General features: G+C 73.5%; 56 protein-coding genes and 1 tRNA gene (1 of these 57 running past the window's edge). 38 read left to right on the top strand and 19 right to left on the bottom strand.

What is annotated here, in order from left to right:
* From ACI79K_RS15610 to ACI79K_RS15755, 30 genes are all read left to right on the top strand, one after another.
* A partial coding sequence (locus ACI79K_RS15610) for a flagellin (RefSeq protein ID WP_456600121.1) occupies positions 1-684 on the top strand: 684 nt, incomplete at its 5' end.
* Positions 685-805: 121 nt separating this feature from the next.
* On the top strand, positions 806-2,161 hold the full coding sequence (gene fliD, locus ACI79K_RS15615) for a flagellar filament capping protein FliD (protein WP_456600122.1): 1,356 nt from the start codon (positions 806-808) through the stop codon (positions 2,159-2,161).
* 49 nt (positions 2,162-2,210) lie between these two features.
* On the top strand, positions 2,211-2,597 hold the full coding sequence (gene fliS / locus ACI79K_RS15620) for a flagellar export chaperone FliS (RefSeq protein ID WP_456600123.1): 387 nt from the start codon (positions 2,211-2,213) through the stop codon (positions 2,595-2,597).
* The gene (locus ACI79K_RS15625) at positions 2,594-3,022 is read left to right on the top strand and encodes a hypothetical protein (protein WP_456600124.1); all 429 of its coding nucleotides are present in this window, start codon (positions 2,594-2,596) and stop codon (positions 3,020-3,022) included. The genes fliS and ACI79K_RS15625 overlap by 4 nt, the downstream gene beginning before the upstream one ends.
* Before the next feature lie 463 nt (positions 3,023-3,485).
* A complete protein-coding gene (gene flgB / locus ACI79K_RS15630; protein WP_456600125.1) occupies positions 3,486-3,833 on the top strand; it encodes a flagellar basal body rod protein FlgB in 348 nt (115 codons plus the stop codon).
* Positions 3,834-3,835: 2 nt separating this feature from the next.
* Positions 3,836-4,240, top strand: a complete 405-nt coding sequence (gene flgC, locus ACI79K_RS15635) for a flagellar basal body rod protein FlgC (protein ID WP_456600126.1) — start codon at positions 3,836-3,838, stop codon at positions 4,238-4,240.
* Positions 4,240-4,554, top strand: coding sequence for a flagellar hook-basal body complex protein FliE (locus ACI79K_RS15640; RefSeq protein WP_456600127.1), 315 nt, complete (start codon positions 4,240-4,242; stop codon positions 4,552-4,554). Before flgC ends, ACI79K_RS15640 begins: the two co-directional genes overlap by 1 nt.
* Entirely contained in the window at positions 4,554-6,149 is a 1,596-nt protein-coding gene (gene fliF / locus ACI79K_RS15645) for a flagellar basal-body MS-ring/collar protein FliF (RefSeq protein ID WP_456600128.1), read from the top strand. The genes ACI79K_RS15640 and fliF overlap by 1 nt, the downstream gene beginning before the upstream one ends.
* Positions 6,146-7,204 carry a flagellar motor switch protein FliG gene (fliG, locus tag ACI79K_RS15650; RefSeq protein WP_456600129.1) on the top strand — a complete coding sequence of 353 codons (1,059 nt, stop codon included), beginning with the start codon at positions 6,146-6,148 and terminating at the stop codon, positions 7,202-7,204. The genes fliF and fliG overlap by 4 nt, the downstream gene beginning before the upstream one ends.
* Positions 7,188-8,066 (top strand): FliH/SctL family protein, encoded by an 879-nt coding sequence (locus ACI79K_RS15655; RefSeq protein ID WP_456600130.1) that lies wholly within the window; start codon positions 7,188-7,190, stop codon positions 8,064-8,066. The genes fliG and ACI79K_RS15655 overlap by 17 nt, the downstream gene beginning before the upstream one ends.
* Complete coding sequence (locus ACI79K_RS15660) at positions 8,063-9,373, top strand: FliI/YscN family ATPase (protein ID WP_456600131.1); 1,311 nt, start codon at positions 8,063-8,065, stop codon at positions 9,371-9,373. The genes ACI79K_RS15655 and ACI79K_RS15660 overlap by 4 nt, the downstream gene beginning before the upstream one ends.
* Positions 9,370-9,828 (top strand): flagellar FliJ family protein, encoded by a 459-nt coding sequence (locus ACI79K_RS15665; RefSeq protein WP_456600132.1) that lies wholly within the window; start codon positions 9,370-9,372, stop codon positions 9,826-9,828. The genes ACI79K_RS15660 and ACI79K_RS15665 overlap by 4 nt, the downstream gene beginning before the upstream one ends.
* A complete protein-coding gene (locus tag ACI79K_RS15670) occupies positions 9,816-10,769 on the top strand; it encodes a transglycosylase SLT domain-containing protein (protein WP_456600133.1) in 954 nt (317 codons plus the stop codon). The genes ACI79K_RS15665 and ACI79K_RS15670 overlap by 13 nt, the downstream gene beginning before the upstream one ends.
* The gene (locus tag ACI79K_RS15675) at positions 10,766-12,130 is read left to right on the top strand and encodes a flagellar hook-length control protein FliK (protein WP_456600134.1); all 1,365 of its coding nucleotides are present in this window, start codon (positions 10,766-10,768) and stop codon (positions 12,128-12,130) included. Before ACI79K_RS15670 ends, ACI79K_RS15675 begins: the two co-directional genes overlap by 4 nt.
* Before the next feature lie 16 nt (positions 12,131-12,146).
* On the top strand, positions 12,147-12,569 hold the full coding sequence (locus ACI79K_RS15680) for a flagellar hook assembly protein FlgD (RefSeq protein ID WP_456600135.1): 423 nt from the start codon (positions 12,147-12,149) through the stop codon (positions 12,567-12,569).
* A 67-nt stretch (positions 12,570-12,636) separates the two neighbouring features.
* On the top strand, positions 12,637-13,893 hold the full coding sequence (locus ACI79K_RS15685) for a flagellar hook protein FlgE (RefSeq protein ID WP_456600136.1): 1,257 nt from the start codon (positions 12,637-12,639) through the stop codon (positions 13,891-13,893).
* 292 nt (positions 13,894-14,185) lie between these two features.
* On the top strand, positions 14,186-14,467 hold the full coding sequence (locus ACI79K_RS15690; protein ID WP_456600137.1) for a flagellar FlbD family protein: 282 nt from the start codon (positions 14,186-14,188) through the stop codon (positions 14,465-14,467).
* 3 nt (positions 14,468-14,470) lie between these two features.
* Complete coding sequence (locus ACI79K_RS15695) at positions 14,471-15,241, top strand: motility protein A (RefSeq protein ID WP_456600138.1); 771 nt, start codon at positions 14,471-14,473, stop codon at positions 15,239-15,241.
* Positions 15,242-15,245: 4 nt separating this feature from the next.
* The gene (locus ACI79K_RS15700; RefSeq protein ID WP_456600139.1) at positions 15,246-16,148 is read left to right on the top strand and encodes a flagellar motor protein MotB; all 903 of its coding nucleotides are present in this window, start codon (positions 15,246-15,248) and stop codon (positions 16,146-16,148) included.
* Positions 16,145-16,618: a flagellar basal body-associated FliL family protein gene (locus ACI79K_RS15705; RefSeq protein WP_456600140.1), complete on the top strand. Its 474-nt coding sequence runs from the start codon at positions 16,145-16,147 to the stop codon at positions 16,616-16,618. The genes ACI79K_RS15700 and ACI79K_RS15705 overlap by 4 nt, the downstream gene beginning before the upstream one ends.
* A 151-nt stretch (positions 16,619-16,769) precedes the next feature.
* Positions 16,770-17,747: a flagellar motor switch protein FliM gene (locus tag ACI79K_RS15710; protein ID WP_456600141.1), complete on the top strand. Its 978-nt coding sequence runs from the start codon at positions 16,770-16,772 to the stop codon at positions 17,745-17,747.
* A complete protein-coding gene (gene fliN, locus ACI79K_RS15715; protein ID WP_456600142.1) occupies positions 17,744-18,484 on the top strand; it encodes a flagellar motor switch protein FliN in 741 nt (246 codons plus the stop codon). Before ACI79K_RS15710 ends, fliN begins: the two co-directional genes overlap by 4 nt.
* 5 nt (positions 18,485-18,489) lie before the next feature.
* A complete protein-coding gene (locus ACI79K_RS15720) occupies positions 18,490-18,918 on the top strand; it encodes a FliO/MopB family protein (RefSeq protein ID WP_456600143.1) in 429 nt (142 codons plus the stop codon).
* Complete coding sequence (fliP, locus tag ACI79K_RS15725; RefSeq protein ID WP_456600144.1) at positions 18,915-19,769, top strand: flagellar type III secretion system pore protein FliP; 855 nt, start codon at positions 18,915-18,917, stop codon at positions 19,767-19,769. Before ACI79K_RS15720 ends, fliP begins: the two co-directional genes overlap by 4 nt.
* Before the next feature lie 2 nt (positions 19,770-19,771).
* Complete coding sequence (gene fliQ, locus ACI79K_RS15730; protein ID WP_456592276.1) at positions 19,772-20,047, top strand: flagellar biosynthesis protein FliQ; 276 nt, start codon at positions 19,772-19,774, stop codon at positions 20,045-20,047.
* A gap of 4 nt (positions 20,048-20,051) precedes the next feature.
* Complete coding sequence (gene fliR / locus ACI79K_RS15735; protein ID WP_456600145.1) at positions 20,052-20,816, top strand: flagellar biosynthetic protein FliR; 765 nt, start codon at positions 20,052-20,054, stop codon at positions 20,814-20,816.
* An 11-nt stretch (positions 20,817-20,827) separates the two neighbouring features.
* Positions 20,828-21,976, top strand: a complete 1,149-nt coding sequence (locus ACI79K_RS15740) for an EscU/YscU/HrcU family type III secretion system export apparatus switch protein (protein WP_456600146.1) — start codon at positions 20,828-20,830, stop codon at positions 21,974-21,976.
* Between the two features lie 174 nt (positions 21,977-22,150).
* A complete protein-coding gene (flhA, locus tag ACI79K_RS15745) occupies positions 22,151-24,196 on the top strand; it encodes a flagellar biosynthesis protein FlhA (protein WP_456600147.1) in 2,046 nt (681 codons plus the stop codon).
* Positions 24,177-27,173: a hypothetical protein gene (locus ACI79K_RS15750; RefSeq protein WP_456600148.1), complete on the top strand. Its 2,997-nt coding sequence runs from the start codon at positions 24,177-24,179 to the stop codon at positions 27,171-27,173. The genes flhA and ACI79K_RS15750 overlap by 20 nt, the downstream gene beginning before the upstream one ends.
* Positions 27,170-27,418: a hypothetical protein gene (locus ACI79K_RS15755; RefSeq protein ID WP_456598046.1), complete on the top strand. Its 249-nt coding sequence runs from the start codon at positions 27,170-27,172 to the stop codon at positions 27,416-27,418. The genes ACI79K_RS15750 and ACI79K_RS15755 overlap by 4 nt, the downstream gene beginning before the upstream one ends.
* Before the next feature lie 187 nt (positions 27,419-27,605).
* Here ACI79K_RS15755 and ACI79K_RS15760 read toward each other — a convergent pair whose 3' ends face one another.
* The 7 genes from ACI79K_RS15760 to ACI79K_RS15790 form a co-directional block, all read right to left on the bottom strand.
* Entirely contained in the window at positions 27,606-28,349 is a 744-nt protein-coding gene (locus ACI79K_RS15760; protein WP_456600149.1) for a type IV toxin-antitoxin system AbiEi family antitoxin domain-containing protein, read from the bottom strand.
* Between the two features lie 172 nt (positions 28,350-28,521).
* The gene (locus tag ACI79K_RS15765; protein WP_456598048.1) at positions 28,522-29,817 is read right to left on the bottom strand and encodes a PhoH family protein; all 1,296 of its coding nucleotides are present in this window, start codon (positions 29,815-29,817) and stop codon (positions 28,522-28,524) included.
* Positions 29,818-30,082: 265 nt separating this feature from the next.
* Positions 30,083-30,841: an ABC transporter permease gene (locus ACI79K_RS15770; protein ID WP_456590561.1), complete on the bottom strand. Its 759-nt coding sequence runs from the start codon at positions 30,839-30,841 to the stop codon at positions 30,083-30,085.
* Positions 30,838-31,833 (bottom strand): ATP-binding cassette domain-containing protein, encoded by a 996-nt coding sequence (locus ACI79K_RS15775; RefSeq protein WP_456600150.1) that lies wholly within the window; start codon positions 31,831-31,833, stop codon positions 30,838-30,840. The genes ACI79K_RS15770 and ACI79K_RS15775 overlap by 4 nt, the downstream gene beginning before the upstream one ends.
* Before the next feature lie 68 nt (positions 31,834-31,901).
* The gene (locus ACI79K_RS15780) at positions 31,902-32,333 is read right to left on the bottom strand and encodes a hypothetical protein (protein ID WP_456600151.1); all 432 of its coding nucleotides are present in this window, start codon (positions 32,331-32,333) and stop codon (positions 31,902-31,904) included.
* A gap of 3 nt (positions 32,334-32,336) precedes the next feature.
* A complete protein-coding gene (locus ACI79K_RS15785; protein ID WP_456590558.1) occupies positions 32,337-33,554 on the bottom strand; it encodes a DUF885 domain-containing protein in 1,218 nt (405 codons plus the stop codon).
* Positions 33,555-33,577: 23 nt separating this feature from the next.
* A complete protein-coding gene (locus tag ACI79K_RS15790) occupies positions 33,578-34,357 on the bottom strand; it encodes an isoprenyl transferase (protein WP_456590557.1) in 780 nt (259 codons plus the stop codon).
* A 131-nt stretch (positions 34,358-34,488) separates the two neighbouring features.
* Between ACI79K_RS15790 and trhA the strand changes: the two genes are divergently transcribed.
* Complete coding sequence (gene trhA / locus ACI79K_RS15795; RefSeq protein ID WP_456600152.1) at positions 34,489-35,301, top strand: PAQR family membrane homeostasis protein TrhA; 813 nt, start codon at positions 34,489-34,491, stop codon at positions 35,299-35,301.
* Between the two features lie 208 nt (positions 35,302-35,509).
* Here the strand turns inward: trhA and ACI79K_RS15800 are convergent, their stop codons facing one another.
* The 3 genes from ACI79K_RS15800 to mca all read right to left on the bottom strand — a co-directional run bounded on the left by ACI79K_RS15800 (position 35,510) and on the right by mca (position 38,091).
* On the bottom strand, positions 35,510-36,763 hold the full coding sequence (locus ACI79K_RS15800; RefSeq protein WP_456600153.1) for a geranylgeranyl reductase family protein: 1,254 nt from the start codon (positions 36,761-36,763) through the stop codon (positions 35,510-35,512).
* 120 nt (positions 36,764-36,883) lie between these two features.
* On the bottom strand, positions 36,884-37,207 hold the full coding sequence (locus ACI79K_RS15805) for a hypothetical protein (protein WP_456590554.1): 324 nt from the start codon (positions 37,205-37,207) through the stop codon (positions 36,884-36,886).
* Positions 37,204-38,091 carry a mycothiol conjugate amidase Mca gene (gene mca / locus ACI79K_RS15810; protein ID WP_456590553.1) on the bottom strand — a complete coding sequence of 296 codons (888 nt, stop codon included), beginning with the start codon at positions 38,089-38,091 and terminating at the stop codon, positions 37,204-37,206. The genes ACI79K_RS15805 and mca overlap by 4 nt, the downstream gene beginning before the upstream one ends.
* A 249-nt stretch (positions 38,092-38,340) precedes the next feature.
* Between mca and greA the strand changes: the two genes are divergently transcribed.
* Together greA and ACI79K_RS15820 are read left to right on the top strand one after the other, a co-directional pair.
* Positions 38,341-38,844 (top strand): transcription elongation factor GreA, encoded by a 504-nt coding sequence (gene greA / locus ACI79K_RS15815; protein WP_456590552.1) that lies wholly within the window; start codon positions 38,341-38,343, stop codon positions 38,842-38,844.
* Between the two features lie 19 nt (positions 38,845-38,863).
* Positions 38,864-39,196, top strand: a complete 333-nt coding sequence (locus ACI79K_RS15820) for an RNHCP domain-containing protein (protein ID WP_456600154.1) — start codon at positions 38,864-38,866, stop codon at positions 39,194-39,196.
* A gap of 143 nt (positions 39,197-39,339) precedes the next feature.
* On the opposite strand, the gene ACI79K_RS15825 is transcribed toward ACI79K_RS15820, so the two are convergent.
* The 4 genes from ACI79K_RS15825 to ilvA all read right to left on the bottom strand — a co-directional run bounded on the left by ACI79K_RS15825 (position 39,340) and on the right by ilvA (position 44,785).
* A complete protein-coding gene (locus ACI79K_RS15825) occupies positions 39,340-41,397 on the bottom strand; it encodes a M3 family metallopeptidase (protein WP_456600155.1) in 2,058 nt (685 codons plus the stop codon).
* A gap of 214 nt (positions 41,398-41,611) precedes the next feature.
* Positions 41,612-42,418, bottom strand: coding sequence for an ABC transporter permease (locus tag ACI79K_RS15830; protein ID WP_456590549.1), 807 nt, complete (start codon positions 42,416-42,418; stop codon positions 41,612-41,614).
* A complete protein-coding gene (locus tag ACI79K_RS15835; RefSeq protein ID WP_456600156.1) occupies positions 42,415-43,413 on the bottom strand; it encodes an ATP-binding cassette domain-containing protein in 999 nt (332 codons plus the stop codon). The genes ACI79K_RS15830 and ACI79K_RS15835 overlap by 4 nt, the downstream gene beginning before the upstream one ends.
* A gap of 145 nt (positions 43,414-43,558) precedes the next feature.
* Entirely contained in the window at positions 43,559-44,785 is a 1,227-nt protein-coding gene (ilvA, locus tag ACI79K_RS15840; RefSeq protein WP_456590547.1) for a threonine ammonia-lyase, read from the bottom strand.
* Positions 44,786-44,855: 70 nt separating this feature from the next.
* Here ilvA and ACI79K_RS15845 point away from each other — a divergent pair, with 70 nt between their 5' ends.
* Entirely contained in the window at positions 44,856-46,334 is a 1,479-nt protein-coding gene (locus tag ACI79K_RS15845) for a sigma 54-interacting transcriptional regulator (RefSeq protein ID WP_456600157.1), read from the top strand.
* A 1-nt stretch (position 46,335) separates the two neighbouring features.
* A complete protein-coding gene (locus ACI79K_RS15850; protein ID WP_456600158.1) occupies positions 46,336-48,321 on the top strand; it encodes a VWA domain-containing protein in 1,986 nt (661 codons plus the stop codon).
* 91 nt (positions 48,322-48,412) lie between these two features.
* Here ACI79K_RS15850 and ACI79K_RS15855 read toward each other — a convergent pair whose 3' ends face one another.
* Positions 48,413-49,738 carry a DUF2252 domain-containing protein gene (locus tag ACI79K_RS15855; protein ID WP_456600159.1) on the bottom strand — a complete coding sequence of 442 codons (1,326 nt, stop codon included), beginning with the start codon at positions 49,736-49,738 and terminating at the stop codon, positions 48,413-48,415.
* 95 nt (positions 49,739-49,833) lie between these two features.
* Here ACI79K_RS15855 and ACI79K_RS15860 point away from each other — a divergent pair, with 95 nt between their 5' ends.
* Positions 49,834-50,865, top strand: a complete 1,032-nt coding sequence (locus tag ACI79K_RS15860; RefSeq protein WP_456600160.1) for an SGNH/GDSL hydrolase family protein — start codon at positions 49,834-49,836, stop codon at positions 50,863-50,865.
* Between the two features lie 121 nt (positions 50,866-50,986).
* Complete coding sequence (locus tag ACI79K_RS15865) at positions 50,987-52,207, top strand: acetyl-CoA C-acetyltransferase (protein ID WP_456600161.1); 1,221 nt, start codon at positions 50,987-50,989, stop codon at positions 52,205-52,207.
* 71 nt (positions 52,208-52,278) lie between these two features.
* Here ACI79K_RS15865 and ACI79K_RS15870 read toward each other — a convergent pair whose 3' ends face one another.
* The gene (locus ACI79K_RS15870) at positions 52,279-53,127 is read right to left on the bottom strand and encodes a Bax inhibitor-1/YccA family membrane protein (protein ID WP_456598061.1); all 849 of its coding nucleotides are present in this window, start codon (positions 53,125-53,127) and stop codon (positions 52,279-52,281) included.
* 270 nt (positions 53,128-53,397) lie between these two features.
* On the opposite strand from ACI79K_RS15870, the gene ACI79K_RS15875 reads away from it, so the two are divergent.
* Positions 53,398-54,654 (top strand): MalY/PatB family protein, encoded by a 1,257-nt coding sequence (locus ACI79K_RS15875; RefSeq protein ID WP_456600162.1) that lies wholly within the window; start codon positions 53,398-53,400, stop codon positions 54,652-54,654.
* Positions 54,655-54,669: 15 nt separating this feature from the next.
* On the opposite strand, the gene ACI79K_RS15880 is transcribed toward ACI79K_RS15875, so the two are convergent.
* The 3 genes from ACI79K_RS15880 to ACI79K_RS15890 form a co-directional block, all read right to left on the bottom strand.
* Positions 54,670-54,743, bottom strand: a tRNA-Leu gene (locus ACI79K_RS15880).
* A 51-nt stretch (positions 54,744-54,794) separates the two neighbouring features.
* Positions 54,795-55,556, bottom strand: coding sequence for a uracil-DNA glycosylase (locus ACI79K_RS15885; RefSeq protein ID WP_456590539.1), 762 nt, complete (start codon positions 55,554-55,556; stop codon positions 54,795-54,797).
* 17 nt (positions 55,557-55,573) lie between these two features.
* Positions 55,574-56,042, bottom strand: partial view of a Ppx/GppA phosphatase family protein gene (locus ACI79K_RS15890; protein ID WP_456600163.1) — the final stretch only. It continues 524 nt past the right edge of the window; 469 of the gene's 993 nt are visible here — the last part of the coding sequence; its start codon lies off the right edge, out of view; the stop codon is at positions 55,574-55,576.

A 56,042-nucleotide genomic window follows, 5' to 3' on the forward strand; every position in this document is an offset into this window, starting at 1 on the left:
GCCCAGGACGGCGTCTCCGTCGTCCAGACCGCTGAAGGTGCCCTCACCGAGGTGCACAGCATCCTGCAGCGCGTCCGCGACCTCACCGTCCAGGCCTCCAACACCGGCGTGGTCACCACGACCGCCGGCGGCTACATCGGCGACGAGATCACCGAGCTCGCCGGTGCGCTGGCCGACATCGCCACCCGCACCGACTTCAACGGCACCAAGCTCCTCCAGGGCGACGGCACCGTGGCGATCGACCCCACCGACCCCACGGCCAACACCGACCCGGCGCTGTCGCTGACGTTCCAGACCGGTGCCAACGGTGGGGAGACGGTTTCTGTCTCCATGACCAACGTCCTGACGGTCGCCAAGGCGGTCAAGGACATCGGCGCGAAGCTCGACGGCTCAACGGCCTACACCAGCTCGTCCGCCGACCTGACCAGCATCGATGCCCAGATCGAGAAGGTCTCGGGCGCCCGCGCCACCCTCGGTGCCTCGCAGAACCGCCTGGAGAGCACCATCAACTCGCTCAACGTCGCGGTGGAGAACCTCTCCGCGTCCGAGAGCCGCGTGCGGGACGCCGACATGGCCCAGGAGATGGTCGGGTTCACCCGCTCCCAGATCCTGTCCCAGGCCGGCACCGCGATGCTCGCCCAGGCCAACCAGGCCTCGCAGGGCGTCCTCTCGCTGCTCCGCTGATCCCAGCACTGAGCAGCTGAGGCACGACACCTCAGCAGCACCCCGGTGAGGGAGGAGACCGCCAGGTCTCCTCCCTCACCACCCTCGCCCCCCCGTCCCGACCAGTCCAGGAGTCAGTGACATGACGATGAGCATCAGCACCGGCCTGGTCTCCGGGATGGACACCGGAGCGCTGGTCTCCCAGCTCATGCAGGTCGAGGCCGCTCCACAGACCGCGCTCAGAAGCAAGCTGTCCGCCGCACAGACCACCGCCGGGGCGTACCGCACCGTCAACACGGCCCTGCAGGCCATCACGACGGCGGCGGAGACCGCCCTCAAGCCCGAGACGTGGACCAGCGCCAAGGGCACCAGCTCCACCGGAAGCGTCACGGTCGCGGCCGGGACGAACGCCATCGCAGGTTCGCTGACCTTCACCGTCACGTCGGTGGCGGCGACGCACTCCACGGTGAGCACGACCCGCTGGGGATCGACGACAACGGCGGCGGACCTCGGCGACATCACCGTCACCAGCGCCGACGGGACCACCACGAAGGGCACGATCGCCCTCGACGGTACCGAGTCGCTCACTCAGGTCGCGCAGAAGATCAACGGCAGCGACCTCGGTATCACCGCTTCGGTGGTCCAGACCGGGACCGGGCAGTTCGCTCTCCAGGTCTCCGCCGCCAGCTCCGGCAAGGACGCCGCCTTCGGCCTCACCGGCGGGGAGGCCTTCAAGACGACCAGCGTCGGGACGAACGCCGAGCTCACGGTCGGCAGCACCGAGGACGCGTACGTCGTCTCCTCCCCCACGAACGCGTTCGAGGGCGTCCTCGCCGGCGCGACCATCACAGTGAGCAAGAAGGAGCCCGAGCCGGTCACCGTCGCCGTGGTGTCGGACCCCGACGCCATCACCGGCAAGGTCTCCGCTCTCGTCGACGCGGTGAACTCGGCGCTGGACACGGTCAAGAAGCAGACGAACAACACACCCGGGAGCGCTGCCGCACTGCGTGGCGAGTACGCCGTCACCCAGATCAGCGGTCAGATCCTGTCGGCGCTCTCCCAGGCCGTCGGTGCGGACTCCCCCGCGCGCATCGGCTTCGAGCTGACCCGGGACGGGAAGCTCACGTTCACCAAGGAGACGCTCACCGCGGCACTCAAGGACGACCCTGCGCTGGCCCAGAAGCTGATGGTGGGAACCCCCGAGACCACTGACGCCAACGGCAACACGGTCGCAGCGGTCCCGGGCATCGCCGAGCGGCTGCGCGGCGTGGCTAAGACCGCCTCGGACGCCACGACGGGAACGCTGACCTCCCTGGCCAAGGGCCAGGACTCCATGGCCCGCGACATCCAAGACCGCATCGCCGCGTGGGACGTGCGGTTGGCCAAGCGCAAGGCCGCCCTCACCCGGCAGTTCACCGCGATGGAGACCGCGCTGAGCTCGCTCCAGAACCAGTCCAACTGGCTGGCCGGCCAACTCAACTCCCTCCCCTCGTCCTGACCCGGCCCGACGTCCGCAACGCCGTCCCCACGCTCCAGGAGATCTCCCGATGAGTGCCGCATCCCTCCGCGCCCGCTACCTCGGCGACGCCGTCGCCACCGCCTCGCCGCAGCAGGTGCTGGTGATGCTGTACGACCGGCTGGCCCTCGACCTCGAGCGGGCGCAGGTGGCCGTCGCCGAGGGCGACCGCGCACGGGTCAACGAGGAGCTCCAGCACGCCCAGGCGATCGTCCTCGAGCTGCTGTCGAGCCTGCAGGTCGACCTGTGGGAGGGCGGTCCGCGCCTGGCTGCCCTCTACAACTGGCTGATGGGCGAGCTCGTGCAGGCCAACCTCAAGCTCGACGCCAACCGCATCGCCTCCTGCCGAGCGGTCGTCGAGCCGCTGCGCGACGCGTGGCGGCAGGCAGCCGCCTCCTTGGCGGGCGTCGCGTCATGACCGTTGGCCCGGTCAGCGGTGCGGCCGCGGCCGGCTTCGGCACCAGCCCATACCAGCCCGCCGCCCGGCCGAACGCCTCCGGCAGCTCGACGTCCGGCGACCGGCAGCCGCCTGCCGACTGGAAGGAGGCCCTCGACCAGCTCGAGGGCGACGTCCTCGACGCCCAGGAGAGCCTCGCCCGGGGCCGGGCCGAGGAGATCGCCGCGTGGGGACGGCGCAGCACCGACTGGGTGCCGCCGTCCGGGCTGGGCCCCCTCCCGGCCGACCTGCGCGAGCGGGCCGCGCGGCTGCTGCAGCACCAGCTGGCGGTCGCCGAGGCGCTCGTCGAGCGGATCACCCAGTCCCAGAAGCAGCGCGACGTCGCCGCGCGCATGTCCTACGGCGCCGAGCGGCCCGTGCCCTCGTTCATCGACCGCGGACTCTGAGGCCGCCCGCCCCGACCGCACCACTGCCCGGCACGCCGCGTCACCGACGTGGCCTTCCGAGCTTTCCGGAATCGAGCCGCCCGCCACCGCTCGCTCGCTGACCCGCTCTCCACACGTCCGCCCCGTCGCCGGCTCCCGGCGGCGGGGCGTTCGTCTTGTCTGCCGTGCATCCGCCCTGCAGGCGCGGCGACCGTGCGGAAGGTGCCAACTCCCCCCCGTCCCGGTCGGCTCGGGACACGGCCGGGTCACCGCTGGTCACATCCGCCACGGTTCACCCATCCGGTCCCTGCCGTCCCTCGTGTGGCGGAACAGCGGTCAGGCGGCACCGGCCGGCTGCCGATGGAGCACGTGCACGGAGAGCACCACCTTCGCCATGGATCGGCGGCCCAGCACTCGTTCGCGAGTGTCTTCCGCGTACCCGGAGGTCGATCGTGTCCTGCTCCACCCGCCGGCGAGCCGCCCGATGATCGGCGACGTCGGCACACCGGTCCTCAAGGCTGCGCTCGCCGGGCTCGCGCAGCGGCAGCGCGTCACCGCCGACAACATCGCGAACGTCAACACCCCCGGCTTCCTGGCCGGGCGGACCGACTTCGAGACGTCGCTGCGCCAGGCCGTGCGCGACGGGACCACCCCGGAGATCTCCGGCGGCACCACAGCGCGCTCCCTGGAGCCGACGAACACCAACGGCAACAACGTCAACCTCGACGCGGAGACGGTCATCGCCACCGAGACGGGACTGCGCTACCAGCTGGCGCTCACCGCGCTCGACGGCAAGTACAACTCGATCCGCACGGCACTGAGGACGTCCTGATCATGAGCATGTTCCAGGCCCTGAGCATCTCGCAGTCCGGGCTGATGACGCACCGGAAGTGGCTCGATGCCGCCGCCGACAACATCGCGAACATCAACACGGTGCGGCGCACCGACGAGGACGCCTTCCAGGCGCGGCTCGTGGTCGCGGAGGCCGTGGACTACGGAACCGGCGAGGGCGGCGTGCGGGTGGCCCGCGCGGAGTTCGGCGACCCCGAGGGCCGCATGGTCTACGAACCCGATCACCCGCTGGCCGACGCCGAGGGCTACGTCAAGTACCCGGACATCGACCTGGGTGACCAGATGACGCACATGATGATGGCGCAGCGCGGCTACCAGGCGAACCTCGCCGTCGTCGAGCGGGCGACGAACGCCTACCAGGCGGCCCTGCAGCTCGGGAAGCGCTGATGACGATCCCGCTCGGCGGCATCACCCCGGTCGGCGTCGGTGCGGCCAGCGGTGTCGCCGGCAGCACCCGCGGCGTTCCCACCACCGAGGGCGCAGACGGCTTCGCCGCCGTCCTCGCCTCCACCTTCGACAAGCTCCAGGCCACCCAGTCGGTGACCGCCGAACTGGGGGTGCAGGCCGCCACGGGCGACCTGAAGGACGTCCACGACTACATGATCGCCAGCGCTGAGTCCGGCGTGGCCACCGAGATGGTCGTGGCGATCAAGAACCAGGCCGTCGCGGCCTTCAACGAGATCATGAGGATGCAGATCTGATGAAGTCGGCACTCGCCGGGACGCTGGAGCGTGCCCGCTCCACGTTCGAGACGGTCAGCGCCGGGCAGAAGGTCGTCATCGGCCTGCTGCTCGCCGGGCTGACCCTCGGCGGGTTCTTCTTCTACAGCTGGATCACCACGCCGACACAGGCCCCGCTGTTCTCGAACCTCGCCGCCACCGACGCCTCGGCGATCGTCGAGGAGCTGAACGCCCAGGGCGTCGAGTACGACCTGGCCGACGGCAACGGCACGATCATGGTCGCCAAGGACAAGGTCTACGACCTCCGCCTGGCCATGAGCGGCAAGGGTCTGCCCGCCGGCCAGGGCACGGGCTACGCGCTGCTGGACGAGCAGGGCATCACCACCAGCGAGTTCCAGCAGCAGGTGACCTACCAGCGCGCCCTGGAGGGCGAGCTGGCCAACACGCTGAAGGCGCTGGCAGGCGTCAACTCCGCCGTCGTGCACGTCGCCCTGCCCAAGGACGAGGTGTTCGTCGCCGACAAGGCCGTGCCGACGGCGTCGGTGCTGCTCGACCTGGCCCCGGGTACCGCACTCACGGGCGAGCAGATCCAGGCGGTCACCAACCTGGTCTCCTCGAGCATCCAGGACATGGAGCCCGACCAGGTCACGGTGGCCGACTCGACCGGCCAGGTGCTCTCGGCCGCCGGCACGGGCGTCACCGCGGCCGCCGGCGACGCCCGCTCCCAGGTGGAGCAGGACTACGAGAACCGGCTGGCCGCGAACGCCCAGAAGATCCTCGACCAGGTGGTCGGTCCCGGCAAGGCGGTCGTGTCGGTCCGCGCCGACGTCGACCTGGCCCAGCGCAACACCACCACCGAGACCTACCAGTTCGAGGAGGGCACGCCACCCCTCTCCGAGCAGACGACCATCGAGGAGTACGTCGGCGCCGGCACCCCGGTGGGCGGCATCCTGGGCCCGGAGAACATGCCCGACGCCGCGGAGAACGCCGGCGGCGAGTCCACGTACAACAAGGAGTCGACGACGGCCAACAACGCCGTCGGGAAGACCGTCGAGGTCGTCGACGACGCCCCCGGGACCCTGAATCGGCTCACCGTCTCCGTCGTCATGGACGAAGCGGTCGCCGGCAACCTGAACCAGCAGCAGATGACCGACCTGATGGTCACCGCCGTCGGCCTGGACGAGGCGCGCGGCGACGACATCACGGTCGCCGCGCTGCCCTTCGACGCCACCGCCGCCGAAAACGCCGCCGCGGCGATGGAGGCCGCACGCGAGGCCGAGGCCGCCGAGCAGATGTGGTCGATGATCCGCACCGGTGGCATCGCCGCGGGCATCGCGCTGGTCGTCCTCATCGTCTGGCTGCGCTCGCGCCGCCGCGAGGACGACGAGGACGACGAGGACTACGAGGCGCTCGAGCTCGACGACGACGTGCTCGCCGAGCTGGACCGCCTGCGCGTGGCCAGCACCCGGCAGGTGGTCGAGCCGGACAACGCCGCGCTGGAGCTGGAGGCCGCCGAACGGGCGAAGGTCCGAGGGGAGATCTCGACCATGGTCAGCGAACGTCCCGACGAGGTCGCGGCGATGCTGCGCGGCTGGCTGGGCGAGGGCAAGTCATGACCCTCGCGAGCATCCCCACGGTGCCCGGCGCGGCCGTCGCCGTACCGCCGCGCCCGGAGCTGCCCGGCCTGCGCAAGGCCGCGGTGTTCCTCGCCCAGATGAGCAAGGAGGAGGCTGGCGTCCTGCTCGCCCAGCTGCGGCCCCGGGAGGTCGAGGCGCTCACCCGCGAGCTGATGAAGCTGGGCTCGGTGGAGCTCGAGGACGTCGACGGCGTCATGCGCGAGTTCCACCACCTGATGACCGCGCAGCAGTTCGTCGGCCGCGGCGGTGTCGAGTTCGCCCGCGAGATCCTCGCGGCAGGGCTCGGACAGGACAAGGCAGAGGGCATCCTGTCGCGGCTCAACGTCGTCTACACCGAGGTGCCGTTCGCCTCCCTGCGCAACGCCGACGTGCGGCAGCTGGTCACCTTCCTCAAGGACGAGCACGCGCAGATCATCGCCCTGGTCCTCGCCCACCTCACGGCCGCGCAGTCGGCCGAGGTGCTCTCCGGGTTCGCACCCGAGCAGCAGGCCGAGGTCGCCCACCGCATCGCCATGATGGACCGCACCTCGCCGGAGATGGTGCGGCTGGTCGAGGAGGAGCTCGGCCGCCGGATGGGGTCGATCCTGGCGCACCAGGACATGACCACCGTCGGCGGTGTCGAGACCCTCGTCGAGATCATCAACCGCTCCCCGCGGCCGACCGAGCGTTCCATCCTCGAGTGGCTCGACAACACCGATCCGGAGCTGGCCGACCAGGTCCGTTCGCAGATGTTCGTCTTCGAGGACATCGTCACCATCGACGACCGCTCCCTGCAGCTGGTGCTGCGCGAGGTGGAGGCCAACGACCTGGCCACCGCGCTCAAGGGTGTGCGGCCCGACGTGCAGGACAAGATCAAGCGGAACCTCTCCGAGCGCGCGGCCGAGAACCTCAGCGAGGAGATCGAGCTGCTCGGCCCGGTGCGCACCCGCACGGTCGAGGAGGCCCAGGCCAAGGTCGTCGCGGTCATCCGCACGCTCGAGGAGCAGGGTGTGCTGACCATCAACCGCGGCGGGGACGATGAGTTCGTCTCCTGATACCGGTCACCGGCCACCCCGGGAGGGCGCGGTCCTGCGCGGCGGCTCCGCGGCGCTGGCCCGCCCCTACCGGGAGATCATGGCCGAGCGCGGCGCCCCCGCGGACCCGCGGGTCGCGGTCGTCCCGGCCGCCCGGACCGCCAGCATCCCGGTGCCGGCCTGGCCGGCCGTGGCCACCCCGGCGCCCTCCTCCCCCGCCGTCCCCGCCCAGCCCTCCCCGGTCGAACGGCGGACGAGCGTGCGCCGCGCCGAGGACCAGCCGGTCGCCGGCAGCAAGCCGTCCTTCCGGCTCGGTGACGTGTACGCCGAGGAGCTGGCACGGCTGCGGGCCCAGGCCCGCACCGAGGGCTTCGCCGCCGGCCACGCCGAGGGCCTGCTGGCCGCGGAGTCAGTCGTGGCCGAGGTCGAGCGCGACGCCCAGGAGCGACTGGCCGAGGTCCAGGCCCGGTGGGAGCGTCGGCTGGTCTCCGCGACCGCCGCGCTCGGCGCCGCCGCGCGGGAGGTGGAGGAGGCCGCCCGCCCGGTGGCCGACGACATCCGCGACTCGATCGTGGGCACCGTGCTCGCCCTCGTCGAGGACCTCCTCGGCCGGGAGCTCGCGCTGGCCGCCGACCCGGTGATGGACGCGGTCCGCCGCGCCCTCACCTTCTGCCCCGCCGACGCCCCGACGATCGTGCGGCTGCACCCGGACGACGTCGCCGAGGTGCCCGCCGAGGCGCTCGCCGAGCTGCCCGACACGGTGCGGGTGGTCGCCGACCCGTCGGTGGAGCGGGCCGGCGCCGTCGCCGAGTCCGGCCCCCGGCGGATCGACGCCCAGCTGGGTACGGCGCTGCAGCGCGTGCAGGAGGTGCTGGGCGCATGACCGTCCCGCCCGGCGTCGTCGAGCGCGCCCGCGCGGCCGCCCGCCCGCAGGTGACCGGCGTCGTGACCGGTGCGATGGGGCTGACCCTCAGCGTCGACGGCGTCACCGCGGCCGTGGGCGACCTCGTCGAGGTCGACCCCACCGCACGCCGGCTCCTCGCCGAAGTCGTCGCCGTCGGCCGCGACCGGCTCACCTGCATGCCGCTGGGCGGGCTGTCCGGCGTGCACGCCGGCGCCCCGGTGCGCGCCACGGGGCGGCCGCTGCAGGTGCCGGTGGGTGAGCAGCTGCTCGGCCGCGTCCTCGACGGGCTCGGCCGGCCGGTGGACGGCGGACCGTCCCTCGACGGCCGTGTGTCCTGGGTGGACCTGGAGACCGTGACGCCGCACGCCCTCTCGCGCGCCCGCGTGGAGCAGCCGCTCAGCTTCGGCGTGCGTGCCCTGGACACGCTGGTCCCCTGCGGCAAGGGCCAGCGTCTGGGCATCTTCGCCGGCTCCGGCGTCGGCAAGTCCAGCCTGCTCGCCCAGATCACCCGCGGCACCGACGCCGACGTCCGAGTCATCGGGCTGATCGGCGAGCGGGGCCGCGAGGTGCGCGAGTTCATCGAGGAGAACCTGGGCCCGGAGGGGCTGGCCCGCACCGTCGTCGTCGTCGCCACCTCCGACGAGCCGCCGCTGGTCCGGCTCAAGGCCGCGTTCGTCGCCACCCGCATCGCCGAGGCGTTCCGCGACGAGGGCCGCGACGTCCTGCTGCTGATGGACTCGATCACCCGCACCGCCATGGCCCAGCGCGAGGTCGGGCTGTCGGCCGGCGAACCGCCGGCCACCCGGGGCTACCCGCCGAGCGTCTTCGCGATGATGCCGCAGCTGCTGGAGAAGGCCGGCACCGGTGTGACCGGGTCGATCACCGGCCTCTACACGGTGCTCGTCGAGGGCGACGACCACAACGAGCCCATCGCCGACACCGCGCGCTCGATCCTCGACGGGCACATCGTCCTCACCCGCAAGCTGGCCACGACCGGCCACTTCCCCGCGATCGACGTGCTCGAGTCGATCTCCCGCGTCGCCGGCGCGGTGGTGCCCCCGGCGCAGATGGCCGACGCCCGCGAGGTCCGCCGCCTCATGGGCGCGCTGCGCGACGTCCGGGAGCTGATCGAGATCGGGGCCTACCAGGACGGCAGCGACCCGCTGGTCGACCGCGCCCGCCAACTGGCGCCGCAGATCGACGCCTTCCTGCAGCAGCCGCTCGGTGAGTCGACGTCGGCCGCCGAGGCGTGGGCCTGGCTGCAGCGGATCGTGAGGGGCGGGTGAAGCGCACCGCCTTCCGGCTGCAGCCCGTCCTGGAGCTGCGCCGGAGCGAGGAGCGGGCGGCGGCGGCCGCCGCGAACGCCGCCGCGAACGCCGCCGCCGACGCCGCCCGGCGGGCCACCGAGCAGGAGACGGCGCTGGCCGGCGCCGTGCTGCCGCCGTCCCTGCCTGCCGGCTCGTTCGTGGCAGCCATGGTGCTGCTGCGCACGGCGGCCACCGACGCCGCCGACGCCCGGTCACTGGCCACCGCGCAGGCGGAGCAGGCCGAGGCCGTCCGGGCCGAGTGGACCGCCGCCGCGCGCCGCACCAAGGCGCTCGAGCGACTCGCCGAACGGCACCGGCAGGCCCAGCAGCACGCCGCCGACGTCGCCGAGGAGCGCGCGGCCGATGACCTGGTCACCGGCCGCGCCGGCCGGTCGACCCGCACCGGGGAGGAGGAGCAGGCATGGACGGACTGAGCGCGATCCAGGCCCGCATCGGCGAGATCCAGGCCCGCATCTCCGCGGTCACCAGCACCACGACGTCGGCCGCCTGGGCCTCGGCCGCCAGCGCCGCCGGGCTGACCGGCAGCTCGACGGTCAGCAGCTACTCGAACACCGGCGGCACCGCTTCGGAGAGCGCGGTGGTGAGCGAGGCGCAGAAGTACCTGGGCGTCCCTTACCTGTGGGGCGGGACCGACCCGAGCAAGGGGCTGGACTGCTCGGGCTTCACCCAGCTCGTGTACAGCAACCTCGGTATCGACCTGCCCCGCACCTCCTCGCAGCAGGCCACCGCCGGCAAGGCCGTCGCCTCGCTCGCCTCCGCGCGCCCGGGTGACCTGGTGTTCTTCGACCACTCCTCGTCGCGGGCCGGGATCGACCACGTGGGCATCTACCTCGGCAACGGGCAGATGATCGCCGCGCCGCAGGCCGGTGAGACGGTGAAGGTGCAGGCGGTCGGCAACCCCACCGTGATCCGCCGGGTCCTCCCCGAACCGGCCGGCGCGACCACGGTGGCCCCGGCCACCGCGAGCACGCTGGCCGGGGTGCCGTACGCCGACCTGTTCACGCGCGCCGCGAGCAGGCACGGCGTCGACGCCCCGCTGCTCGCCGCGGTGGCCCAGCAGGAGTCCGGCTTCAACTCCTCGGCCGTCTCCCCCGCCGGCGCGCAGGGCCTCATGCAGTTCATGCCGGCCACCGCCCGCGGCCTGGGGGTCGACGCGCTCGACCCGGCCTCGGCGATCGACGGTGCGGCCCGCTACCTCAGCAGCCTGACCAGGCAGTTCGGCTCCACCGAGCTGGCGCTGGCGGCGTACAACTCCGGGCCCGGGACGGTGAGCCGGTACGGCGGCATCCCGCCCTACCCGGAGACCCAGAACTACGTCCGGTCCGTGATGAGCAAGGCGGAGGCCTACCGATGACCGCTCCCGTGACCACCGCTGCCCCGGCTCCCCGGGCCGCTCCGGCCGGCGCCTCGCCGGGCGGCTCCAGCGACAGCGCAGCACCCTTCGCCTCGGCCCTGGACGGCGCGCTGTCCGGCGGTCCCGGCCCGGTTGGCGGCGAGGGGGGACGGCCGTCCTCCGGCGACGCCACCCCCGGCGAGGACGGAGCGGCCACCGGGGAGGCAGGAGCCGACGCCGTCACCGTCGTCGACACCGCCGCCGGGGTGGCTGCGGCGCTGTGGGCCCTGGTACTCGGCAGCGCCACGGGCTCGACCGCGGGCTCCACCGCGGCCGGGCCGACCACCGGCACGGTGGCGGCCGGCAGCGCCGCCCTCGCCGCGGGCGTCGGGGCAGGGGCCGCGGCCGCCGCGACCGAGCCCGGCGCCGCGATCGTTCCCGGCCCCGTTCCTCCCCCGGGCACGCCCGCGGCGGCGGCTTTCCCCACGGCACCGACCACCCCGGTCGTGCACGCGACAGCCGCACCGGTGGCGGCCGGGTCCGGTGCACCGGCGGGCGCCGCCACGGCGCAGTCGGCCGCGCCGCTCTCCGTGGTGGTGTCCGCCTCGGGCGGCCCGGGCGGCGAGGCCACCACAACCGCCACGGGCGCCGTCGCCGGCGTGCCGGGCGAGGCGCCCGAGGGTCCGGGTGCGCCGCTGCGCCCGGCCGGGGCCGCCGCCGACGGCGCCGCGTCGGCGGACGGCGGCGGACCGGGCGGGGAGCCCCGGGCAGCCGTCGCCGCGTCCCTCCCGGACGCTGGTGCCGGGACAACCGGCCACGACTCCCCGGTCGCTCCGGGCACCACCGGCTCCGTCCCGGCCCCCGGCCAGGTGACTGCTGCCGCCCCGGTCACCGAGTCCAGCGCGGCGACCGGCACCGGGGCGACGCTGCCGGTCTCCGGTCAGGTGGCCCGGCAGGTGGCGGTGCTCAGCGGGGCGGGCGACGGCTCGCACACGATGACGCTGGTGCTCACCCCCGAGAACCTCGGCCCGGTCGAGGTGAAGGTGACCGTCGGCCAGGGGGGCCTCGACCTCACCCTGCGCGGCGCTCACGAGCTCGGCCGTGCCGCGCTCCTGGACGCCCTCCCCGAGCTCCGCCGCGACCTCGAGTCCGCCGGGCTCAGCCCCTCGCGGGTCGAGGTCGACGCCGACGCCGGTGGCTCCTGGCTGGCCCGGCACGCCGCCGAGCAGCATGCGCAGCAGGGTTCCGGCGGTCGGGGGCCGGCCTCCGACGGGACCGACGAACGGTTCCGTTCCGGGCAGCGGACTGCCGATAGCGGGGAAGAGGGACCGCCCCCGCCCCGCATGCGATCCACGTCGTCCGGCGTGGACGTGCTCGCCTGAGAGAAGGAGTCACCTCATGCCGGACGCAGTCGGTGGTGCCGCCGGCACCACCGCCACCTACAGCGCCACGAGCTCCGTGGAGCGCGGGGACCAGATGGGGAAGGACACCTTCCTCAAGCTCCTCGTGGCCCAGATGAAGTACCAGGACCCGAGCAACCCCGCCGACACGAACCAGCTCATGGCGCAGACGGCCACCTTCAGCCAGGTCGAGAAGCTGGAGCAGTTGGCGAAGCAGAACGCCTCGATGCTGGCGCTGCAGCGCTCGAGCAGCGCCGGCGCGATGGTCGGCCAGACGGTGACCTACACCGACGAGAGCGGGGCCGCGCGAACCGGCGTCGTCAGCTCCGTCCGGCTGGGCACCGACGAGGCCGAGGCGGTGGCGACCGTGGGCGGTGTCGCGGTGCCGCTCGGCCGGATCACCGACGTCGGCACCCGCTGACCCCCACCACGACCCCGCGCCGACCCGCACTCCCCCACCCCGAGACCCCACCCGGAGGAGATCCCCGATGCTCCGTTCCATGTTCTCCGCCATCTCCGGTCTGCGTGCGCACCAGACCAAGATGGACGTCACCGGCAACAACATCGCCAACGTCAACACCGTCGGCTTCAAGAGCAGCGCCACCGTCTTCCAGGACACGCTGTCCCAGGTCGTGCGCGCCGGTGGCGCCCCGGCCGAGGACCGGGGCGGCACGAACCCCGCCCAGATCGGCCTGGGGGTCAAGCTCGCCGCCGTCACCACCAACTGGACGAACGGGGCCGCCCAGTCGACCGGCCGCTCGACCGACTTCATGATCGAGGGCGACGGCTTCTTCGTGACCACCGGGCCCGGCGGGGAGCAGCTGTACACCCGGGCCGGCTCGTTCGACTTCGACGCCAACGGCCGGCTGGTGACCCCGGACGGCAGCATCCTGCAGGGCTGGGTGGCCGACGCCGCCGGCGTCATCAACCCGAACGGGCCAGTCGCCGACCTGACCGTGCCCTACGGCGCTGCGGTGCCCCCGCGATCCACCCGGGACTCGACCCTCGGCGGCAACCTGGACTCCGCCGCCGACGTCGGCGCGTTCGTGCAGACGCCGGTCCGCATGTACGACCAGATGGGTGTCGCGCAGCAGGTCACCTACACGTTCACCAAGGAAGCCGCCAACGAGTGGCGGTTGACGGTCAACAACGGCGACGACGACGACGATCCTGCCACCCCTCCTCCGGCGCTGCCGTTGAGCTTCGACGGCCTCGTCCGATTCGACCCGGTGACGGGCGAGATGACCGCCCCGGCGGGTCCGGTCACCTTCACGCCCGATGCACGGACTCCGGCGTGGCCGGACCCGGTGACGATCAACCTGGGCGCCCTGACCCAGTTCGGCGGCAAGAGCGAGGTAGTGCCGACCGACGTCGACGGGTACGCGCAGGGCACCCTCCAGGGCTTCGAGCTGTCGAACGACGGCACCATCACCGGGACCTACTCCAACGGGCTGCGGCAGAACCTGGGTCAGCTGGCGATGGCCTCGTTCAACAACCCGAGCGGCCTGGAGAAGGCCGGCAACTCCTCGTTCCGCGTGGCCCAGAACTCCGGCGCGGCGATGATCGGCGTCGCCGGGGCCGGCGGCCGGGGCAACCTGGTTTCCGGAGCCCTGGAGATGTCCAACGTCGACCTCTCCGAGGAGTTCACCAGCCTGATCGTCGCCCAGCGCGGCTTCCAGGCGAACAGCCGGGTGATCACCGCCTCCGACGAGATCCTCCAGGACCTGGTGAACCTCAAGCGCTGATGCTCGGCCCGTCTGCAGGGCCCCGCTGCGAGCGTGCGAGCGGTGGGGGGCAGGCGGGTCCTTCGGCTGCCCCCACGCTCCGCAAGCTCAGCGCGGGGCCCTGCAGGGAGGCCGTTCCAGCTCGTCAGCGGCGGCCCGGTCACCCCTCGGGGTGACCGGGCCGTCCGTCACACGGCCCCCGCCAGCACCTTCGGCTCAAGGACCCCCCGTCCGGAGCCGATGACAGAAGTGCCGTTCCCGCCCGATCCGTGTCCACTTCCCACCCACCCCCACCGAGCAAGAGGTCCGACCCGTGATCCGAGTGACGCGCCTGAACGGCGACCAGTTCGCGCTCAACCCCGACCTGATCGAGAAGGTCGAGGGCCACCCGGACACGGTCGCCTTCCTGGTGGACGGCACGAAGTACGTGGTGCGCGAGAGCGTGGCCGAGGTGCTGCAGGAAATCCGCGAGTACCGCGCCGGCATCCTCGCCCTCTCCTACGAGATGGACCGGGGCGCCTACCGCTCGCACGTCCCCGAGCAGCAGGTCGGCGACTCGTCGGTCGTCCCCTTCCCGACCCGAGAGGAGCGCTGACCCGTGGACCCCGCCACCCTGATCGGGTTCGCCATCTCCATCGTCGCCCTGATCGTCTTCATGATCCTCGAAGGCGCCGACCCGACGTCGCTGATCTTCCTGCCGGCGATCATCCTGGTCATCGTCGCGACGTTCGGCGCGGCGGCGGCCAGCCAGACGATGGACGACCTGAAGAAGGTCGGCAACTGGTTCAAGATGGCCGTGATGCCGGCGAAGGTGCCGCCGCCGACCGACCAGATCCAGACGCTGGTCAGCCTCGCGGAGAAGGCCCGCAAGGAGGGTCTGCTCGCGCTGGAGGCGCAGGTCAAGGCGATCGAGGACCCGTTCCTCAAGCGCGGCCTCCAGATGGGCATCGACGGCACCGACCCCGAGGAGCTGCGCGCCGTCCTGGAGAGCGAGATCGCGGCCAAGAAGTCCGAGGACAAGGTCGCCGCCAAGTTCATGAACAACATGGGCGGCTACGCGCCGACCATCGGCATCCTGGGCTGCATCGTCGGCCTGATGAACGTCATGGGGAACCTGAACAACCCGGAGACGCTCGGCCCGATGGTCGCCGCGGCGTTCATCGCCACGCTGTGGGGCGTCATGGCCGCCAACTTCTGGTTCCTGCCGATGGGCGCCAAGATCCTCCGGGTCAGCGAGCTGCAGGCCGCGCAGATGGAGCTGCTCGTCGAGGGCATCGCCGAGATCCAGGCCGGCACGAGCCCGCGTGCCGTCCGGCTCAAGCTCACCTCGCTCGTGCCGCCGGGCTCGGTGGCCAAGGAAGCGGCGTGATCTCGTGAGCAGCGGTCACGGCCGCCGCCGCGGCAAGAAGCACGAGGAGCACGAGGAGCACGAGAACCACGAACGGTGGCTGGTGTCGGGCTTCGACATGATGACGCTGCTGTTCGTGCTGTTCGTGGTGCTCTTCGCGATGAGCAAGGTGGACGAGCAGAAGTTCGCCGCCCTGGCCAAGGGCATGGCCGAGAGCTTCGGCGGGCCGATCACGGTGCAGCCGGGCCCGACACCGGAGGGCTCCGTCCTCGACGGGCTGCCCGGCGTGGTGGACATCGCCTCCGCCATCCCGCCGGACCCGACCGTCCAGCAGGCCCAGATCGACAAGGCCGCCGCGCAGGCCGCCGCGGAGCGGGCCGAGCGCATCGCCGCCGAGGCGAAGGCCGCCTACGACCAGCTCGCCGCAGCCCGCGCGAAGATCGAGGCCGCGCTGGCCGCGGCCGGCCACGCCGGTGCCGCCCGCTACGAGATCGACGAGCGCGGTCTCGTCGTGCACATCGTCGCCGACCAGGTGCTCTTCGACGCCGAGGAGGCCGCGCTCCGACCGGAGGGCCGCGCCATCCTGACCGCCATCGCCCCCACGCTCACCGGGCTGCCCAACGCGCTCGGCGTCGAGGGGCACGCCAACCACCTCCCGGTGACCCCCGGCGGCCCGTGGCCGTCGAACTGGGAGCTCTCGGCCACCCGGGCGACCACGGTCGTGCGATACCTGGCCACGAACGGTGTCCCGCAGGAACGCCTCTCGGCCACCGGCTACTCCTCGACCCGGCCGCTGGTGCCCGAGTCCGATCCCACCGCCCTCAGCGTCAACCGACGGGTCGACGTCGTCGTCCTGTCCAGTGCCTCGGCGGAGGCCAACACCCTCCTCCCCGGCCTCGACGCCGCCCACCATGGAGTGACCGAATGAGCAAGAAGGACAAGAACGTCCCCGCCGACGGCGAGGAGACCGAGGGCACCGGCGGGAAGAAGAAGCTCTTCCTGATGCTCGCCGTCGTGCTGCTCGCCGGGGCGGGTGCTGCCTACTTCTTCCTCTTCGCCGGCTCGGGGGAGGCCGAGGCCGCGGCGCCGGAGCACGGCGGCTACACCGCTCTGGAGCCGATCGCGGTGAACCTGGCCGGTGGTGGCTACCTGAAGATCGGTATCACGCTCGACTACACCGCGGCGGCCGCCGGTGGCGGCCACGGCGGTGGCGGGGTCGACGGCGCCAAGGCCTACGACGCGATCATCTCCACGTTCTCGCAGGCGGACCCGGCCGACGTGACCGGTGCCCGGGACGCGCTCAAGGAGTCGCTCGAGCAGAAGATCATCGAGGCCTACACGGAGCACGACGTACCGATGGTCATGGGCATCTACTACACGGAGTACGTGACCCAGTAGCGCCCGCGCGACCACGCAGGGGTGTCCTCCGATCACGGAGGGCACCCCTGTCGCGTATCAGCCGCACCACCCGTCACGCGCTCCCCCGCCGCCACGGACTCGCGACGGCGCCCGGTCAGGGTGCTGCCGGTCCCCGCCGATGAGGGGTTGCGTGACCACCCCCGAGACCGGACCGGCCCCGGCCGCCGCGCCGGCCCCGGCTCCGACCGCCGCCGCCTCGAGCAGCCGCAGCCGCCGGGGGGCGCCGCGCACCTACGACTTCCGCCGCCCGACGAAGCTCTCCCGCGAGCACGTGCGCGTCATGCAGATCGCGCAGGAGGCCTTCGCCCGCCAGGCGACGACCATCCTCACCACGTTCCTCCGGGCCGGTGCGCGCATGGAGCTCGGTGGCATCGAGCAGTTCTCCTACGACGACTACGTCGGGACGCTGCCCAACCCCACCTTCATCTCGACGTTCACCCTGGAGCCGCTCGCCGGGAAGGGCCTGCTGGCCTTCCCCCTCGACATCGCCATGGCGATGGTCGACCACATGCTGGGCGGCTCCGGCAGCGCCGATCAGCCCAACCGGCCGATGACGGCGATGGAGACCACCATCACCAACCACCTGCTCGAGCGGCTCCTCGACGAGTTCGCGGTCTCGCTGGCGTCCGTCACCGAGCTCCAGCCGGCCCTGGTCGGCCGGGAGTACAACCCGCAGCTCGCCCAGGCCGCCGCCGGCTCGGACACCGTCATGGTGGCCAGCTACGCGCTGCAGGTCGGCAGCCGCGAGGGCGAGGCCACCGTCGTGCTGCCCTTCTCCTCCTTCGCCCAGGCCCTGAACAACGCGGCCTCCCCGCAGCTGTCGGAGTCCGCGCTGCGCAAGCGCCAGCGCGCCCGCGAGGCGCTGATCGACAGGCTGAACCTGGTGCCGGTGGACGTCAGCGTGCGGTTCGCCCCGCTCACCGTCTCCTCCTCCGACCTGCTCTCCCTCGCCGTCGACGACGTGCTGCTGCTCCGCCATCCCCGGGACAGCCCGCTGGAGGTCACGACCAACGACGTGACGTTCGCCTACGCGATCGCCAGCAACCACCGGCGACGGCTGGCTGCCTCCATCGTCCCCACCCCGCACGCCGCGAAGGACTCCGCATGACCGCGCCCCGCACCGACTCGCAGGACTCCCAGACCGTCACGGCGGTCGTGGCCGCGGCCGCCCGCGCCGCAGCTGACCTGATCCCCTCGACCTCGGTGCTGAGCGCCGGCGCCCCCGTGAGCGATCCCGACACCGTCCCGCTGCCCCCGGCGGCCGCGGTCGCGGTCACTGCCGGTCTCTCCGGCGAGGTCTCCGGCGACGTCGTGCTGGTGCTCTCCAGCGACGTCGTCGACGCCCTGCAGAACTCCCCCGTGGGGCAGATGGACGTCTCCGCGGCCCTGCGCCCGGCCCTCGAGGCCGCCGCGGCCACCCTCGGCCGCGTGCGCGTGGCCTCCGAGCGCACCGAGGAGCCCGTCGCCGCCCTCGACGGGCTGCGCGACAAGGGCATGTTCGTCGCCGTCCCGTTGCTGGCCGACGGTGAGCACCAGGCCACCCTCGCGCTGCAGGTCACGCTGCCCGCCGCCCGCGAGCAGCGCGGCAGCCTCGAGCTCCTGCGGCACGTGGCCATGGAGGTCACCGTCGAGATCGGCCGTACCCGGATGACGGTGCAGGAGCTGCTGTCCCTGCACCCCGGCGAGGTCGTCGAGCTCGACCGCGCCGCCAGCGCGCCGGCCGACCTGCTGGTGAACGGCACGCTGATCGCCCGCGGCGAGGTCGTCGTCGTCGACGAGGACTTCGGCCTGCGGATCAGCGAGATCGTCACCGACGCCGCCGAGCTGGGGGCCCAGGCCTCATGACGTGGATGATCATCCGGCTGTTCCTGTCCCTCGCCCTGATCGGCGGCGTGCTCTGGTTCGCCGCCCGGCTGGCGAAGAAGAAGGGGCTGGGCCAGGGCAACGGCCTCATCGAGGTGCTCGCCCGGCAGCGGATGGGCCGCACGAGCACGGTCAACGTGGTGCGCATCGCCGACGTCGTCCTGGTCGTCGGGGCCACCGAGGAGCACGTCACCCTGCTGGCGGAGGTCGACGCCGAGGCCGTCGACGCGGCGCTGCGCGAGCGCCGGGCACCGGGCGGACCTCGGACCGCGGACGGCCCGGGCGAGGGCACGCCCGCGATCCCGGTCCAGGCGGCCCGCTCCGGGGACGGCGCCCTCGCCGGCTCCGTCCTGGACCGCAACGGCTGGGGCACGCTGGTCGACGAGCTGCGCGAGCGGACGGTCCGGCGGACATGACCACCACGGTGCGTGCGCTGTCCTCCCCGGACAGCCGGCGGGCCCGACGCCGCGCCCTCGTCGTCCTGCTCTCCCTGTTGGCCGCCACGGTGGCGGCGGTCCTGCTGGCGGGCCCGGTCGCGGCCGTCCCGACGGCACCCACGGAGCCGACGGCGCCGGTGGCGCCGGTGGCGCCCGAGGTCGGTGGCACCGTGGACATCTCGATCGGCGACGGCTCCCCCAGCAACTCGATCACGCTGATCCTGGCGATCACGGTGCTCTCGGTCGCCCCGTCGGTGCTCCTGCTCGCCACCTCCTTCACCAAGATCATCGTGGTGCTGGGGCTCACCCGGAACGCGCTCGGCATGGCGACATCGCCGCCGAACCAGGTGCTGACCGGTATCGCGCTGTTCCTGACGCTGTTCGTGATGGGCCCGGTGTTCTCCGACATCAACGAACTCGCCGTCCAGCCCTACATGGACGGGGCGATGTCGGTCTCCCAGGCCTACGACGCGGGCGTGGGGCCGCTGCGCGAGTTCCTGCTGGCCAACACCCGCGAGGACGAGCTGAAGCTGATGATCGGGCTCTCCGGCGAGGAGGCCCCGGCCGACGCGACCGCGGTCAGCATGACCACGCTCATCCCCGCGTTCGTCCTGTCGGAGCTGAAGAGCGCCTTCATCATCGGGCTGGTCATCTTCATCCCGTTCCTGGTGCTCGACATGCTCGTCAGCGCCGCGCTCATGGCGCTCGGCATGATGATGGTCCCGCCGACCATCGTGTCCCTGCCGTTCAAGCTGCTGCTCTTCGTCGTCGTCGACGGCTGGGCGCTGATCACCACCGCGCTGGTGGGTTCCTACGGGGGGGCCGGTTAGGCATGAGCGACGCCGACGTCACCGAGATCGCCGCGCAGACCATGATGGTGGCCGCCAAGGTCGCCGCGCCCATCCTGATCACCGCCCTGCTGGTCGGCTTCCTGATCTCGCTGTTCCAGGCAGCAACCCAGATCCAGGAGGCGACGCTCTCCTTCGTCCCGAAGATGATCGCCGTCTCGATCGCCCTGCTGGTCACCGGGAACTGGGTGCTCTCCGAGCTGGTCAGCTTCACCCACGCCCTGTTCGACCAGTTGCCGGCGCTGCTCGACCGGACGTAGCGCCGTGGACCTCTCGGTCCCGGCGGTCACGCTCGCGGCCCTGCTCCTCGGCACGGCGCGGGCCGCCGGCTTCGTCCTGCTCGCCCCGCCGTTCAACTCCCGGGTGATCCCCGGGCCGGTCAAGGGCGCCCTGGCCCTGGCCCTCGCGGTGCTCCTGTCGACCCAGATCGCACCCACCCTGCCCGAGCCGACGGCCGGCTTCCTGCTCGTCACCGCCGTGACCGAGGTGGTCATCGGCGCGGCGCTCGGGTTCGTCGTCCAGGTGCTGTTCACGGCGGTGCAGATGGCCGGCGACATCCTCGACGTCACCGGCGGCTTCTCCCTGCAGCCGGGGTACGACCCGATGGCGATGACCCAGAACAGCGCGCTGGGCAAGCTGCATTACCTGCTGGCCACCACGCTGCTGTTCACCAGCGGCGGCCATCTGCTGATGGTCAAGGGGTTCGCCACCTCCTACGAGGGGCTCCCGGTGGGCGGGGACGTGCCGACCGACCAGCTCGCGGCCGTGCTCATCACCGCGTTCTCGATGATGTTCCTGGCCGCCCTGCAGATCGCCGGCCCGATGGTTGCCGTGCTGCTGCTCGCCGACGTCGCGCTCGCGCTGCTGAGCCGCGCCGCTCCGGCGCTCAACGTCTTCTCGCTCGGCTTCCCGGTGAAGATCATGCTCACCCTGGCGATGCTGGGGCTGACGTTCCCCCTGCTGCCACCGGCCCTGGACTCGCTGCTCGAGCACGGTGCGCGGGCCATGACCTCCCTGCGCGGCGGCTGAGGGGGTGACGCATGGCCAAGGACGGACCGGGTGGTGAGAAGACCGAGAAGCCCACTCCGCAGCGCCTGAAGAAGGCGCGCAAGGAGGGGCAGATCCCCCGGACCCAGGAGCTGGGCACCTGGCTGGGGGTGGCGGCGGCGAGCTTCCTGCTGCCGATGCTCGTGGGCAACGCCTTCGACATGGTGCAGCAGTTGTTCGTGCACGTCGGCACGGTGGCCAGGAACCCCCAGGTCACCACGGTCACCGCTCTGCTGGGTACCGCGCTCATGGCCTTCCTGACGACGTTGCTGCCGACCGCGATCGCGCTCATGCTCGTCGGCGTCGTGTCCTCGGCGGCCCAGGGCGGGGTGCGCTTCGCCGGCAAGCCGATGAAGCCGACGCTGAAGAAGTTCAACCCGCTCCCTGCCTTCAAGCGGATGTTCGGCACCCAGGGGCTGTGGGAGGTGTCCAAGGCGCTGATCAAGACCGCGGCCCTGGGCACGGTCGTGATCGTCACCAGCGAGCGGGCCCAGACCCTGGTGTCCTCCGCGGGCGCGCTGCCGCTCTCGGCGATCGCGGCCACCTTCACGGACTCGGCTGTCCTGATGTTCCGGGTCGTCGCCGTCACCGGCCTGGTCATCGCCGTCGCCGACTTCGTCGTCGTCCGGACCAAGATGCTGAAGCAGCTCAAGATGAGCAAGTACGAGATCACCCAGGAGCACAAGCAGGCAGAGGGCGACCCGTACATGAAGGCGCACCGCCGCGGGGTGCAGATGGCGATGTCCCGCAACCGGATGATGGCCGAGGTGGCCGACGCCGACGTCCTCCTGGTCAACCCCACCCACGTCGCCGTCGCGCTCAAGTACGACGCCGCCCAGGGCGCACCGCGCGTGGTGGCGAAGGGTGCCGGCGAGGTGGCGGCGAAGCTGCGTGAACGGGCCACCGAGGCGCGCGTGCCGCTGGTCCAGGACGTCCCGCTGGCGCGGGCGCTGCACGCCTCCTGCGAACTGGGGCAGGAAGTCCCCCCGCAGCTGTTCACCGCCGTCGCCCGCGTGCTCGCCTTCGTCATGCACCTGGGTGCCCGCGGCGTGCGCGGCGGATTCCACCGTCCCGGGTTCGAGGCACCGGACACGACGGACCTGCCCAAGGCCGGCCGGCGCCGCCCCACCGTCGCCGCCTGAACGATGGTGATCAGGTCACCTGATCATTCCGGGTCCTGGCTCAGCGTCGACCGTGAGCCAGGACCCCCAGCGGTGAGCCAGGAGCGGTGGCCATGGGGAGGTACCGGCTGCGCGCCGGCCTGCCGATGAGGGAGGGGTGAGCCAGCGTCTGTCCCCCGCCCCCGGAGCGGGCGAGTGAAGGGCCTGGGCAAGGCCGCCGTCCCGATCGGCGTCGTCTCGATCGTGCTCATGCTGGTGGTGCCGCTGCCCGCCGCGATGATGGACATGCTGATCGGGCTGAACCTCGCGATCTCGCTGCTCGTCCTCCTCGTCGCGATGCAGATCAGGAAGCCGCTGGACTTCGCCGTCTTCCCGTCGCTGCTGCTCATCGCGACGCTGTTCCGGCTGGCCCTCAACGTCTCCTCCACCCGGCTGGTGCTCACCGACGGCTACGCCGGGAAGGTGATCGAGGCCTTCGGCCACATCGTCATCGGCGGCTCGCTGGTCGTCGGCCTGGTGATCTTCCTGATCCTCACGATCGTGCAGTTCGTGGTGATCACGAACGGTGCCGGTCGCGTCGCCGAGGTCGGCGCCCGCTTCACCCTCGACGCCATGCCCGGCAAGCAGATGGCGATCGACGCGGACCTCAACGCCGGGCTGATCAACGAGGCCCAGGCACGCAAGCGCCGCCACGAGGTCACCGCCGAGGCCGACTTCTACGGCTCCATGGACGGCGCGTCGAAGTTCGTCAAGGGCGACGCCATCGCCGGCATCGTGGTGACGCTGGTGAACCTCATCGGCGGCTTCGCCATCGGCATGATGCAGCGCGGCCTCACCCCGGCCGAGGCGGTCAGCACCTACTCGCTGCTGACCGTCGGTGACGGCCTCGTGTCGATGATCCCGGCGCTCCTGATGTCGACCGCCACCGGCATCATCGTGACCCGGTCGGCCAGCGAGGGCGACATGGGCACCGACCTGATCGCCCAGCTCGGCCGGTTCCAGCAGCCGGTGCGCATCGCCGGCGGCGCCGCCCTGGCCCTGTGCCTGATCCCGGGCCTGCCCAAGCTGCCCTTCCTGTTCGTCGGCGTGCTGTTCCTCTTCCTGGCCACCCGCCTGACCGACGAGCCGGAGGTCGACGAGGACGCCGAGGCAGCCGCGGCGGCCGCCGAGCTGGAACCCGCCCCGGACTCCCCCGAGGCGATCGCCGAGCGGATGCGGGTCGACCCGCTGGAGCTCGAGGTGGCCTTCGACCTGGTCGACCTGGTCGACACCGCGCGCGGCGGCGACCTGCTGGACCGGGTGAAGGCCCTGCGCCGGAAGGTCGCCATGGAGACCGGTCTGGTCATCCCGCTGGTGCGCACCCGGGACAACCTCGACCTGCCCTCCTCGCAGTACGTCATCTGGCTCAACGGCGTGCCGGTCGCCAAGGGCAGCTCCCCCGCCGGGACGGTGCTCGCCATCGGCGACGCGCTGGACGGGCTCCCCGGCAAGCCGACCCGCGAGCCGGTGTTCGGGCTCGCCGCCAAGTGGGTGCCCGCGGAGCTGCAGCGGGCCGCCGAGATGGCCGGGGCGACCGTGGTCGACCGCTCATCGGTCATCACCACCCACCTGGCGGAGGTCGTCCGGCAGAACGCTGCGGACCTGCTCGGGCGGGAGGACGTCCGCCTCCTCGTGGAGATGGTGCGCCGCTCCCACCCGGTCGTCGTGGAGGAGCTGACCCCGGCGCTGCTCACCCTGGGAGAGGTGCAACGCGTGTTGCATGCGTTGCTCGCCGAGGGTGTGTCGATCCGCGACCTGGTGCGCATCTTCGAGGCACTCTCTGTACGTGCCAAGCACTCGACCGAACTCGACGGACTGGTCGAGGCCACCCGGTCGGCACTGGGCTCGGCGATCAGCCAGCCCTACGTCACGCCGGACGAGCGGCTGCACGTGCTCACGCTGGAGCCCGGGTTCGAGCAGCGGCTGCTCGAAGCGGTCCGCCAGACCGAGATGGGCGCCGTCCTCGCCCTCGACGCCGGCGCGGTGGACGCCCTCGTCCACGGCTGCAGCGGCATGCTCGAGGAGGCCGAGCGGCAGGGCCTGTCCCCCGTCCTCGTCTGCTCGCCTCAGGTCCGCGCGGCGCTCGCGCGGCTGATGCGCCAGATCCTGCCCCGGCTGCCGGTCATCTCCTACGCGGAGGTGTCCCGGACGGCCCAGATCGAGTCGCTGGGAGTGGTGAGCGGTGCCGTTGCGATCCGTTGAGGCCGCCACGCGCGACGACGCGATCGCGGCCGCGCGCGAGCAGTTCGGGCCGCACGTCCGGGTCGTCGGGGTCCGGCGGGTCCGCTCCGGCGGGGTGCTGGGCTTCTTCGCCACCGAGCGGTACGTCGCCGAGGTGGCGCCCGACCAGTTCGTCCGCCCCGGCGCTCCCTCGCCGTCGACGGGCCCCACGCAGGCCACCCCCGTCGCCGCGTACGACTCCCCGCTGGCCTCGGCTGCTCCGGCCCGCGCCCGCACGACAGCCCCTGCCCGCAACGGCGCCGCCGCCTGGGCCGCGGAGGCCACGCGCCAGGCACCGGTGGAGCCGGTGACGTCCGGGGCCTCCTCCTGGCCCACCACGCCCGCTGCGCCCGCCGCGCCTGCTGCGGCCGCCGCGCCCGCTGCGCCCGCGGACGACGAGCGGATCGACGAGCTGGCCGGCCTGCTGGGCGGTTCGCCCGCCGGTACCGGCACTCCCGCCACCCCCGCAGCCCCCTCCACCGGGTACGGGCGGTCGTCGGCGTCCCGGGCCACCTTCCCGAAGGCGACGCGCGGAGCCGCGTCCACCCCGCGCACGCAGACGGCTCCGTCGCCGGCGAAGCAGCCGACCGCCGCCCGCGACGACGCGGCGGCCGCGCCCTCCCCGTTCACGGCGGCACTGGCCCGCATGGTCTCCGGGGATCGCGACGTGCGCCAGGCCGTCGAGGAAGCGCTGGCGCAGCCGGCGGAGCTCCACCCGGCCGCACAGGATCCGGTTCCGTTCACCGCCGAAGCCCCCGGCACGCCGGCGCCCCGCTCGTCCCTGGCCGCGGCCATTCGTTCAGCAGACCCGTCGACGCGGTCCCAGGCCGTGCAGCAGGAGGAGTTCACGGTGAGAGATCAGGCCACCGCGCCGCCCTCCACGTCCACGACCGGAGCCGACGGCCTGCCCACCTGGGCGGCCCCTTCACCGGAGCCCGCCGCGCCGGCGCCGTCCGCGCGGCAGGAGGAGATCGCGGAGGCGCTGCGGGACGCCCTGGCCCAGGGCCACTCGGACGAGGCCCTCGCCGGGATCCTGCGCAAGATGCTGGCCGGGGACTCCCCGCGGGAGGCGTTGACCGAGCCGGTCCAGGCCGAGCCCGTGCTGCCTGCGCTCGACCTCCCGGGTACCGGTGACGCCTTCCTGCCGGAGCCGGTCACCACCACGCCCGAGCTGGTCGACCACGAGCCGGTCCGAAGCGAGTTCCCCGTCGTCGAGCCCGACCCCCTCGACACCCCGCTGTTCGCCTCGGTCGGCGAGCAGCCGGTCACCTCGTCGCCGCCCGCGCCGGCACTCGTCGTGCCGGAGCCCGTCGGCGCCGTGTCGTCGTTCCCCCTCTTCGACGACCCCCTCCCGCCGGCGGCGCCCGCACCGACCTCCGCCGACCTCGGCTGGGGCAGCTCCGCCGCCGACACCGCGCTGTGGGGTGAGCCGGTCCTCGCTCGTCCCGTCGGCACCGACTCGCCCATCTGGGCCGACGTGCTGGGCGGGGCTCCCACGTCGCCGGCTCCGCTCGAGGTGGCCACGGTCGCCGGGGAGGCCGCGCTCGTCGTCGAGGACGGCGGTGCCGCGGTCGTCGACGAGTCACCGGTGCCGGCCGTCGAGGACGACTGGGTCCCGTTCGCCGTGGCCGAGGACGCCGTGGAGCTGCCCGCGGAGACCGCCGCGGAGGTCGTCGCCGAGGCCTCGCCCGCCGAGGCGACCGTGGCCGAGGAGGTCGTCGCCGCGGACGCGGTCGCCGAGGACGCCATCGCCGCGGACGCCACCGCCGAGGAAGCTCTCGGCGAGGAGGCCATCGCCGCGGATGCGGTCGCCGAGGAGGCCATCGCCGCGGATGCGGTCGCCGAGGAGGCCATCGCCGCGGACGCCGTCGCCGAGGAGCCACTGCTCGCCCGGACCGCCAGCGACCCCGCCCCGCTCACCCTGTCGTCGGACGCCACGACGGTCATGCCGCGGGTGTCCCTGCTGCCGCCGCTGCCCGGCGCGCGGGGTCGTGGGCTGCCCCCCGTGCCGCCGGCGTCGGGCCGCCCGGCGGTCCCCCCGTCACGCCCCGCCGCAGCCGGCCCGCGCGACGCCGCTGCCCGGGAGGCCGAGGGGACCCAGGCCGCACCCCGCACCCTGGCGACCGTCACGCGCCTCCCGGTGGGTCCTCTCATGGGCGACGACCACCCGGAGCTGGCCGGTATCGACGACGACGCCGTTGTCCACCGGCCGGTTCCCGCCGCGCGGGCCGCCGACGTCCCCGCCGCCCCGGCGCCGTCGCGGCGGACCGGGCTCAGCCCCGCCGGCCCGCGCGAGATCGTCGCCCGGCTGAGCGAGCTGGGCCTGCCCCAGGACCTGCTGGCGGCGGACTTCGCCGGCCGCATCGAGGCGGAGGGCACCTACGCGGCGCTGACCCGCGTGCTGGCCGCGCGGCTGCCCGAGGCGCCGGAGCTCCCCACCGGAGCCGGTGAGGTGCTGTTCGTCGTGGGGCCCGGTGTCGAGGCGCTCCGCGCCGCGCGCGCGCTCGCTGTCTCCCTGCGGCTGGACCCCGACCGCGTGCAGTGGGCGACCCGCGGCGACCTCGCCGGACTCGCCCCCAAGGGCAGCCGGGTGACCACGGTCGACGCGGCCATCGACCGTCAGCACGAGGCGACCGACGTCGGCATGCTGACGATCGTCGCCGTGGACGCGCCGCTCCGCAGCGACTTCTACTGGATGTCGCAGATGCTGGCGATCTGGTCGCCGGCGTCGGTCTGGGCCGTCGCCGAGGCGACCCGCAAGCCCGAGGACCTCGAGGTGTGGCTCGGCGGGCTGCCCCGCGTCGACGCCCTCGTCGTGCAGGACACCGACCTCAGCGCCGACCCGGCGGCCGTGCTGCAGCGGCTGACCGTCCCCGTGGCCCTCCTCGACGGCGCCCGCGCGACCCCACACCGCTGGGCCTCGCTGCTCTGCGAGCGCCTGGACAGCCCGCAGGCATGAGCCCGTTCCGCTGGGACGTCCTGCTCGTCGGGCTCGTGCTGGCCGTCCCCGTGCTCGCGCTCGGCCTGCGCGGGGACTTCACGACCGAGGACATGGTGAACCGGCTGCCGTGGTGCCTGGCCGCCGGCTGGGTCGTCGTCGCGCTGGTCCGCGCCGTCGTCACACCACCCAAGCCCGCGCCCGAGGGCCGGCGACGGCCCGCCGCCCGGGCGACGCCGACGGAGGAGCCGGCCGACGCCGCCTGACCGGCTCCCCGCTGGGCCCGCTCCACCGCCCGGCGCACCTTCGCGGCGAGGCGGTGCGGCACGGACAGCTCTGCCCACACCCAGCGGACGACGTGCCAGCCCTCGTCCCGGATAGCGTCCTCGCGGCGCTTCTCGGCGAAGACGGCGTCGCCGGGGTCCTGCCCCGGCCGCAGCAGCCGGCCGTACTTCACCCGCCCGTCGAACTCTCCCACCAGGAGGGCCCCTCCCAGGCGAAATCGGTGCGGGCGACCAGGTCCCCGCCGGCGGAGAGGACCTCGAACTGCAGCGCCGAGGGAGCCGGCTGCCAGCGCTGGAGGATCACCCGGCTGCGGCTCTCCCCGACGCTCTCGCTGCGGGCGTCCGCCGCAGCGACGGCTCGCGCCGCGCTCCGCGTCCCGGGAGCTCCGACGATGTCGAACAGCCGCGCGCGGAGCTCGTCGTGGGTCACGAGCCCCCGGTGCAGCGCGGCGTCGAGGGCGACCACGGCCGCCTCGTACCGCAGGGAGCGGGCGAGGTCGAGCAGGGTGCGGACGCGATCGGTGACCGGCACGCCGCCGACCCGGACCACCTCGTCGTCGCGGATGCGCGCCACGTGACAGCACAACACCCGGCTGCGGTCGGTCCACGAGCCCGGCGGCCGGGTGATGTGCACCCGGCCGAGCGCGACGTCCCACAGCGGGAGCCCGTGCAGCACGGCCGCCGACTGGTGGCTCACGACCGCCGGGCGGCGGAGCAGCGCCACGGTGGCCTCGACCAGGAGCGCGTGCTGCGCGGCCGGACCGGCGGGGAGGACGGCGTCCACGTAGGCCCCTCGGCGCAGCCGGCTCAGCTCCCCGGAGCGGACGGCCCGGGCCAGCTCGCCGTCGGACCAGCCCTCGGTCAGGGCGTCCCGGCGGAGACGGACGGGCGGGTGGAAGTGCGGGTCGGTCATCCTCCGACCGTCCGACGCGGCCCGCCCGGGTGACCAGGCCCGCGCCGGTCCGGTGGACGACGGCGGCGCCTGTGGACGCCCCGCTCCGGGGGTGTTCCCGCTGCTCCCGGGCCGTTGCAGGACCCGTGCGGCGGGAGAACCACCCCCAGAGCGGCCGACGCGGCTGCTCAGGTCAGAGCGGCAGGTCCTCCAGCATCTCGGTCACCAGCGCCGCGATGGGCGAGCGCTCGGAACGGGTGAGCGTCACGTGCGCGAACAGCACGTGCCCCTTCAGCTTCTCGATGACCGCCGTGACGCCGTCGTGCCGGCCCACCCGAAGGTTGTCCCGCTGGGCGACGTCATGGGTGAGCACCACGCGGGAGTTGCTGCCCAGGCGCGACAGCACGGTGAGCAGCACGCCCCGCTCCAGCGACTGCGCCTCGTCGACGATCACGAAGGAGTCGTGCAGCGAGCGGCCGCGGATGTGGGTGAGGGGCAGCACCTCGATCAGCTCCCGCGCGGCGATCTCCTCGAGCACCTCGCGGGACACCAGCGCGCCCAGGGTGTCGTAGACGGCCTGGGCCCAGGGCGACATCTTCTCGCCCTCGCCGCCCGGCAGGTACCCCAGCTCCTGACCGCCGACGGCGTACAGCGGCCGGAAGATGACCACCTTCTTGTGCGCCCGCCGCTCCAGCACCGACTCCAGCCCCGCGCACAGCGCCAGCGCCGACTTGCCGGTGCCGGCCCGACCACCGAGGGACACGATGCCGATCGCCGGATCCAGCAGCAGGTCCAGCGCGACCCGCTGCTCGGCCGAGCGCCCGTGCAGCCCGAAGGCCTCCCGGTCGCCCCGCACCAGCCGCACCTGCTTGTCCGGCGTGACCCGGCCGAGGGCCGAGCCGCGCGAGGAGAGCAGGACCAGACCGGTGTGGGTGGGCAGCTCGGCCGCGGCCGGCAGGAAGACCTCGCCGTCCTCGTACAGCACGTCGAGCTCGGCGTCCTCCACCGACACCTCGGCCATCCCGGTCCAGCCGGCGTCCACCGCGTCGAGCACGCGGTACTCGTCGGCGTCCAGCCCGACGGCCGCGGCCTTGACGCGCAGCGGCACGTCCTTGGTGACCAGGCAGACGTCCCGGCCCTCCGCCCGCAGGTTCAGCGCGACCACCATGATCCGGCTGTCGTTGCTGTCGTTCCGGAAACCGGCCGGGAGTACCGCGGGGTCGCTGTGGTTCAGCTCGACGTGCAGCGTGCCGCCGCTCTCCCCCACCGGCACCGGCGCGTCGAGCCTGCCGTGGGTGACCCGCAGGTCGTCGAGGATGCGCAGCGCCTGGCGGGCGAACCAGCCGAGCTCGGGGTGGTTGCGCTTGTCCTCCAGCTCCCCGATGACGACGAGGGGCAGCACCACGTCGGCGTCGCCGAAGCGCAGCAGCGCGCCCGGGTCGGACAGCAGGACGGAGGTGTCGAGGACGAACGTACGGCGAGTGGTCACGAGTCGGCTCCCGTGAGGCGACGCCCCGGTGACGAGGCGCACCCCTGCTCGAAGGTGGCCGGGCCCCGGCGCAGGAGCCGGGGACCGGCCCCTCTGGACGACGAACGCAGTCGCACCAACCGGGCCTCCCGTGGACGGCGAGGGGAGCTCGCCGTCCACTGCGGACGCTATGCCCGGGGGGTGACATCCACGTGACGTGCACCCCACGAGAAGGAGTGGATGTCACCCGGAGGCCTCATCCGTCGCAGCCGTCCCGCACGGACCGTCAGCTCGACTCGCGACGGAACCTGCGGACCCCGAACGCCCAGCCGAGGACCGCGAGCAACACCGTCATCGCGACCCCCCACCACGCGGTCGAGGTGCCGTACCCGCCCACGAAGAACTCACGGGCCGCCTCGACCACGTGCTTGAACGGGTTCACGTCGCTGACCGCCTGCAGCCACCCGGGCGCCAGGCTCATCGGCAGCAGGATGCCCGACAGCAGCACGAGCGGGAAGACGACAGCGTTGAGCAGCGGTGCGAACGCGTCCTCGCTCTTCAGCGTGAGCGCCAGGGCGTAGGAGACCGCCGCCAGCGCCGCACCGAGCAGGGCGACGACCAGCAGGGTGAGGACGACGCCGAGCACCGGCGCCCGCAACCCGAGCGGGATGGACACCAGCACCAGCAGCGCTCCCTGCGTCAGCAGGACGACGACGTCGCGCAGCACCCGGCCGAGGAGGAGGGCGGTGCGGCTGGCCGGGGTGACCCGCTGGCTCTCGATCACCCCCGCCCGCCACTCGGCGATCAGCCCGAAGCCCACGAACAGCGCCCCGAACATGCCCAGCTGCACGAGGATGCCGGGCACGAAGATCTGGTAGGCGTCGCCCGGACCCAGCTGACCGGCCAGCGGCTCGAGCAGCGGCCCGAACAGCAGGATGTAGAGGATCGGCTGCATCAGGCTGATCACCAGCCAGGCGGGGTTGCGCAGCGACATCCGCATGGCGCGGGCGAACACGGTTCCGGTGTCGCGCAGGAGGGTGTTCATCGCCCGGCCACCGCCGGAGCGGGGGGTGACGCCGGCGCGGCGCCGGACTCGCGCAGGGACCGGCCGGTCAGGCCGAGGAAGACGTCGTCGAGGCTGGGCCGGCGGCTCTCGATGCCGCTGACGGGGACGTCCGCGGCGTCCAGGGCCCGCACCAGCTCGACCAGCGCACGACCTCCGTGCGGCACCCGGCCCACGACCCGGTCGGCGAGCAGCTGCGGCTGCTCGGCCCCCGGCAGTGCCTCGACCAGGCGGGCGACCTCCGCGGCCTGCTCCGGGCGCTCCACCATCACGGTGAGCACGTCGCCGCCCACCTGCGACTTCAGCTGGTCGGGAGTGCCCTCGGCGACGATCGCCCCGTGGTCGATGACGAGGATCCGGTCGCAGAGCGCGTCGGCCTCGTCCAGGTAGTGGGTGGTCAGGAAGACCGTCGTCCCGCGCTCCTCGCGCAGCCCGCGGATGTGCTGCCACAGGTTGGCCCGCGCCTGCGGGTCCAGCCCGGTCGTCGGCTCGTCGAGGAAGACGAGCTCCGGCACGTGGATCAACCCGACCGCGATGTCGAGGCGGCGGCGCTGGCCGCCCGACATGGCCTTGGGCTGGCGCTCCCAGAGCCCGTCGAGGTCGAGTTCGGCGAAGAGCCGCTGCCCGCGCCCGGTCGCCTCGGCGGTGCTCATGCCGTAGAGGCGGGCGTGGTCGACGACCTCTTCCCCGGCCCGCGCCTCCGGGGCGGTCGAGCCGCTCTGCGAGACGTACCCGATGCGGCGGCGGACCCCGACCGGGTCGGCCCGCAGGTCGCAGCCGGCCACGGTGGCGGTGCCCGCGGTGGGCTCCAGGAGCGTCGTCAGCATGCGCAGCGTCGTCGTCTTCCCGGCCCCGTTCGGGCCGAGGAAGCCGACGATCTCACCGGGGGCGACGTCCAGGTCGACCCCGACGACGGCGTGGACCTCCTGCTTGCGCTTGCGGAACGTGCGGGCGAGGCCGCGGGCGTGGATCACGCGCGAAAGCATCCCTCCGCCCGCCGACAGCTTCCACCGGTTTCGCCGACGGCGTCAGCGCCGACCCCTCACCGCCACCGGTCTGTGCCGTCGGACCGGCGGCGCAGCGCGGGACGCTCCACGGTGTCGGTGCGCTCGCCCGGCGGGGGCCACCGTCCCGCGTCCCGCGGTCGACCGTCCTCGGCCCACGGGTCGTCGGCCCGACCGTCCTCCGCCCACCTGTCGTCGACGCACCGGTCCTCGGCCTCCTCGTCGTGGGCCCACCTGTCCTCGGCCCACTCGTCGGCCGATCGACCGGGGCGCCGGGAACCCGCACCGCCGGCCCGCGACGCCCGCCGGGGCCGCAGGGCGACCAGCGCCCACAGGGCCGGGACCACCAGCACCGGCCACTGCACCGCGGGGTCGCCGAACCGGAGCATGCCGGCCACCAGCAGCAGGGCCAGCCAGCCCGCGGTCCACAGCCCCAGGAACCGCGCCTGCGCCGGGGAGCGGGCTGCCACGGGTCAGGCGGCCGGAATCTCGGCGGCGATCCGCTGCGGGGTCAGCGGCTCGTCGAGCAGACGGAGGAAGCGGTCGGCGACCGGCTGGTCCGCCGGGCGGGCGGCCAGCCACCGCGTCAGGAGGTCGAACCCCTCGACGTAGGTGGAGATGTATGCCCGCCACAGCGGGTCGGTGAGGAAGCGGATCTGCTGCCGCGCACGCTCGGGGCTCACCAGCGCCCACCGCTGCAGGTAGGCCGCCACCTCGTCGGCCCCGGCGCCCCGGTCGTGCAGCAGCACCGCGGCGTCCTGACGGACCCGGTTGAGCGGCGCGGCCGCCACCGCGATCCGCTCGGCCAGGTCGCCGTCGAACCGCAGACCGAGGTCGCCGAGGATCTCCGCCGACCAGCTCCCCCAGCCCTCCCCGATCGCCGCCGGGACGCCGAGGTCGGCGAGCCCCTCGGCCATGAGGCACTCGGGGGTGTTGACCAGGAAGACCGTGTGCTCGATCCGGCCGGCCCGCTCGACGAGCCCCTGCTCCTTGCGGCAGTGCTCGGTGTGGTGCCCGGGATAGGACTCGTGCGCCACCAGGTGCGCGAGCTGGGAGAGCCGGTGCGGCAGATCGGCGTTGATCGCGACGCGGGAGCGGTAGCCGCCCTCGTAGTAGTTGAACCCCGACCACGGCTTGTCGGTGACCACCTCGTAGCGGACCGTCTCGACCTCCGGGAGGCCGTACCGGCCACGCACCCGGTCGCGCAGCGCGCTGGACAGCGCCTGCACCGCGCTCTCCAGCCGGTCCGGCGGGCACTCCTCCCGACGCCGGTGCGCCGCGTACCGCTCCGCGAGCGACCCGTCGCCGGGCAGCAGGGCGTCCAGCTCGGTGTGTGCGGCGGCGTAGGCGGCCTCGTCCCCCAGCTCGACGTCGACCTGGAAGTAGGCGCGCACCTCCTCGACGAAGCCGACCGGCTCGCCGCTCATCTTCCGCGCGCTGCACTCCAGACCGGTCAGCTGCCCGCGCAGGAAGGACGTGCGCTCCTCGGGGAGCCCGGCGGCGTCCAGCTCGCGCTGCAGCTCCCGCGCGCGGTCGCGCAGCTGCCGCGGCGTGGGCGCCGGCTCGTCCTGCACCTGCGCGCGGATCCGGGGATCGCCGGTGTAGGCGTCGACGAAGCCAGCCTCCAGGCGGTCGAAGCGCAGCCCCAGCCGCACGTACTCCAGGGCGACGTCGAGAGCTCCCGCGGTCATGGCGGCCAGTCTCCCAGCCACCGTCACCCGCCGAAGCGGCGGTGCCGGGCCGAGTAGTCCCGCAGCGCCCGCAGGAAGTCGACGCGGCGGAAGTCGGGCCAGTAGACGTCGGTGAAGTGGAACTCGGCGTTGGCCGTCTGCCACAGCAGGAACCCCGACATGCGCTGCTCGCCGCTGGTGCGGATGACCAGGTCCGGGTCGGGCTGACCACGCGTGTACAGGTGCTCGGCGATGTGCTCGACGTCGAGCACCTCCACCAGCTCCTCCAGCGAGGTGCCGCGGGTGGCGTGCTCGGCCAGCAGCGAGCGCACCGCATCGGCGATCTCCCGCCGCCCGCCGTACCCGACCGCCAGGTTGACCGTCGCCCCGGGGCGGTCACAGGTGTCCCGCTCGGCCTGCTCGAGCACGGCGACCGTGCGCGCCGGCAGCACCTCCGGCGCCCCCATGCTGCGCACCCGCCAGCGCCGCCCCGGCCGGGACAGGTCGACGGCGACGTCCTCGATGATGGCCAGCAGCGCGTTGAGCTCGGACTCGGGCCGGCGCAGGTTGTCGGTGGAGAGCATGAACAGGGTGACCACCTGCACGCCGGCGTCGTCGCACCAGCCGAGCAGGTCGGCGATCTTCGCCGCGCCCCGGCGGTGCCCGTGCGCGACGTCCTCCAGCCCGATGGCGCGCGCCCACCGCCGGTTGCCGTCCATGATCACGCCCACGTGCCTCGGCACGTCCGCGCCTTCCAGCGCCCGCGCCAGGCGCCGCTCGTAGACCTGGATGAGTGCGTCACGGACCCGCCGGCGCACCCCCACGACGGTCACCCTAGTGACAAGGACCCCGCCCTACTCGCCACTCGCAGGCACGCGGCGAGCCACGGGTCACGGCCGCGCACGTCACAGCCGCCCCGGATGACGCCACACCGGCCCCTCCGTAACCTCAGAGCATGAGCGTCCCTCCCAGCGATCGCACGTCCGTACGGGTGGAGGCCGACGGGGCGGAGCTGGAGGCCCCGGCCGAGCAGGCGGTCGCCGCCGTCGCCTCGGAGGGCCAGCAGGTCGAGCAGGCGTGGACCGCCGAGGACTTCGCCGACGACGACTGGGAGCACCCCGACACCCGGCCGCGCGCCCGCGGCTGGATCCACCTCTTCTCGTTCTTCGGCGCGATCGTCGCCGGTGCGGTGCTCATCCCGCTGGCCTCGGTCCAGGGCGCCCGCGCCGGGTGGTCGGTGGCGGTCTACTGCCTCACCATCTGCGGGCTGTTCGGTATCAGCGCGCTCTACCACCGCCGTCGCTGGTCACCGCGCGGCTGGAAGATCATGAAGCGGCTCGACCACTCCATGATCTTCCTGTTCATCGCCGGCACCTACACGCCGTTCGCGCTGCTCGCCGTCGACCAGCCCACCGGCTTCTGGGTGCTCGGCGGGGTGTGGGCCGGCGCGCTGGCCGGCGTCACGCTCAAGATGAGCTGGCCGACGGCGCCGCGCTGGGTGGGCGTACCGCTCTACATCGGCCTGGGCTGGGTCGCGCTCTTCGTCCTCACCGACATCCTGCACATCGCCGGGGTCGCCTCGATGGTCCTGCTCGCCGTCGGCGGGGTGCTCTACACCGTGGGCGGCGTCGCCTACGCCGTGAAGCGCCCCAACCCGTGGCCGGGGACGTTCGGCTACCACGAGGTCTTCCACGCGATGACGGTCGTCGCGGCGCTCTGCCACTACATCGCCGTCTACTTCGCGGTGTTCAATTCCCCTTTCGTCTGAGTGATCTGTCGTCCTCCGGACGACACCGCGGCCAGGTGCCGTCCCGGCTCGCGCTGATCCCTGCCTGTCGCTTATCGGGGACCCTCCGGGCCCCTCTCGGCACGACGCGGCGTTGCCGCGGTTCCCTCCTCCGCTCAGGTCACGTCCACCTTCGGGGATCCCTCCGGGACCCCGCTCAGGTGGACCGCGGCTGCGCCGCGACCCGTGGTCAGGAGAAGGGTGGACGGTCGTCCAGCCGGACCGAGAGCTTCCCGGCCGTGCGCCAGGCCCGGGCGACCGCGTCGCGGTCCTCGTCGGTGACCAGGTTGCCCATGACGCGCAGCGCCACCGTCATCAGCGGCCGTGAGCGCATGCCGACCGGGCCGGCCAGGGGCAGGAACCGGGGGACGGTGAGCAGCCCGGCCAGCCGCCGGGCGATGGAGAAGGCCTCGCCGTAGTGCCGCCGCAGGGTCGCCGGCCACGCCGCCGTCCAGTCGTCCTCGCCGAGCAGCCCGGCCAGGGTCCGGCCGGTCTCCAGGCCGTAGTCGATGCCCTCCCCGTTGAGCGGGTTCACGCAGCCCGCCGCGTCGCCCACGAGCGCCCAGTTGCGGCCCGCCACCCCGGACACCGCACCCCCCATGGGCAGCAGCGCGGAGGTCACGTCCCGGACCTTCCCGTCCAGCTGCCACTCCCCGCGCCGGGTCTCTGCGTAGAACTCCAGCAGGGACTTCAGCTGCACCCCGGCCGGCCGGCGCGCGGTCGCCAGCGTGCCCACCCCCAGGTTGACCTCGCCGGCCTCCCGGCCCAGCGGGAACACCCAGCCGTAGCCCGAGAGCAGCTCCCCCTCGGTACCGCGCAGCTCCAGGTGCGAGCTGATCCACTCGTCGTCGCTGCGACCGGAGCGCACGTAGCTGCGCGCGGCCACCCCGTACGCGGTGTCGCGGTGCCACTCCCGGCCCAGCACCCGGCCCAGGGGTGAGCGGACGCCGTCGGCGACGACCAGCCGCCGGCAGGCGATCGTCGTCGTCCCGCCGTCGGCGTCCTCGAAGACGACCGCGCGCACCCGGTCCCCGTCGCGCCCGACGTCGACGGCCCGGGCTCCGTCGACCGGCATCGCACCGGCGTCGAGCGCGACCTGCCGGATGCGCGCGTCCAGTTCGGTCCGGGGCACGGCGCTGCCGTGGTCCGGGAGCGCACCGCCCGGCCAGGGCAGCTGCCACTCGCGGCCGAACCCGGCGGCGCGCAGGCCGCGGTTGCGGGCCTTCGACCGCGCCCAGTCCCCCAGCCCCAGCTGGTCCAGCTCGGCGACCGCGCGCGGGGTCAGGCCGTCGCCGCAGGTCTTGTCCCGGGGGAACACCGCGGCGTCGGCCAGCACCACGTCGTGGCCGGCACGGGCCGCCCACGCAGCGGCAGCGGAGCCCGCCGGGCCGGCGCCCACCACGAGGACGTCGGTGGCGGCGGGAGCGGCGGCACTGGCTGGCACGCCGCCCAGTGTCCCCGAGCAGGTGAGCTGCCGGAGCGGCCGCCCTCCAGGAGCATGCGCCGAACGAGCGACGCGTGGCAGGAAGAGCGGTCTGCGCCGGAGGCGCCCCCGCCGGTGGGGTCAGCGCCGGTCGTCGCCCTCGCGCCGGGGGGCCTCGATGGCCAGCGGCGCGCGCCGCAGCGTGTCGAGCAGTTCCTGGCCGGGCTCGCGCTCCTCGACCAGCCCGGCCGGGGAGTCGGGGACGACGACCGGCGGCTCGCGGTCGGCCGGGTCGAAGCTGCGCGGCAGCCGGTTGAGGTGGCCGCTCATCGACTTGACCAGCAGGGCCGCGGCGATCAGGAGCACCACGATCAGGAACAGGCCGAGCGGGCCGGCCTTGCCGACGTCCTCGGGGGCCTGCTGCTGGGCGGCGGCCAGCAGGCTCAGGGTCGTGGTTCCGGTCATCGGGCGGTCACCTCGCTGCGGATGCCGGCGAACAGGTCGTCCTCCGGCGTGGGGGTGTCGACCAGCGAGCGGGCCAGCTCGTAGTCCTCGGTGGGCCACACCTGCTGCTGGGTCTCCACCGGGCACGCGAACCAGCGGCCCAGCGGATCGATCTGGGTGGCATGCGCGATCAGCGCGGCGTCGCGCACCGGGAAGTACTCGGCGCACGGCACCCGGGTGGTGACGCGGTGGGAGATGTCGTGCGCCGGATCCCACTTCTCCAGCCACTCGGCGTAGGGCGACTCCGCACCGGTCGCGAGGATCGCCTCGTGCAGCGCCTTCGTGCGCGGCAGCGTGAAGCTCATGTGGTAGTAGAGCTTGCTCACCTGCCACGGCTCACCCAGGTCGGGGTACCGGTCGGGGTCGCCGGCCGCCTCGAAGGCGTGCACCGAGATCTCGTGCGTCTTGATGTGGTCGGGGTGCGGGTAGCCGCCACGCTCGTCGTAGGTGGTCATCACCTGCGGCTTGAACCGCCTGATGAGCTCGACGAGGGGCGCCGCGGCCTCTTCCACCGGCACCAGCGCGAAGCACCCCTCGGGCAACGGCGGCAGCGGGTCGCCCTCGGGCAGCCCCGAGTCGACGAAACCGAGGAACTCCTGCTCGATCCCGAGGATCTCGCGCGCCCGCGCCATCTCCTCCACCCGGATCTGCGGGAGCCGCTCCCACACCTCGGGACGGTCCATCGCCGGGTTGAGCACCGAGCCGCGTTCACCGCCGGTGGCGGTGGCCACCATCACGCGAACGCCCTCGGCGACGTACTTCGCCATCGTGGCGGCGCCCTTGCTCGACTCGTCGTCCGGATGGGCGTGCACCGCGAGCAGGCGCAACTGGTCGGGTTGGGTCACGGGCACAGTGTCCCTCGCCGGGCGACGGGAGTGGCGGACACTCACCCGGGTGTGGCCGACGACTCGCAGGTCAGCCACCCGTCCGGGCGGAACGTGTCGTCGGTCACGCAACGATGCGCTACGGTTCCGCATCCGTCCGGGACCCGGCGCAGCGGTGCATCTGCCCGCGCCGCGGTGTTAGCTTGGCCGGATCGACCACGGTCGTCCCACACCAGGACGACGCACCCGATTTCCCAGGAGTTCTCCCCCGTGTCCACCCCCACTGACGAGCAGGACCAGGGCATCTGGCTCACCCAGGAGGCCCACGACCGGCTGAAGGCCGAGCTCGACCAGCTGGTGGCGAACCGCCCGGCCATGGCCGCCGAGATCAACGCCCGCCGCGAGGAGGGCGACCTCAAGGAGAACGGCGGCTACCACGCTGCCAAGGAGGAGCAGGGCAAGCAGGAGGGCCGGATCCGCCAGCTCACCGACCTGCTCCGCAAGGCGCGGGTCGGTGACGCCCCGAAGACCGCCACGAACGCCGCCCTCGGCACGGTGATCACGATCAAGTTCGCCGGGGACGACGAGACCGAGAAGTTCCTGCTCGGCTCGCGCGAGATCGCCGGCACCACCGACCTCACCGTCTACTCCCCGGAGTCGGCGCTCGGCTCGGCGATCATGGGCGCGGAGCCCGGCACCTCGGTGACCTACCAGACGCCGAACGGCAAGGACATCACCGTCGAGGTCGTCGCGGTCGAGCCGTTCGTCCCCTGACGGGGTGGGCGAGGAAGACGTGGTAGCGCCTCGCGCTCGCTCCCGGCGGGCGGAGAACACCGGTTTCCCGTGCGTGCACTGCACGACGCCGGTGCCGGCCAACACCGACGGGCACTACCGCAACCACTGCCCGTACTGCCTGTGGTCGCTGCACGTCGACGACCTGCCGGGTGACCGGGCGAGCGAGTGCCGGCAGCCGATGGAGCCGATCGGGCTGGTGGAGAAGTCGGGCAAGGGCTGGCAGGTGGTCCACCGCTGCACGGCGTGCGGCCACCGCCAGCCCAACCGGCTGGTACGCGACGGGGACGCCCCGGACGACCTGGACCTGGTCCTCTCGCTGCCCTGGCTCTGAGCGACGGCGCCCACCGCGCCGGCGCCCCGGGCCCTGCGCCACCCGCGGGACGCTCCCCGCCCGTGCGCCGCTGTCGGAGTCGAACCCACGCCCCGGGGGTCCTGCACGACCCCCGGAGCCGAGGGAACACCCCCACAGTGCGCTCAGGCGACCGGGGCCAGCCCGCGCCTGCGCAGCAGCGGTGCGGGGTCGGCCTCCCGGCCGCGGACCGCGCGGAAGGCAGCCAGCGGGTCCACCGAACCGCCCACCGCGAGCAGCCGTTCCCGGAAGAGGTCCCCGTTCTCCCGGCGCAGGCCGCCGTTCTCCTTGAACCACTCCACGGTGTCGGCGTCGAGCACCTCCGACCAGATGTAGGAGTAGTAACCGGCCGAGTAGCCGCCGGCGAAGACGTGCTGGAAGTACGTCGTCCGGTAGCGCGGCGGCACCAGCTCCGAGGCCACGCCCGCAGCCGCGAGGGCCGCCCGCTCGAACTCCTCCGGGTCCCCGATCTCGCTGTCGGGCGTGAGGCGGTGCCAGGCCTGGTCCAGCAGGGTGGCGGCCAGGTACTCCAGCGTGCCGAAGCCCTCACCCCACAGCTGCGCGGCGTCGATCGCCTCCACCACCGATGCCGGCAGCGGCTCGTCGGTCTCCACGTGCCGGGCGTAGTGCGCCAGGACCTCGGGCCAGAGCGCCCACATCTCGTTGACCTGGCTGGGGAACTCCACGAAGTCCCGCGGCACGGCGGTGCCCGCGAACCGCGGGTAGGTCACCGAGGAGCTCAGCCCGTGCAGCGCGTGGCCGAACTCGTGGAAGAGCGTGTTCACCTCGTCCAGGGTCAGCAGCGTCGGCCGGCCGTCCGGGGCGCGGGTGACGTTGAGGTTGTTGACGACGACCGGGCGGGTCCCCAGCAGCCCGGACTGGCGGACGAACGAGCTCATCCACGCCCCGCCGCGCTTGCCCTCCCGGGCGAAGAAGTCGCCCAGGTACAGCCCGACCTCCGTCCCGTCGGCGTCGGTGACCTCCCAGACCCGGACGTCGGGGTGGTAGCCGACGAGGTCGGGCCGGGAGGTGAACCGGAGGCCGTAGAGCAGCTCGGCGGCCCGGAAGACGCCGTCGACCAGCACCCGGTCGAGCTCGAACCACGGCCGCAACGCCGTGGTGTCGACCGCGTAGCGCTCGGCCCGCACCCGCTCGCTGTAGTAAGCCCAGTCCCAGGCCGCGAGCTCGACACCGTCGCGGGTGGCGAGCTCGCGCAGCACCTCGGCCTCGGCCTCGGCGTTCGCCACCGACGCCGGCACCATCGAGCGCAGCATCGCGTCGACCGCGGCGGTGGTCCGCGCGGTCGAGTCGGCGAGCACCAGGTCGGCGTGGGTCTCGAAGCCCAGCAGCCGCGCCCGCTCGGCCCGCAGCCGGGCGATGCGCTCGGCGACCGGTCGGTTGTCGTGCTCCCCCGCCGACGCCCGGCTCACCGACGCCTCGAACACCCGGCGTCGCAGCCCTCGGTCGCGGAGCTTGGCCAGCACCGGCTGACCGGTGGGCAGCACCAGGGTGAGCAGGTAGCCGTCGAGCCCGCGGTCGGTGGCCGCGCGCGCCGCGGCCGCCACCTCCTCCTCGCTCAGCCCGTCGAGCTCCCGGGCATCCTCGACCCGCACCGCCGCTGCCTCCGTGGCCAGCTGCAGGTTCTGCCCGAACGTCGTCGAGAGCTCTGAGAGCTCCTGGTTCAGCTCGCCGAGCCGGGCCCGGCCGCCGTCGTCGAGCCGGGCGCCGGCGAGCACGAAGTCGAGGTGGTAGCGCTCCACCAACCGCACCGACTCGGCGTCCAGGCCGGCGGTGTCCCGGGCGGCGTGCACGGCGTCGATGCGGGCGAACAGCGCCGGGTCCAGCCGCAGGGCGTCGTCGTGGGCCGCGGCGAGCGGGGCGATCTCGCGCTCGATCTCCCGCAGCCGCGGCGTCGCCACCGAGGAGGAGAGGTTGCCGAACACCGACCAGGCCCGGTCGAGCAGCGCGCCGGACCGCTCCAGCGCCACGACCGTGTTCTCGAACGTCGGCTGCTCGTCCGACCCGACGATGGCCGCCACCTCCCGGCGCTGCTCGACCATCCCGGCGAGCAGCGCCTCCTGGCAGTGCTCGAGGGTGATGTCGGCGAACGGTGGCAGCCGGAACGGCAGCTCGGACGGGGCGGCGAGGGGGTTGTCGGCGGCGAGTGCCTCGGGAGTGCTCATCACCGCCATTACATCGCGATCCTCCGGATCGCACCGCCAGCACATCGCGATCCTCCGGATCGCACCGCCAGCACATCGCGATCCTCCGGATCGCACCGCGGCCAGTTGCCGTCCCCGACCTGCGCTGAGCCGATTCGTCGCGCCTGCGCGGGGCCCTCCGGGCCCCACTCGGCGCGACCGGACAGGTGCAGATCGGGGGCAGCAGGCCTCTGTCTCAGCGGCCGGCGGCGTGCCGGTAGGTGCGCACCGACAGCGGCACGAAGATCGCCAGGATGAGCACCACCCAGATCAGCGTGTAGAGCACCGGGTTCTGCAGCGACCAGGCGTCCGGCGTCGGCGCCAGTGGCGAGGTGTTGCCGAAGAGGTTCCGGGCAGACTGGACCACCGCCGACACCGGGTTCCACTCGGCGAAGGTGCGCAGCACCGACGGGAAGGACTCCAGCGGGACGAACGTGTTGGCCACGAACGTCAGCGGGAAGATGACGATGAAGCTGGCGTTGTTGACCACCTCCGGGGTCCGCACGAGCAACCCGACCATCGCCATGAGCCAGGAGACGGCGTAGGCGAACAGCAGCAGGACCAGGAACCCCGCGATCGCCTCCCCGACCGAGGAGTGGATCCGCCAGCCGACCACCAGGCCGGTCAGCGCCATCACCGTGATCGAGATGATGTTCAGCCCGGCGTCGGCGACAGTGCGGCCGATCAGGACCGCCGAGCGGGACATCGGCAGCGAGCGGAACCGGTCGATCAGGCCCTTCTGCAGGTCCTCGGCCAGGCTGGCTCCGGTGGTGGTGCTCCCGAGCACGATGGTCTGGGCGAAGATGCCGGGCAGCAGGAACTCGCCGTAGCTGGTCCCCGGGGGCAGCTGGATGGCTCCGCCGAACACGTACCGGAACAGCAGCACGAACATGATCGGCGACAGCGTCGCGAAGACGATCAGGTCGGGCACGCGCTTGACCTTGATCAGGTTCCGCTTGGTGATGACGACGCTGTCGGACAGCGTCGCGGCCATGCTGCTCATCGGGCACCTCCGGTGACGACCGGCTCGGCCGTCGTCCCGTCGTCGGTGGCGACCTCCTCGGCCGCGCGGCCGGTCAGCGCCAGGAAGACGTCGTCCAGGTCGGGCCGGCGCAGCCCCACGTCGAAGATCTCCGGCATCCGGCCGTCGAGCCGGCGCAGCGCCTCGGCGAGCACCTCCGCGCCGCCGCTCACCGGCAACGACAGCCGACGGGCCGGCACGTCGACCACCGGGTCCTCCACGGCGAGCGGGCGCAGCCGCGCCACGACGTCGGGCAGCACGGCGGCGTCGGTGACCGTCAGCTCCAGCCGCTGCCCGCCCACCTGGGCCTTGAGCTCGTCGGCGGTGCCGCGGGCGATGACCCGGCCGCGGTCGATGACGACCATCCGGTCGGCCAGCCGGTCGGCCTCCTCCAGGTACTGGGTGGTGAGCAGGATCGTCGTCCCACCGCCGGCGAGGTCGGCGATGAACTCCCACATGGCCAGCCGGCTGCGCGGGTCCAGCCCGGTCGTCGGCTCGTCGAGGAAGAGCACGCGCGGGCGGGCGATCAGCGAGGCCGCGATGTCCAGCCGCCGGCGCATGCCACCCGAGTAGGTCTTCGCGGGCCGACCGGCCGCGGCGGAGAGGTCGAAGCGCTCCAGGAGCTCACCGGCCCGCTTCCGCGACTCGGCCTTGCCGAGCCGGTACAGCCGCCCCACCATCTCCAGGTTCTCGAACCCGGTGAGGTACTCGTCGACGGCGGCGTACTGGCCGGTGAGCCCGATCGCCGCGCGCACCCGGTCGGCGTCCCGGGCCACGTCGAGCCCGACCACCTCCGCCCGGCCCTCGTCCGCGGTCAGCAGCGTGGTGAGGACGCGCACCACCGTCGTCTTGCCCGCACCGTTCGGGCCGAGCAGCCCGAGCACCGAGCCCTCGGCCACCGTCAGGTCCACTCCGTCGAGCGCGGTGGTCGCACCGAAGCGCTTGACCAACCCCTCGACGACGATCGCGTCGGTCATGGCGCGGACGCTAGGTCCGCCCACCGACAATTCCCCACCGCTTTTCTCCGTCGCGTACATCCGCCGGCTCCTCCGTCGCGCCCCGCAGGTGCGGGACGGCAACCAGGACCGCCGGGGACCGGGGAACTCATCGGTCCGGCCGCGGCTATTCCGGCGTGACGGCGTACCCGGCCGCGCGCAGCGCCCCGATGACCTCCCCGGCGTGCGCGGGCCCGCGGGTCTCGACGACGACGAAGACCTCCACCTCGCCGATGCCCAGGCGCGTCGAGGTCCGCTCGTGCTCGACCTCCAGCACGTTGGCGCCCACCGCGGCGAGCTCGGCGAGGACGGCGGCCAGCGACCCCGGCCGGTCGGGGACGCGCAGCCGCAGCGAGAGGTAGCGTCCGGCCGCGGCCATGCCGTGCTGCACGACCTTCAGCAGCAGCACGGGGTCGATGTTGCCGCCGGAGACGACGGCGACCAGCGGGGGCTCGAACGCCCGCGGATCGGCGAGGACGGCGGCGACCGCGGCCACCCCCGCGGGCTCGACGACCAGCTTCGCCCGCTCCAGGCAGAACAGCAGCGCCCGCGAGAGGTCCTCCTCGCTGACCGTGCGCACCTCGTCGACCAGTCCCCGCACGTGGGCGAAGGTCAGGTCGGTGGGACACGGGACCGCGATCCCGTCGGCCATGGTGGACATCGACTCCAGCGCGACCGGCCGCCCGACGGCCAGGGAGCCCGGGAAGGCGGCGGCCTCCTCGGCCTGCACGGCCACCACCCGGACGTCGGGACGGCGTTCCTTCACCGCAGCCGCGATACCAGAGACCAGCCCGCCGCCACCGGCGCAGACCAGTACCGTCGCCAGCTCCGGGCACTGCTCGAGCACCTCCAGCCCGACGGTGCCCTGGCCCGCGATCACGTCCGGGTGGTCGAAGGGGTGGATGAACACCGCGCCGGTGCGCTCGGCGTGCTCCGCCGCGGCCAGCAGCGGCTCGGCCAGCGACTGGCCGAACATCTCGACGCGCGCGCCGTACGCCTCGGTGGCCGCCACCTTGGGCAGCGGTGCGCTCCCGGGCATGTAGACCGTCGCCTCGGCGCCGAGCAGCCGGGCGGCGAGGGCAACCCCCTGGGCGTGGTTGCCGGCGCTGGCGGCGACCACGCCGCGGGCCCGCTCCTCGTCGGTCAGCCGCGCGATCCGGGTGTAGGCGCCGCGGAGCTTGAACGAGCCGGTGCGCTGGAGGTTCTCGCACTTGAGCCAGACCGGGCCCCCGACGCGGTCGGCCAGCCCCCGGGAGTGCTCCAGCGGGGTGCGTCGGACGACGCCGGCGAGGAGCTCCGCCGCCGCCGCGACGTCGGCACCGCTGACCAGGGGAGGACCGCCGGAACCTGCCATGCGTCGATCCTGGCAGGGGCCGTCGTCCGCGACCGACCAGGACGCGCGCGGCCGTCGTACCGTGGCGGGGGTGACGGACACCCCGGGTGCCACCACCGCACCGGCCACCCCCTCCCCCGCACCCACGACGCTCGGCGAACTACGCGCGACCGGCGCCACCTCCCGCCCGGTCAAGGCCGAGATCCGCGCCAACCTGCTCGCCCGCCTGGCTGCCGGCGAGCCCACCCTGCCCGGCATGGTCGGTTTCGAGGAGACCGTCCTGCCCGAGGTCGAGCGGGCCCTGATCGCCGGCCACGACCTGGTCCTGCTCGGCGAGCGCGGCCAGGGCAAGACCCGCCTGATCCGCACGCTCGTCGGCCTGCTCGACGAGTGGACCCCGGTGCTGGTCGGCAGCGAGCTGAACGAGCACCCGCTGTGCCCCATCAGCGTCTGGGCGCACCGGCAGATCGCCGAGCACGGTGACGCCACCCCCGTCGGCTGGCTGCACCGCAGCGAGCGCTTCGGCGAGAAGCTGGCCACGCCGGACACCAGCGTCGGCGACCTGATCGGCGACGTCGACCCGATCAAGGTGGCCGAGGGGCGCACGCTGGGCGACCCGGAGACCGTGCACTACGGGTTGGTCCCCCGCACCAACCGGGGCATCTTCAGCGTCAACGAGCTGCCCGACCTGGCCGAGCGCATCCAGGTCGCGCTGCTCAACGTGTTGGAGGAGCGCGACATCCAGATCCGCGGCTACCGGGTGCGGCTGCCGCTGGACCTGCTGCTGGTCGCGAGCGCGAACCCGGAGGACTACACGAACCGCGGGCGGATCATCACCCCGCTCAAGGACCGGTTCGGCGCCGAGGTGCGCACCCACTACCCCATCGAGCTCGCCGACGAGATCCGCCTGCTGGAGCAGGAGGCGCAGACCGGCGGGCTCGGGGCACCGAGCGGGCAGGACACCCTCGACGCGCCCGTCGTGCCGGCGCACCTGGTCGAGATCGTCGCCCGGTTCACCCGGCTCGTCCGCGAGTCCAGCCACGTCGACCAGCGCTCCGGGGTCAGCGCCCGGTTCGCCATCGCCGGGCTGGAGACCGTCGCCGCCTCCGCCGTCCGCCGGGCCGCGGTCGCCGGCGAGACCCGGCCGGTCGCGCGGGTGGTCGACCTGCCCAGCATCGTCCCGGCCAGCCGCGGCAAGGTCGAGTTCGCCGACGCCGGTGCCGACCCCGACGACGACCGCGAGCTGGAGATCCTGGAGCACCTGCTGCGCCAGGCCACGGCGCAGACGTTCCGCGCGCGGTGCGCGGGCCTGGACCTCACCGGCCTGCAGGAGCACTTCACCGGCGGGGAGACCGTCGAGTCCGGCGACCTCGTCCCGGCCCCGGCCCTGCTGGGCCAGCTGGGCACCGTCCCGAAGCTCGCCGAGCTGCTCGGCCGGCTCGGGGTGCCCGAGGGCGACCAGTCCGCCGAGCAGGCCGCGGCCGCCGTGGAGTTCGCCCTGGAGGGCCTGCACCTCACCCGGCGGCTGGCGAAGGACACCGACGGCGGCCGCACGGTCTACGGAGCCTGAGGTGACCACGCGCCGCCCGCGCGGCTACCGGTACGGCGCCTGGCGGGGCGGTCCCGACCCGCTGGCCCCGCCGTACGACCTCGGCGACGCCGTGGACGAGATCGGCGACTCGGTGCTCGACGGCAGCGGCGTCCGGGAGGCGTTGCGCGAGCTGCTGCGCCGCGGCACGCAGGGCCGGCGCGGCCTGGACGAACTGCGCCGGCAGGTGCGCGACCGACTGCGCTCGGCACGCACCGCCGGGCGGATGGACGGCACCCTGCAGGAGGTGCGCGAGCTGCTCGACCGCGCCGTGCAGGCCGAGCGTCGGGAGCTGTTCCCCGATCCGGACGACGCCGCACGGCTCGCCGAGGCCGAGCTGGACGCGCTGCCCGAGGACACCGCGGGCGCCGTCCGCGCGCTCAAGGACTGGTCGTGGCGCTCGGCGGAGGGCCGGGAGGCCTACGAGCAGATCCAGGACCTGCTGCGCCGGGAGGTGCTCGACAGCTCCTTCGCGTCGATGAAGCAGGCCCTGGAGAACGCCTCCGAGGGCGACATGCAGGCGGTCAAGGACATGGTCGCCGACCTCTCCCGGCTGGTCGACGCGCACAACCGCGGCGAGGACACCGACCAGCAGTTCGCCGACTTCATGGACCGGCACGGCCAGTTCTTCCCGGACGACCCGGAATCCGTCGAGGAGCTGATCGACTCGCTGGCCCGCCGGGCGGCGGCGCAGCAGCGGATGATGGCCGGCCTCTCCCCCGAGCAGCGGGCCGAGCTGGCCGAGCTGATGGCCCAGACGATGGAGGACATGGGGCTGGCCAGCGAGATGGCCCACCTCTCCGACGCGCTCCGCCAGGCCCGCCCCGACCTGCCCTGGGGGCAGCGCGGCCAGGTGCCCGACGGCGAGCAGGCGCTGGGCATGGGCGACGCCACCACCGCCGTCGCCGAGCTCGCCGACCTGGAGGCGCTGTCCAACCAACTGTCGCAGGGCTACGCCGGGGCGTCCCTCGCCGACGTCGACGAGGAGCTGCTCGAGCGCGCGCTGGGCCGCTCGGCCGCCGACGACCTCGCCACGCTCCGGCAGCTGGAACGCGAGCTCGAGCGGCAGGGCTACCTCAACCGCAGCGAGGGGCGGCTGGAGCTCTCGCCCAAGGCGGTCCGCCGACTCGGAGCCACCGCGCTGCGCCGGGTGTTCGCGCAGCTGGACGCCACCGGTCGCGGCGAGCACGACGTCGCCGACGCCGGCGCGGCCGGGGAGCTGACCGGTGGCTCACGGGAGTGGCGGTTCGGCGACGAGCAGCCGCTGGACGTCGTCCGCACCGTCCGCAACGCGGTGCTGCGGACGGCGGGCGAGCCGCGCCGGGAGGGGCAGCGGCGGGTCCGCATCGCCGTCGAGGACTTCGAGGTGGTGGAGACCGAGCGGCGCACCGGCGCCGCCGTCGCCCTGCTGGTCGACCTCTCCTACTCGATGGCGCTGCGCGGCACGTGGGGCGCGGCGAAGTCGACGGCGATGGCGCTGCACTCGCTGGTGACGACGCGGTTCCCGCAGGACGCCATCGAGATCATCGGCTTCTCCTCCACGGCCCAGGTGCTGCGCCCGGAGACGCTCGCCGAGCTGAGCGTGGACACCCTGCAGGGCACCAACCTGCAGCACGGCCTGATGCTGGCCCGCCGGTTCCTCGCCCGGCACCGCGACGCCGAGCCGGTAGTGCTGGTGGTCACCGACGGGGAGCCGACCGCCCACCTGGAGGACGACGGGACCCCGTACTTCTGCTGGCCGCCGATGCCCGAGACGATCGCCCGCACGGTGGCCGAGGTGGAGCGGGTCGCCCGCTCCGGCGCCACGGTGAACGTCTTCGCCCTCGACCCCGATCCCGGGCTGGTCCACTTCGTGCACGACCTCACCCAGCGGGCCGGCGGGCGGGTGTTCACTCCCGACAGCGAGCGGCTCGGCGAGTACGTCGTCGCCGACTACCTGCGCACCCGCCGCGGCCGCCGCGTGCGCTAGCTCATGGCGACGTGCTGGAACGGCCCCGTCCAGGACACCGCCCTGAGCTCGCGAACGGCGGGGAGGACGGGGTCCTTCTGGGGGTCCTCTTTCAGCGGCTGGAGCTGATCCCCGGGATCCGCCCCGCCCGGAAGGCGTTCACGAAGAGCCGGTGGTCCTCCTGCGTGCGGTGCGCGTAGTCGTGCGCGAAGGCGACCAGGTCGGCGACGAACTCCTCCCGCCGGTCGCCGAGCATCGCGGTGATCGCCTCCTCGGTCTGGAACGGCACGAGGGTGTGGTCGCTGTCGGCGTCGCCCACGCAGTGCAGCTTCGCCGTCGCCCGCCCGAGCTGCTCCAGGACCGGGCGGATGTCGGCGGGCTCGGTGAGGTCCTCCCACTCGAGGTCGAGCTCGTAGGGCGACAGCTCCGCGACGACGAAGCCCGTGCCGCGGATGTCCGTGTAGCCCAGGAACTGGGAGGCGTGCGACTGCAGCGCGCGCCGGCTCAGCGCCGTCCGGTGGCCCTCGTGCTCGAAGTACCCGCGGATGCGCGGGTCGTCGACGACCCGGCCGGGGGCGGGCACGTTGCCCTGCTTGACCGAGAGCACGACGTCGTTCTCCAGCGCCTGGTCGTAGCCCTCCAGCAGCACGTTGTAGGCCGGCAGCCCCGCGCTGCCGATGCCGAAGCCACCGGTGCCGATGAGGTCCTTGACGTCGTAGGCGACCTCGCGCCGCCAGGGCCGGGGCGGCAGCGTCGCCTTGTACCGCTCCAGCGCCGCGAGCACCTCCTGGTGCTCGGCGTCGTCCAGCCGGCGGTTGCGCGCGGAGTCCGCGAAGCGGCGCGCGTCGCCCTCGACCACGGTCATCCGCTGCAGCAGCCCCAGGCGGGTGCGGGTGGCCGTGCGGCGGATCAGCTCGTGCACGGCGCCGTGGGTGTTGCCGGCCACCAGGGCGAACTCGCGGTCGGCGTCCGACCGGGTGAAGGCGGCCACCTGGTCGAGCCACGCGTGCAGGTAGACGGCGAGCAGCTCGCTGATCACCTCGTCGGAGAACGCCTTGCGCCAGGCCATGAGCGCGAAGCTGGCGGCGAAGCGGCGCAGGTCCCAGCTGACGTGCCCGAGGTACGCCTCGTCGAAGTCGTTGACGTCGAAGACGATCCGGCCGTTGGCGTCCATGTACGTGCCGAAGTTCTCCGCGTGCAGGTCACCGTGGATCCACACCCGGGACGTCCGCTCGTCGCACCAGCGATCCTCGGACGTCGCCATGTCCGCGTAGAACAGTGGGGCGCTGCCCCGGTAGAAGGCGAACGGATCGGCCGCCATCTTGCGGAACTTGGTGCGGAAGGCGTCCGCATCGGCGTCCATGAGGTCACCGAACGCCTCGACCAGGACGCGAACGATCTGCCGCGTCCGCTCGTCGGTCGGGGTGGAGGAGCTCATACCAGGGAGGGATGGGGGCACAGGTTGCACCGTAGGGGGCCGATAACGTCGGTGGTGCCCCGATGACGTCGGCACCGAGCCGGGAGGGAGGGACCATGACGCGTACCGCGACGGCCCGACGACTGGCCACCGGTGCCGCCTACGGCGGCGGTGGGGTCGGGCTGGCCGGAGCTGCCCTGGTCGCCCTCCTCCGCGAGGAGGCGCGGGCGGCCCGCCGCAGGGTCGAGGCCCGCACGTACAAGGAGGACCCCCCGTCGGGCGACGGCATCTACGGGCGGGGCGGCGGCGAGCCGATCGTGCTCGCGGTGCTGGGCGACTCCAGCGCCGTCGGGCTGGGCGTGCACCGCGCCGCCGAGACCCCCGGCGTGCTCGTCGCCGCGGGGCTGGCCGAGCTCGCCGAGCGCCCCGTGCAGCTGGTGCGGCTGGCCAAGTCCGGCGCCCGCGCCGCCGACCTCGAGGTGCAGGTCGACCGCGCGCTGGCCGAGCGCCCCGCGGTCGCGGTCATCATGATCGGCGCCAACGACGTCACCGCCCGCACCCCCACGTCGGTCTCGGTCGGCCACCTCACCGACGCCGTCCGGCGGCTCACCGCTGCCGGCTGCGAGGTCGTCGTCGGCACCTGCCCCGACCTGGGGACCATCCGGCCGATCGCGCAGCCGCTGCGCACGCTGGCCCGACGCTGGAGCCGGCAGATGGCCGCGGCGCAGACCATCGCCGTCGTCGAGGCCGGGGGCCGCACCGTCTCCCTCGGCTCGCTGCTGGGCCCGGCCTTCGCCTCGGACTCCAGCATGTTCAGCGTCGACGAGTTCCACCCGAGCGCGGCCGGCTACGCGGCGGCGGCGGCGGTGCTGCTGCCCTCGGTCGCCGACGCTCTCGGCGTGTGGCCGGCGCGCGCCGACCGCGGCCTGCGCTCGCTGCGCCGCCAGACGGTCAAGCCGGTCGCCCGCGCCGCGGCCCGGGCGGTCAACCGTCCCGGTACCGAGGTCCAGGCCGCCGAGGTGGCCGGCTCGGAGACCGGTCCCCGCGGCCCGTGGGCGCTGCTGCGCCGCCGCCGGCCGACGGGGGTGCCGACCCCGGAGCAGGCCGAGCACGCCGAGAACGACCCGCTCGCCGGGCGGACGAGGTGACCCCGGCCACACCGGCGTCCTCCTGACCTGGGGCCCCTCCCCAGGCGGCCGGGCCGGGGTAGTTTCCGAGGTGACCGACGTCCGGCGCGCCGCGTCCGGACCCCCTCATCGTGGAGGAACCATGCCCGAAGCAGTCATCGTCTCGACCGCGCGTTCCCCCATCGGCCGCGCGTTCAAGGGGTCGCTCAAGGACATGCGGCCCGACGACCTCGCCGCCGCGGTCATCCGGGCCGCGCTCGACAAGGTGCCCGCCCTCGACCCGCGCGACATCGACGACCTCATGCTGGGCTGCGGCCTCCCCGGTGGGGAGCAGGGCTACAACATGGGCCGCGTCGTCAGCGTGCTGCTGGGCATGGACCACCTGCCCGGCACGACGATCACCCGCTACTGCTCGTCGTCCCTGCAGACGACCCGCATGGCCATGCACGCCATCAAGGCCGGTGAGGGCGACGTCTTCATCTCCGCCGGCGTGGAGACCGTCTCGCGGTTCGTGAAGGGCAACAGCGACTCGCTGCCCGACACGCAGAACCCGGTGTTCGCCGACGCCCAGGCCCGGGTGGCCAAGGTCGCCGAGAGCGGCGCCGACTCCTGGACCGACCCGCGGGAGAACGGCGACGTCCCCGACGTCTACATCGCCATGGGGCAGACGGCGGAGAACCTGGCGCTGCTCAAGGGCGTCACCCGCCAGGAGATGGACGAGTTCGCCGTCCGCAGCCAGAACCTCGCCGAGGAGTCGATCAACAACGGCTTCTGGGAGCGGGAGATCACCCCGATCACCCTCCCCGACGGCACCGTCGTCTCGAAGGACGACGGCCCGCGCCCCGGCACCACCCTGGAGGGCATCTCCGGCCTCAAGCCGGTCTTCCGCCCCGACGGCCGGGTGACCGCCGGCAACGCCTGCCCGCTCAACGACGGCGCGTCGGCCGTGGTGGTCATGAGCGACACCAAGGCCCGTGAGCTCGGCCTGACCCCGCTCGCCCGCGTGGTCTCCACCGCGGTCACCGGGCTCTCGCCGGAGATCATGGGCTACGGGCCGGTCGACGCCTCGAAGCTCGCGCTCCAGCGGGCCGGCATGACGATCGACGACATCGACCTGGTCGAGATCAACGAGGCGTTCGCCGCGCAGGTCATCCCCAGCTACCGCGACCTGAACATCCCGATCGAGAAGCTGAACGTGCACGGTGGCGCCATCGCCGTCGGCCACCCCTTCGGCAGCACCGGCGCCCGCATCACCGGCACGCTGATCAACGGCCTCCAGACCAAGGACAAGACGTTCGGCCTGGAGACCATGTGCGTCGGCGGCGGCATGGGCATGGCGATGGTGCTGGAGCGCCTCTCCTGAGGTAGCCCCCGGACATGACAGTGGCCCGGCCCCCTCGCGGGGACCGGGCCACTGTCATGTGGTGCGGAGGCTCACTCGTCCTGGAAGTAGGAGAGCAGCCGCAGGATCTCCAGGTACAGCCAGATGACCGTGACGAGCAGGCCGAAGGCGATGTACCAGGCGAACTTGGCCGGGGCGCCGCGGCGGATCGCCTCGTCGGCCATGTCGAAGTCGAGCAGCAGCGTGAACGCCGCGACGCCGATCACGACGAGGCTGAAGACGATGGCCAGCGGGCCGCCGTCACGCAGCCCCAGCCCACCAGGGACGAAGAAGCTGGCGACCAGGTTGACCACGACGAGCACCAGCACGCCGATGAGCGCACCGACGATCCAGCGGGTCAGCTTGGGGGTGACCCGGATGGCGCCGGTCTTGTAGATGACCAGCATGCCGGCGAAGACGCCGAAGGTGCCGATCAGCGCCTGCATGACGATGCCCGAGCCGAACTGGAGGCTGAACACCTCGCTGATCGCACCCAGCGCGACGCCGTACAGCGCGCCGTAGGAGAGCGTCGCGACCGGGCTGGCGATCTGCTTGAAGGCGATCACCAGGCCGAGCACCAGCGCGACGAGCACCGCAGGGAGGGCGAGCCCCATGGCGGCGGTGCCGGGCATCGCCCAGGTGAGCGCCGCGGCGGCGACGGTCACCAGGAACGAAAGACCCGTCTTGGTGACGACGTCGTCCATCGTCATGTAGCGGGTGTCCTCGGTCGTCCCGTACGGGGACGGCGCGGCGTACTGGTCCTGCTGCGGCGCCGGGGCGCCGTACTGCGGGGCCCCGTACTGGGGGGCGCCGTACTGGGGCTGGTTGCCCCAACCGGCGTACTGCTGGCCGGGGCCCGCGTTGCCGAACCCACGGCTGAACGCCGGGTTCCTACTGGCCATCGTCATCTCCTCGAGGTGACTCGTCGGTCGTGGAGACTCATCACGCACTCCACTCGGTCAGGTCAACGCCCGACACGCCCACAGCGTTCCACAGCTGCCGCAGATCCGGATCACCCTCGCGGGTGCGGGTCGGGAAACCGGCCACAGCCCCTCCCTCGTCCGGCACGCCACCAGCGGCGCGGCGCTCACCGGGCGGGCTCGGCGCGGGGTGCCCGATGCTGTCCTCGCCACCCACCCACCCTGGCGACCGCACCCGATCGGAGCACATCCATGACCGCCCTGCCTTCCGGTCCTTCGCCGGCCGCCCCGGGCCCGGAGGCCGGGGCGCGGCCGGCCAACCCGTTCCTGCAGGTTCCCCTGGAGGACCTGCGCCGGCGGACGAGCGTCAAGTGGCGCACCCACCCGGCGGATGTGCTGCCGCTGTGGGTCGCCGAGATGGACGTCGCCCTCGCACCCCCCGTCCGCGAGGCGCTGCACCGCGCGGTCGACGCGGGCGACACCGGCTACCCCGCGGGACACGAGTACCCGGAGGCGGTGGCCGCCTTCGCGGCCGACCGGTGGGGCTGGACCGGCATCGATCCGGCCCGCACGGCGGTCGTGCCGGACGTGATGACGGGCATCGTGGAGGTGCTCCGCCTCGTCACCGGTCCCGGCGACGTCGTGGTGGTGACCCCGCCGGTGTACGCGCCCTTCTACGCGTTCGTCGAGCACGCCGGGCGCTCCGTCGTGGAAGCGCCGTTGGACGCACGCGGTCGCCTGGACCCGGAGACGCTGGACGCCGCCTTCGCCGCAGCCGGCGCCCGCAGCGCCCACCCGGCGTTCCTGCTGTGCAACCCGCACAACCCCACCGGCGCCGTGCACACCCGCGCCGAGCTCGAGTCCGTCGCCGCACTCGCCCGGCGGCACGGCGTGCGCGTCGTCTCCGACGAGATCCACGCACCGCTGGTCCTCCCCGGCGCCCGCTTCGTGCCCTACCTCAGCGTCGTCGACGACGGCTTCGCGCTGGTGTCGGCGTCGAAAGCGTGGAACCTCGCAGGTCTCAAGGCGGCCGTGGTCGTCGCCGGGCCGGAGGCGGCCGCGGACCTGGCCCGTCTCCCCGAGGAGGTCGGCCACGGGGCCAGCCACCTCGGCGTCATCGCGCACACCGTGGCCTTCCGCGAGGCCGGCGGCTGGCTGGATGCGGTGCTCGCGGCCCTCGACGAGAACCGGCGGCTGCTGCAGCAGCTGGTGGCCGAGCACCTGCCGACGACGACGCTGCGCGCACCGGAGGGCACCTACCTGGCCTGGCTGGACTGCCGTCCGCTGGACCTCCCGCCCGAGGCCCCCAGCGGCGGCCGCGCCGTGGTGAGCGACCTCGACGGGCCGGCACGGTTCTTCCTGGACCACGCACGGGTGGCCCTGAGCTCCGGCCACGTCTTCGGCACCGGGGGCGCCGGGCACGTGCGCATCAACATCGCCACCTCGCCCGCCGTGCTGAGCGAGGCGCTGGCCCGCATGGGCCGGGCGATCGCGGCCCGGACCTCGTAGGCCCCGCACCGATCGTGCCCCCGGTCGGGTTCGAACCGACACTGGGACCCTTTTAAGGGGCCTGCCTCTGCCGATTGGGCTACGGGGGCGCGGTGCGCACGCTAGCCGGACCGGGCCCGGCCGCGCGGGACCGCCGCCGGTCAGCCGGCGGCCAGCTCGGTCGCCCGGGCGAGGACAGCGTCCAGCATCGGCTCGGTGAGCCTGCCGGTGAAGGTGTTCTGCTGGCTGACGTGGTAGCTGCCCAGCAGGGTCAGCGGGCCGCGCGGCCCGGTCAGCTCCACCTCGACCCCGTGCCCGAACGCCGGCCGCGGGCGTGGCAGCGCGTACCCGGCGGCGGCGAGCACCGGCCACAGCGCAGTCCAGCCGAAGCCGCCGAGGACGACGACCACCCGCAGCCGGGGCAGCAGCTCCAGCTCGCGGGCCAGCCACGGCGAGCAGGTGTCCCGCTCCTCAGGGGTGGGCGCGTTGGCCGGCGGGGCGCAGCGCACCGCGGCGGCCACCCGCACGTCGGTGAGCTCCAGCCCGTCGCCGGCGTGCGTCGACGTCGGCTGGTTGGCCAGGCCGGCCCGCCACAGCGCGGCGAAGATCCAGTCACCGCTGCGGTCGCCGGTGAAGACCCGGCCGGTGCGGTTCCCGCCGTGCGCGGCCGGCGCGAGGCCGACGACGGCGATCCGCGCATCGGCGGGTCCCAGGCCCGGCACCGGACGGCCCCAGTAGTCCTGGTCGCGGAAGGACGCCCGCTTGACCCGGGCGACCTCCTCGCGCCACGCCACCAGCCGCGGGCAGGCGTAGCAGCCGGAGATGCGCGCGTCGAGGACCGGCAGCTCACGCGCACCACGGGCACTGCGCGCCACCCCGGCGGGGGTGCGGGTGACGGGGAAGCCGCCGGCGTCTACAGGCATAGGAGAAGGACCCCGTCCTACTCCCCGCTCGCACGCTCGCGGCGAGCCTCTGGACGGGGCCGGTCGCGGGCGAGGCGCAGGGCGATGCCGTCGAGGATGTCGTGCTCGCTGACGGTCACCTCGGCCAGGCCGAACTCCTCCATGAGCACCCGCAGGATGAGCGCGCCGGCGCCGATCACGTCGACCCGGCCCGGGTGCATCACCGGCTCGGCGGCGCGGCGCGCCCGGGTGGCCCCCAGCAGGTCGGCGGCGACCCGGCGGACGTCGGCCACCGGGATGCGCGAGCCGTGGATCGCCGCGGAGTCGTAGGTGGGCAGGCCCAGTGCGAGGGCCGCCACGGTGGTGACGGAGCCGGCCAGCCCGACCAGGCTCGCCGCGCGGGAGACCGGCACCTCGGCGCCGACCTGGGCCAGCGCGGCGCGGACGTCGCGCTCGGTCCGCGCGATCTGCTCCGGGGTGGGCGGGTCGTTGTGCAGGTGCCGCTCG

The sequence above is a fragment of the Blastococcus sp. SYSU DS0616 genome (assembly GCF_054051015.1).

Excerpts from the sequence above, each read along its gene's own strand:
- fliD (WP_456600122.1), top strand. The coding sequence starts at position 806 with ATGACGATGAGCATCAGCACCGGCCTGGTCTCCGGGATGGACACCGGA.
- fliS (WP_456600123.1), top strand. The coding sequence starts at position 2,211 with ATGAGTGCCGCATCCCTCCGCGCCCGCTACCTCGGCGACGCCGTCGCC.
- ACI79K_RS15625 (WP_456600124.1), top strand. The coding sequence starts at position 2,594 with ATGACCGTTGGCCCGGTCAGCGGTGCGGCCGCGGCCGGCTTCGGCACC.
- flgB (WP_456600125.1), top strand. The coding sequence starts at position 3,486 with ATGATCGGCGACGTCGGCACACCGGTCCTCAAGGCTGCGCTCGCCGGG.
- flgC (WP_456600126.1), top strand. The coding sequence starts at position 3,836 with ATGAGCATGTTCCAGGCCCTGAGCATCTCGCAGTCCGGGCTGATGACG.
- ACI79K_RS15640 (WP_456600127.1), top strand. The coding sequence starts at position 4,240 with ATGACGATCCCGCTCGGCGGCATCACCCCGGTCGGCGTCGGTGCGGCC.
- fliF (WP_456600128.1), top strand. The coding sequence starts at position 4,554 with ATGAAGTCGGCACTCGCCGGGACGCTGGAGCGTGCCCGCTCCACGTTC.
- fliG (WP_456600129.1), top strand. The coding sequence starts at position 6,146 with ATGACCCTCGCGAGCATCCCCACGGTGCCCGGCGCGGCCGTCGCCGTA.
- ACI79K_RS15655 (WP_456600130.1), top strand. The coding sequence starts at position 7,188 with ATGAGTTCGTCTCCTGATACCGGTCACCGGCCACCCCGGGAGGGCGCG.
- ACI79K_RS15660 (WP_456600131.1), top strand. The coding sequence starts at position 8,063 with ATGACCGTCCCGCCCGGCGTCGTCGAGCGCGCCCGCGCGGCCGCCCGC.
- ACI79K_RS15670 (WP_456600133.1), top strand. The coding sequence starts at position 9,816 with ATGGACGGACTGAGCGCGATCCAGGCCCGCATCGGCGAGATCCAGGCC.
- ACI79K_RS15675 (WP_456600134.1), top strand. The coding sequence starts at position 10,766 with ATGACCGCTCCCGTGACCACCGCTGCCCCGGCTCCCCGGGCCGCTCCG.
- ACI79K_RS15680 (WP_456600135.1), top strand. The coding sequence starts at position 12,147 with ATGCCGGACGCAGTCGGTGGTGCCGCCGGCACCACCGCCACCTACAGC.
- ACI79K_RS15685 (WP_456600136.1), top strand. The coding sequence starts at position 12,637 with ATGCTCCGTTCCATGTTCTCCGCCATCTCCGGTCTGCGTGCGCACCAG.
- ACI79K_RS15705 (WP_456600140.1), top strand. The coding sequence starts at position 16,145 with ATGAGCAAGAAGGACAAGAACGTCCCCGCCGACGGCGAGGAGACCGAG.
- fliN (WP_456600142.1), top strand. The coding sequence starts at position 17,744 with ATGACCGCGCCCCGCACCGACTCGCAGGACTCCCAGACCGTCACGGCG.
- ACI79K_RS15720 (WP_456600143.1), top strand. The coding sequence starts at position 18,490 with ATGATCATCCGGCTGTTCCTGTCCCTCGCCCTGATCGGCGGCGTGCTC.
- fliP (WP_456600144.1), top strand. The coding sequence starts at position 18,915 with ATGACCACCACGGTGCGTGCGCTGTCCTCCCCGGACAGCCGGCGGGCC.
- fliQ (WP_456592276.1), top strand. The coding sequence starts at position 19,772 with ATGAGCGACGCCGACGTCACCGAGATCGCCGCGCAGACCATGATGGTG.
- ACI79K_RS15740 (WP_456600146.1), top strand. The coding sequence starts at position 20,828 with ATGGCCAAGGACGGACCGGGTGGTGAGAAGACCGAGAAGCCCACTCCG.
- ACI79K_RS15755 (WP_456598046.1), top strand. The coding sequence starts at position 27,170 with ATGAGCCCGTTCCGCTGGGACGTCCTGCTCGTCGGGCTCGTGCTGGCC.
- ACI79K_RS15760 (WP_456600149.1), bottom strand. The coding sequence starts at position 28,349 with ATGACCGACCCGCACTTCCACCCGCCCGTCCGTCTCCGCCGGGACGCC.
- ACI79K_RS15770 (WP_456590561.1), bottom strand. The coding sequence starts at position 30,841 with ATGAACACCCTCCTGCGCGACACCGGAACCGTGTTCGCCCGCGCCATG.
- ACI79K_RS15785 (WP_456590558.1), bottom strand. The coding sequence starts at position 33,554 with ATGACCGCGGGAGCTCTCGACGTCGCCCTGGAGTACGTGCGGCTGGGG.
- trhA (WP_456600152.1), top strand. The coding sequence starts at position 34,489 with ATGAGCGTCCCTCCCAGCGATCGCACGTCCGTACGGGTGGAGGCCGAC.
- ACI79K_RS15805 (WP_456590554.1), bottom strand. The coding sequence starts at position 37,207 with ATGACCGGAACCACGACCCTGAGCCTGCTGGCCGCCGCCCAGCAGCAG.
- ACI79K_RS15825 (WP_456600155.1), bottom strand. The coding sequence starts at position 41,397 with ATGAGCACTCCCGAGGCACTCGCCGCCGACAACCCCCTCGCCGCCCCG.
- ACI79K_RS15830 (WP_456590549.1), bottom strand. The coding sequence starts at position 42,418 with ATGAGCAGCATGGCCGCGACGCTGTCCGACAGCGTCGTCATCACCAAG.
- ACI79K_RS15835 (WP_456600156.1), bottom strand. The coding sequence starts at position 43,413 with ATGACCGACGCGATCGTCGTCGAGGGGTTGGTCAAGCGCTTCGGTGCG.
- ilvA (WP_456590547.1), bottom strand. The coding sequence starts at position 44,785 with ATGGCAGGTTCCGGCGGTCCTCCCCTGGTCAGCGGTGCCGACGTCGCG.
- ACI79K_RS15855 (WP_456600159.1), bottom strand. The coding sequence starts at position 49,738 with ATGAGCTCCTCCACCCCGACCGACGAGCGGACGCGGCAGATCGTTCGC.
- ACI79K_RS15860 (WP_456600160.1), top strand. The coding sequence starts at position 49,834 with ATGACGCGTACCGCGACGGCCCGACGACTGGCCACCGGTGCCGCCTAC.
- ACI79K_RS15865 (WP_456600161.1), top strand. The coding sequence starts at position 50,987 with ATGCCCGAAGCAGTCATCGTCTCGACCGCGCGTTCCCCCATCGGCCGC.
- ACI79K_RS15870 (WP_456598061.1), bottom strand. The coding sequence starts at position 53,127 with ATGGCCAGTAGGAACCCGGCGTTCAGCCGTGGGTTCGGCAACGCGGGC.
- ACI79K_RS15875 (WP_456600162.1), top strand. The coding sequence starts at position 53,398 with ATGACCGCCCTGCCTTCCGGTCCTTCGCCGGCCGCCCCGGGCCCGGAG.
- ACI79K_RS15885 (WP_456590539.1), bottom strand. The coding sequence starts at position 55,556 with ATGCCTGTAGACGCCGGCGGCTTCCCCGTCACCCGCACCCCCGCCGGG.